Source organism: Rhodococcus sp. IEGM 1341 (assembly GCF_030056895.1).
Lineage (GTDB): Bacteria > Actinomycetota > Actinomycetes > Mycobacteriales > Mycobacteriaceae > Rhodococcoides.
Window position 1 is genome coordinate 1 of record NZ_JASHKV010000009.1, and the last position, 57671, is coordinate 57671.

Below are 57671 nucleotides of genomic sequence, written 5' to 3' on the forward strand. Positions count from 1 at the left end.
CGCAAACATCCCTAATGATCAGGCCCGTTGCGACCACCGCTCGAATCCGCCCGTAGCAGGCTACGAGGTTCTATGCACGTGGGGTGCCGGTGCTGGATCGGATCACCAGGGTCGGTTCGATGCTCGAACGCCTGGTGCTTCGGTTTCCGGTGTCGATCTGGTCCAGCAGAATTTCGACGCTTCGTACGCCGACGTCGGTGAATTCCTGGCGAATGGTGGTCAGGGGCGGTGAGAAGAATTCCGCGTCGGGAACATCGTCGAAGCCGACCACGCTGACGTCCTGCGGTACTCGCTTTCCGTGGACGTTCAGCGCGCGGAGCACCCCGAGCGCCATGGAGTCGTTGCCTGCGAACACTGCGGTGACGTCGGCGTCGACGGCCAGTTCGCTGCCGGCCCGGAACCCTGATTTCGCGGTCCAGTCGCCGCCGAGGGTGGGCGGCGGTTCGATGCCTGCTTCCTCGTGGGCCATCCGCCATCCGGTGACGCGGTCGCCGGCCTCGTACCACCCCAGCGGTCCGGCAACGTGCCACACGGCGCTGTGTCCGAGCGAGAGCAGGTGACTGGTTGCTGCCTTCGCTCCGGCGATCTGGTCCACCGAGACGACGGCCAGATCACCGGCAGGCGAACCCTCCACGGCGACGAGTGGGAGTTCCCCGGCCAGATCGGCGATGTCGCCGCCGTCGGTTCGTAGAGGCGCGATGACGACGACGCCGTCGACACCCTGCTTCTGCAACCGGCGCACACAGGTGATGATGGCTGCCTCGTCGAACGAGGTGGGGACGCCGACCACCACGGAGTAGCCGGCGTGACGGGCTGCGTACTCGACGCTGTACAGCGTCGACACCGGACCGTAGAGAGCGTTTCCGGTCCCGACGATTCCGATGGTCTTGCTGCGGCCGGTGACCAGAGCGCGGGCAGCAGTGTTCGGTCGATAGCCGAGTTCCGAGATCGCCTGATGCACTTTGGTTCTCGTCGCTTCGGTCACGTTGGGATGACCGTTGATGACGCGGGAGACGGTCTGATGGGACACGCCGGCGAGACGGGCGACATCGGTCATGGCGGGTCCGCGAGTGGGTGTCATCTTCCGAGCCTCCCTTCGTGATCGAAGACAATCACAGCATGCCCGGGCCGGTGGTGCCCGCGACTGTGTGGATTACGTGGGTGTTGTCACCGCGGAACCGGTCGTGGTGGGCGCAGGCTTGCCTGGCTCGGCACCGGAGAACATCTCGGCCGGCACAGGCACTCCCAGATAGCTGCTCGGAGGCGCAGCTTTGTCGCCCTTGTTGCCCTTGCCGCTCGCTGCTCGGCGCTTGGTCCAGATGTCGAATGCCACTGCGGCGAGGAGTACCAGGCCCTTGACCAGCTGAACGCGTTCGCTGGGCGAACCGATGAGCGACATTCCGCTGTTGATCACGGCGATGATGAGTCCGCCGGTGAGCGCACCGACGATGCGGCCGACACCGCCCTGCACCGCTGCGCCACCGATGAAGGCCGCGGCGATAGCGTCGAGCTCGAAGCCGTTGCCTGCAGTGGGACCGGCCTGGTTGAGGCGGCCGGCGAAGATGATTCCGGCGAGGGCGGACAGGACTCCCATGTTGACGAAGATCCAGAAGGTCACCGGCTTGACCTTGATACCGGACAGCGATGCAGCGTGGATGTTTCCGCCGATGGCGTACACGTGCCGACCGAACACCGTCCTGCCTGCCAGCGTGGAATAACCCATCACCAGTACGGCGAGAAGGATCAGCACGTACGGCAGGTTCTTGAAGCGCGCCAGCTGGACGGCGACGGCGAGAACCAGACCGCCGGCCAGAACCATCTTGAGCAGGAACAGGGGCATCGCGTCGACGGCCTGCCCGCACTTCTGCCGACCAGTCCGAGAACGCCACTGCGTGAACACGATTCCGGCAACGGCGAGGATCGCGACGAGCAGGGTGAAGATGTCCGCACCCCCGAGCGGCCCGAGTCCCACGTTGCCCAGGAAGCCGGGGAGGAAGCCGTTGGAGAGAGTGCGCACGGGCCCGGGGAACGGTCCGATGCCCTGGTTCCCGAGCACGATGAGGGTGACCGCGCGGAAGATGAGCATGCCGGCCAGGGTCACGATGAATGCCGGAATGCCGAAGTACGCAACCCAATAGCCCTGCCAGGCTCCGATCAGACCGCCGATGATCAGCGTGATGAGCACCGCAAGAGGCCACGGCACGTTCTGCTGAACCATCAGCACACCCGAGATCGCTCCGGTCGCCGCGACAACCGATCCGACGGACAGGTCGATGTGGCCCGCGATGATGATCACGACCATGCCGATGGCCAGGATGAGGATGTACGAGTTCTGGACCACCATGTTGCTGATGTTCTGCGGGACCAGCAGTTGGCCGCCGGTGAGAACGGTGAACAGCAGGATGATCAACGCGAACGCGATGAAGATCCCGCTCTGGCGGAGGTTTCGCGTGAGCAGCCCCCGTACGGTCGACAGCTGGTTCATCGAAGTACTCCTGTTCCACGGGTCATGAGGTGCATGAGGGATTCCTGTGTCGCGTCCTCGCGAGTCACCTCACCGGTGATCCGGCCTGCGGACAGCGCGTAGATCCGGTCGCACAGTCCGAGCAGTTCCGGTAGCTCGGAGGAGATCACCAGAATTGCCTTGCCTGCGTCGGCGAGATCGTTGATGATCGAATAGATTTCGAACTTCGCGCCGACGTCGATTCCTCGCGTCGGTTCGTCGAGGATGAGCACGTCGGGATCGCTGAAGATCCACTTGCTCAGCACGACTTTCTGCTGATTGCCGCCGGAGAGCTTGCCGACGACGGCAGAGACGTTCGGTGCCTTGATGTTCATGCTCTTCCGGAAGCCTTCGGCCACCTTGTATTCCTGGTTGTCGTCGACGAAGCCACCGGTCACCAGTTTGTCGAGTGCCGCAGTGGAGATGTTGCGTTTGATGTCGTCGATCAGGTTGAGGCCGTAGCGCTTTCGGTCCTCGGTGGCGTACGCGATTCCGTGATGGATGGCGTCGCTTACGGATTTGACGTGTATTTCCTTGCCGTACTTGTACAGTCGCCCCGAGATGTCGATGCCGTAACTGCGTCCGAAGACACTCATGGCCAATTCGGTGCGTCCGGCACCCATCAGCCCGGCCAGGCCGACGATCTCACCACGGCGCAGCGTCAGATTCGCTCCGTCGACGACGGTTCGGCCGTGCTGGGTCGGGCTGTGCACGGTCCAGTCCTCGATACGCAGAACTTCCTCTCCCACAGTGGATTCGTGCGGTGGGAAACGGTGCTCGAGATCGCGGCCGACCATCAGCGAGATGATGCGATCCTCGGTGACCTCGGGGCTGCGCATGTCCAACGTCTCGATGGTGCGGCCGTCGCGAATGATCGTGGTGCGGTCGGCGACGGCCGCGATCTCGTTGAGCTTGTGCGAGATGATCACGCACGTGATTCCCTCGTCTCGCAGACCCCGCAGCAGGTCCAGCAGGTGAGCCGAGTCCGAATCGTTCAGTGCTGCAGTCGGTTCGTCGAGAATCAGCAGCGTGACGTCCTTGGACAACGCCTTGGCGATCTCGACGAGTTGCTGTTTGCCGACCCCGAGATCGTTGACCACGGTGACCGGGTTCTCCCGCAGCCCCACTCGATTCAGTAGGGCTGCGGCCTCGGAATTGGTTCGGTTCCAGTCGATGAACCCGCGCCTGGACCGCTCGTTGCCGAGAAAGATGTTCTCGGCGATGGACAGGTACGGACTCAACGCGAGTTCCTGATGGATGATGACGATGCCCTCGGCCTCGCTGCTCCGGATGTCGGAGAACTCGCAGGCGCGACCGTCGAACACGATCTCGCCGTCGAATGTGTCGTGTGGATACACACCCGACAGCACCTTCATGAGTGTCGACTTTCCGGCGCCGTTCTCACCGCAGATCGCGTGGATTTCGCCGCGATCGACCGAGAGAGTGACATCCTGCAGCGCCTTCACGCCGGGAAACGTCTTGGTGATGCCGCGCATCTCCAAGATCGGGCTCGTCATCTCCGAACTCACTTCAACTGATCCTCGGTGTAGTAGCCGCCTTCGACCAGCAGCTGCTCGTAGTTGCCCTTGTTGACGATCTCGGGCTGCAGCAGGTACGCGGGGACGACCTTCTCGCCGTTGTCGTAGTCCGTCGTGTTGTTCGTCTCCGGCGTCTGACCGTCGAGCATGGACTGAGCCATCGCGATCGTGACCTCGGCCAGTTGCCGGGTGTCCTTGTAGATCGTGGAGTACTGCTCGTCGGCGATGATCGACTTCACCGACGGCACCTCGGCGTCCTGACCGGTGACGATGGGGTAGGGCTGCCCTGCTGTGCCGTAGCCGTTGCTCTTGAGCGCGGAGAGGATTCCGATCGACAGGCCGTCGTACGGCGAGAGCACGCCCTGAACCTGCTGGCCCGAGGAGTACGTCTTGGTGAGCAGGTCCTCCATGCGCTTCTGCGCGGTCGCCGGATCCCAGCGCAGTGTTGCGGCCGTCTCGAAGTCGGATTCGCCGCTGCCGATCTTCAGGGTTCCGTCGTCCAGGTACGGCTGCAGAGTCTCCATCGCGCCGTCGAAGAAGAACGTGGCGTTGTTGTCGTCGGGAGAACCGGCGAAGACCTCGATGTTCAACGGACCGGCTGGGGCGTCGGCCTTGTCGGTGCCGTCCTCGTTCTTCAATCCGAGGCCGACGAGCAGAGACGTGGCCTGGTCGACGCCGACCTTGTAGTTGTCGAACGTCGCGTAGTAGTCGACGTTGGGGGAGTTGCGGATGAGGCGGTCGTACGCGATGACGCCGATGCCGTTGTCCTTGGCTTCCTGCAACTGGGTGGTGATCGCGGTGCCGTCCACCGAGGCCACGATGAGAAGCTTTGCGCCCTGGGTGATCTGGTTCTCGATCTGATTCACCTGGGTGGGAATGTCGTTCTCCGCGTACTGCAGATCGACCTTGTAGCCCTGTCCTTCGAGTGCGCTCTTGAGATTGTCGCCGTCGGCGATCCATCGAGCCGAGGACTTGGTCGGCATCGTCACGCCGATCAGCGCGCCCGCCGTGCTTCCGCCGTCGGCCGGCTGGACGTCCGCCGTCTTGGTGCTCGATCCGCATGCGGTGACCGTGATGGCCAGTGCCACCGCAGCCGCGGCCATGGGTAGATGTCGAAACTTCATCGTTTCTCCCTGCTCGGTGAAATCAGATCTCGAAGTTGGTGGAGAGTGGCATCGTCTGTGCCGCACATCACATCAAGACGAAAGTGTGAGCGATAACATCGGCATTGTCAAAGTTTATTTTCCGCACCCCCGCTCACCAGTGTGAGCGCTAACAACGGGTCACCGCCGCAGCCCCGAGAGTCGAGAATTTCGCCGCAGGGGCCGGGGCGTCAGTGCAACTCGTGAACCGACTGTTTCCCGCTCTTGAGCCAGCGACTCGGGAGTCGGCCGACCAGCTCGCCCAGTGGGTGGACCGCAGCCGAGAGGATCTCCACGGAATCCTGCAGGATGTCGATCGAGATGCTCATCCGCTCGATGTTCGGGGCCACCGACGTCAGTGTCTCCGACAGCTTGACCAGCTGATCGAGCGGTCCGCCCTTGGCTGTCAGTCGCTCGATGGCACCGTCCTCGGCGAGCAGCGTTTCGAGGATGCCCTCATCGGCGATGGCACGCTCGATCAGGCCGTCCTGACGCGTGAGCACCTCGAGCGGGCCGTCCTTGGCCGTCAGTCGTTCGAGCGGTCCGTTGGTGGCGGTGATGCGGTCGAGCAGACCGCCTTCGGCGAGCAGTCGTTCGAGCGGTCCGTCCTCGGCGAGCAGCCGGTCCAAGGGTCCGCCCGGAGCCAGAATTCGCTCGACCGGGCCGCCCGGGGAGAGCAACCGCTCGAGGGTGCCGTCCTCGGAAGTGAGGCGGTCGACGACGCCGCCCTGGGCGAGAAGGCGGTCCAAGGGTCCGCCTTCCTTGAGTGCGTTGCCCAGGGCGCGGTCGTCGGAGGTGAGTTGGCCGAGCTGGGCGAGCAGTTGCATGGTGCCGCCGCGTGGATTGGCGAGCGAGGCGACACCTGCGGTGCCGGATGCACCGGTGGCCAAGGCCATCCTGGTGGTGGCCAACGCGACCTCCGCGACGCCGATCGCCTGCTCGGCGATGGCAATTCCGGCGCGCGCGGGCAGTGTGATCGCTGACACCCAGTTCATCGTTTTACTGTAACTGCTCGTAGCTCGGAAAATCAGTGAAGAACCTTCAGTCCCACGACGCATCCGACGATGCCGACCAGAAGCGCCACCTTGAGCAGTGACGCAGCTTCTTCGCCGGTGATCATGGCGTACGCGACGGTGAGGGTGGCACCGATTCCCACCCAGACGGCGTAGGCGGTACCGGTGGGCAACGACCGCATCGCGACCGCGAGACCGATCATGCTGAGCACCACTGCGACCCCGAAGACGACGGACGGTCCGAGTTTGGTGAAGCCCTCGGACTTACCGAGCGCGGTCGCCCAGATCGCTTCGAGAACGCCGGAGACGACGAGAATGAGCCAAGCCACGAAAATCACTCCTTGCACCGTCTTGTCGCTGTTCGGGTACGGTGCGCTCGTCCGATTGTCGGAAGTGACTTGTACGATCGTACCAATTCGGGTCGGTAGTGGCCATGTGTTTCGGGTTGTCAGTACGCGTACGTGTTCGCGGGCGCGTCGATTCGCTCGACCGTGGAGACGGTCATCGTGGGTGTGAACGCGGTGTCCTCCGTCGCTGTGGCCGCGTCGACGGTCCCCGATATCTGCAGCCAGGTGCCGTCCGAAATGTCGTCGAGAGACGCGCTACCTGCGTCGAGGTGGATGCGAACGGACCTGGCGTCGGCCGCGCAGCAAATGATGAGAATGCGAGCGAGATCGATGCCGTCAGTCGTGCCGTCGGCGCGCGGTGAGCCTCCGTTCGCGGTGGCGACGGCGAATCCGGTGACGCGAATCTCCCGTCCGTCGAGGCTGCCTTCGGTGTCTCTGACCGCGCGTTGTACGACATCGAGCAACGGAACCTCGGGCGCCCGCTCGTCCGGGAGAGGTGGAAACGCTGTCCGCTGACGATCGGCCGCCGAGGTGACGGATCGATCGCCGACCGCGGAGACACCCAGCGCGGGCGGTGCGACGAACAGGATGACCGCGAGCGGGACCAACAGCAGCCAGTACGGACGCGAATCGTGACCGTGCCCGTCGTCGGCCGGCCCCCCGCGGCGGATGTCGGCCACGATCGACGCGGCCGCCAGGAGCACGATCAACACGCCGGCAGTCAGCAGATACGGATGCAGCGACGGTTTGACGTATCGCACAAAGCTGCCGTCCAACGAAATCTTGACCATGGCTCCGCCGAGGAGAAACAGCAGAAGGTTCTGCACCTCGCGCTTCATCGCGCTCCCAGAACGAGGTAGCCGCACACCGAGGCGCACACGACCGCGACGACGAACGTCAGCGGGGCGAAACGTGCGACGAACCCGCGTCCGAAACTGCCCGCCTGCATCGCCATCAGCTTCACGTCGACGGCAGGTCCGACCACCAGGAAGACCAACCGCGGCAGCAGCGGCAGCATCGACATGCTGGCGGCGACGAACGCATCGGCCTCCGAACACAGAGCCAGAATCACCGCAAGTACGGCCATCACCAGGATCGACAGCAGCAACTGCCCGGCGAGATGGGCGAACACCCAGTCCGGAATCACCAGATGCAGCAGCGCGGCGGCCGCAGCACCGAACACGAGAAATGCCCCGGCCTGAAGCAGGTCAGCACGCGCCGACTCGCGGAACGTCTCCCACTTCGAGCGGTCGTGATCGTGTCCGCGAGCGGCCAGCCGCGCGGTGATCCACTCCGCCTTACCGAACCGGGTCCACAGCCAACCCATCACCAGTGCAGTGGCGAGCGAGCCGAGGAACCGCGCGAGAACCATGCCGGGTTCGCCGGGAAAAGCCACCGCGGTCGAGACCAGGACGACCGGGTTGATCGCCGGTGCCGACAGCAGGAATGCGAGGGCGGCCGATGCCGGAACACCCTGATCCATGAGCCGACGGGAGACGGGGACGGCGCCGCACTCACAACCGGGCAGCGCCATTCCGGCCAGTCCCGTCACTCCGACGGCAGCCGTTTCGTTCTTCGGGACCACTCGTCGAAGCACCGTCGGCGAGACGAACGCGGCGATACTTCCGCTGACGAGTACTCCGAGCACCAGGAACGGCGTCGCCTGCACGAAGATCCCGGTGAACACCGTCGCGCCGGTCTTCAGCGCGGGGGACGAGTCGACCCATCGCGCGATATCGGCACCGAAGACGATGCCCAATACGAGCAGAGTTGCGAATACGTGCATGGATGACACGGGAGGCCGAGTCCTGATTCGGCCGTCGGTCTTCGCGTCGAGCATCGCTGCCATCATGCCCCCTGTGGCCGGGCTGTGTTGTCGGTGGCTCGCGGCAACCTCGTTGTCGGTGGCTCACAGTGCACTCGTTGTCGGTGGCTCACAGCAACCTCACAGGGAGAGTCCAGCGAACGAGCAGCATCTCGCGCGAAGATGGACACCGTGAGCGAGACACCCGAGGCCAGAGTCCTGATCGTCGACGACGAACCGACCATCGTCGAACTGCTGTCGGTCAGCCTGAGGTATCAGGGATTCGAGGTGGCGACGGCGTCGTCCGGTCCCGAGGCTCTCGACAAGGCGCGCAACTTCAGGCCCGAGGCTCTCATTCTCGACGTGATGATGCCCGGCATGGACGGGTTCGGTCTGCTGCGTCGACTGCGGGCCGACGGAATCGATGCGCCTGCCCTGTTCCTGACCGCGCGTGACTCGGTGGAAGACAAGGTGACCGGGCTGACCCTCGGTGCGGACGACTACGTCACCAAGCCGTTCTCGCTCGAGGAAGTGGTGGCCCGACTCCGCGTGATCCTGCGCCGGTCGGGCAAGAGCGAGGACGCGCAGCCGTCGCGAGTTGCGTTCGCGGACATCGAACTCGACGACGACACCCACGAGGTGTGGAAGGCAGGCGAGCCGATCTCGCTCTCGCCCACCGAGTTCACGCTGCTGCGGTACTTCATGGTGAACGCGGGAACCGTGTTGAGCAAGCCACGAATCCTCGATCACGTGTGGCACTACGACTTCGGTGGTGAAGTGGGAGTGGTGGAGTCGTATGTGTCGTACCTACGTCGCAAGGTCGATACCGGAGACACTCGCTTGATTCACACGCTGCGAGGCGTCGGCTACGTCATGCGCCAGCCACGGTGACGGCCGTTCGAGGTCGGATTCGGAGCCTGCCGCTGCGTTTCACCTTGGTCGCGGCGTTGCTGCTCCTGGTCGGGTTGGGTCTGCTGGCGTCCGGTGTGGCGGTGACGTCGTCGCTCGAGTCCTCCCTGATGCGTCGCCTGGACAGTCAACTGGTCGAAGCGTCCCAGGGATGGGCGAAACCGGGTGGCGAACGCCCGCCCTTTCCGATCGACGAGCCCAACCCGAACCGGCCGCCGACGAACTTCTTCGTTCGGTCCGTGGCCAACGACGGTACCGTCCGGGGCCCGATCAACGACGTGGCCGAGAGTGTTCCGGACCTCTCCGGTGCGCCGTCGGCAACTCCGAAGACCGTCGGTTCCGAGGGCGACCCGTCGAAGGAGTGGCGGGTCATCACGGTGACCAACAGCGAGGGGTCCACCACCGTCGGCATGTCGCTCAGCGCCAACCAACAGACCGTCAGCCGGCTCGTGGTGCTGCAGTTCTACATCGGTGCCGCCGTGTTGCTGGCCCTGGCCGTGATCGCCTACTTCGTGGTGCGACGCAGTCTGCGACCGTTGCGTGAAGTGGAGACGACGGCCGCGGCCATCGCTGCCGGAGACCTGCATCGCCGGGTTCCCGAGTGGAGTGAGAAGACCGAGGTGGGCCGATTGTCACTAGCCCTCAACGGAATGCTCTCGCAGATTCAGCGGGCATTCGCGGCAACTGCGGCCTCGGAGGAGGCGGCTCGTGCGTCCGAGGATCGGATGCGCCGCTTCGTCGCCGACGCCAGCCACGAACTACGTACCCCGCTGACGACGATCCGCGGGTTCGCCGAGTTGTATCGGCAGGGCGCGATGAGCGACATCTCGTTGCTGATGACGCGTATCGAGGGCGAATCGGCGCGGATGGGCCTGCTCGTCGAAGACCTGCTGATGCTCGCGCGACTCGACGCGCAACGCCCGCTCGACATGCGTCGCGTCGACCTACTGACCATCGCCGCCGATGCCGTGCACGACGCCAAGGCGGTCTCACCCGCGCGGGACATCTCGCTGAAAGTGTTGGCCGGGCCGGGAATACCCGAGGTCAGCGGCGACGACGCTCGCCTGCGGCAGGTACTGGCGAACCTCGTCGGAAACGCGGTGCGGCACACACCCGAATCGGCGTCGATCACCGTCTGCGTCGGGACCTCCCAGTCCTCGGTGCTGCTCGAAGTCCAGGACACCGGCCCCGGTCTGGGCGAGGAAGAGGCGGCGCACGTGTTCGAGCGCTTCTATCGAGCCGACTCCTCCCGGACGCGCGAGAGCGGCGGCAGCGGGCTCGGGCTCTCGATCGTCGCGGCCTTGGTGGCGGCGCACAACGGCACCGTTCGGGTGCAGAGTACCCCCGGTCAGGGTGCGACCTTCCGGGTCGAATTACCCCGCGCCGACGGTTGATTCGCTTGCCGTCCTGGCTTTCTTGCGCTCGGCCAGTTTCGTGTACGCGGCTGCGGCGAGTGGCGCGGCCACGAGCATCGACACCAGTCGGATCACCTGCACACATGCGACGAAGGTGACATCCGACCCCGTGGTCGCCGACACGGCGAGCACAGCCGCCAGGCCGCCGGGTGTGGTCGCGAGGTACCCGGTGAGCATGCTGACCCCGGTGATCGCAGACAGCGCCCAGCCGAACAGCGCGCACACCAACCCGATCGAGAGCACCAGCAGTGCGGCCCACGGGAAGATGCGACCGATGGCCCGCAGGCTCGACACGGTGAAGGCGAGCCCCGCTTGCCATCCGATGACGATGAACGCCACCGGCAGCAGCACCGTGGGTACCGAGATGTCCACGGGCCATCCGAGCAGTTCGCAGGCGCCGGCGACGATCAGCGGTCCGAGCGTCGCCGGCGCGGGCAGTCGGATGAGCCGCGCCAGAACGATTCCGGCGATGACGGCGGCGATCAGAAAGGCCGTGCCGATGTACCAGGGCGTCGTCGCCGTATAGTCCGCGCCTGCTCCGCCGCCGGTGTCGGTGTGGAACGCGAACGTGACGATCAGCGGCATCGTGACCACCACGAGCGCGACGCGCAGGTATTGCACCACGGCCACGATCCGCTCGTCCCCGCCGAGTTCTCGGGCGATGGACACCAGACCCGTTGCGCCACCGGCGATCAGGGACAGTGCTCCGGTGACGGGGTCGACATCGCGATGCAGGGCGAGCAGTGCGCCGCAACCGGCGCTGACGATCAGCGTGCCCGCACCCACGAGAACGGCGGGAATCCAGTTCTCGCCCAACGCGCCGAGAGTGTCGGTGTCGAGCATCAGACCGATGGTGACGGCCAGCGTGCCCTGCGCTGCCATCGACGCCGGGCGCGGTACCGCACCCGGGCCGAGGCCGGTCAGAGCGAACACCACAGCGACGACGAGGGCCGCGAACAACGACGGTGCCGTCAGGCCCAGGGCCGCGAAAAGGGCCCAGCCCCCGACGGATACGGCCGCGAGGCCGATCCATCGGAGGCTGTTCCCCAGTACTCGTCTCATCCGTTTCGGAGCACTCACGCTCCGGACTTGACCAGAAGAACCGGGACCGGAATCTCGAGGAGCAGGCGCTGAATGGTCTGTCCCATCAGGAACTTTCCGACCGCCGAGCGGTGTCGGGAGCCGACCACCAGGATCTCGGACTTCTGCTCTTCGACCAAGGTCAGCAGGGTGTTGACGGCATCGGGATCGGGCCGGCCCACCGCCACGGTCCAGGAGACGGCGTCGGCGTGATCGATATCGGCCAGAGCGGTCTCCACCGACGTGGATACCGCCTGCGTCTCGGCCGCCTCGGCGGAGGGCTCGGCCGATCCGGAGAGTGCGTGCAGGACGACGAGGTCCGTCTCTCGAATGCGGGCTTCTCGCACTGCGGCCGCCAACGCTGCGCGGCCCTCGGGTGAATTGTTGTGCAGTACGCCAACGGTCATGACAGTTTCTCCTACGACGAGTGGGGTGGGGGATCAGCCGAACGGGATCTGGCCGAGGAGGATGCCGACGGCCAGCATCGCGAGGGAGACGACCACAGCTCGCCACAGCACCTTCTTGTGGTGATCGGCCAGCGACACTCCGGCGAGGGTGACCAGCAGCAGGATGGCCGGAACCAGCGGACTCTGCAGGTGGACGGGCTGACCGGTGATCGACGCACGGGCCATCTCGACGGGGTCGATGCCGTACTTGCTCGCGGTCTCGGTCAACACCGGGAGGATGCCGAAGTAGAAGGCGTCGTTGGTCATGAAGAACGTCAGCGGGATGCTCAGGATGCCGGTGATGACGGCCAGGTACGGGCCCATGCCCGCCGGGATGACGTTGAGCAGCCACTCGGCCATGGCCTCGACCATGCCGGTGCCCTGGAAGACGCCGGTGAGAATTGCTGCGGCGAGCACCATGGCGACCACGGAGACGATGGAGGACGAGTGCCGTGCGATCGCGTCGCCCTGTTCCTTGACCTTGGGGAAGTTGACGGTCAGAGCGATCGAGGCAGCGATCATGAACAGCACAGGGATGGGCAGGATGTCCATGACGAGGATGACGAGCAGGATGACCGTCAGAGCAGCGTTGAACCACAGCAACTTCGGGCGCAGCGTGTCGCGATTGGGGTCCAGGCCGTCGAAGAACTGACCCGATTCGCCGGAGTCGTCCGATCCGCCGGTGCCTGATCCGCCGGTTCCCTTGCCGCCCTTGCGGATACTGCCGCCGCCACCGGAGGCCACCAGTTCGGGTTCGTAGATCAACTTGCCGATGCGACGACGCTCCATGATGCCCAGGTGCACGGCGAACAGCAGCACGATGATCAGGCCGACGATCATCGAGGGAACCATCGGAACGAAGACATCGGACGGGGAGATGCCGAGAGCGGATGCGGCGCGCACCGTCGGGCCGCCCCACGGGATGATGTTCATCGTGCCGTTGGCGAGACCGGCGACGACGGTCAGAATGACCGGGCTGACACCGAGTTTGAGGTACAGCGGCAGCAGCGCGGACGTGACGATGATGAACGTGGTGGAGCCGTCACCGTCGAGCGAGACGACCATGGCCAGAATGGCTGTTCCGACAACGAGTTTCATCGGGTCGTTTCGCACGAGGCGCAGGATGCCGCGCACCAGCGGGTCGAACAGTCCGACGTCGATCATGATTCCGAAGAAGATGATCGCGAAGAACAGCAGGGCTGCAGTGGGGGCCAGGGACTTGATGCCGTCGGTGATCATGTCACCGATGCCGAGTCCGGCGCCGGCCAGCAGACCGAAGATGACGGGTACGAGGGTGAGTGCGACGACGGGCGTGGCTCTCTTGGTCAGGATCAAGAACATGAAGGCGGCTACCATGAGGAAGCCGAGTATCACCAACATCGTGCACTCCTTCTCGAAATGTGTGAGGTGGGTCCGGTTGGACTACGTGTTGTGACTGAAGTTACGTAACCGGCATCACATGTTCGCTGTTGTGCGCACTACCCGCGCAAGCAACGAAAAGAGCCTTTTGCGCATTGTGCTCGAGCCCGCTCGGCGCATAGCCTGGTTGGGTGCGATTGAGGACTCAGGTGCTGTTGTTGCAGGCAGCGCTGGTGGCGGTGGCTCTGGCGGTGGCGTTCGGGGTCTTCGCCATCAGCAGTGGCAGCCAGGCGAGCGAGGAATACGGCGAACGTGCACTGGCCGTTGCGCGGACGGTGGCGTCGGACCCGGAGGTGCGTTCGCTCGTCGAGCAGTTCTCTGCCGTGGACACCGCAGGCACCGACGCCGCGCCTGCGGGAGTGTTGGCAGGCGGAGCACTGCAGCGTGCAGCCGAGGGTGCCCGAATGCGCACCGACGCACTGTTCGTCGTCATCACCGACGATCGGGGTCTGCGGTTGGCGCATCCCGATCCGACAGTTCTGGGTCAGCGGGTGAGTACGGATCCGTCGGGGGCGCTGGCGGGCAACGAGGTGGTCGAGCAGGAGCGCGGCACCCTCGGCGACTCCGTGCGCGCGAAAGTGCCTGTGCTGGCTCTCGGTTCGACCGACGTGGTGATCGGTGAAGTGAGCGTGGGAATCTCCACGACGGCCGTGCGCACCGAGTTGGTGAAAGATCTGATCAACGGCGCGTTGGTGACCGGTGCCGTACTGCTGCTCGGGCTGATCGGCTCGACTCTGTTGGCGCGCAGATGGAAACGGCTGACTCTGGGGCTCGAGCCGGAGGAGCTCGCCGAACTGGTCCGGGAACAAGAGGCGGTGTTGCACGGAATCGGTGAGGGTGTCGTCGCCATCGACCCCGATGGAGTCGTCACGGTCGTCAACGACGAGGCGCGCACCCTGCTCTCGATCGACGGTAAGCCGGGGATGCGCATCGAGGACATCGGTCTGACCCCGAGGCTGCTCGAGGTCATCGAATCGCCGACGTCCGAGCCGGTTCTCGCGGCCGTGAACGAGGTCGTGGTCATTGCGGCCGCCCGAAAAGTACTGCGAGACAATCGTGATCTGGGTACGGTGCTGACCGTGCGCGACCGAACCGACGTGGAGACGCTGACGCGTCAGCTCGACGCGGTGCAGTCGATGTCCGCTGTGCTGCGCGCGCAGCGTCACGAGTTCGCGAATCGGATGCATCTGGTCAGTGGACTGCTGCACGAGGGTCACCCGGATCGGGCGTCGCAGTACATCGACGAGATCCTCGGTGTCGGACCGAGATCGGAATCCATCGAGGGCATCGACGCCGTGTCCGACGCCTATCTGCGGTCGTTTCTGACGGCGAAGGCCGCGCATGCGAGGGAGAGCGGAGTGCGGTTGGTGTTGGGCGAGAACACCTGGGTCGGCGGCGAAGTGGCCGTCCCCGTCGACGTGACCACGGTGCTGGGCAATCTCGTCGACAATGCGATCGATGCTGCCAGGCTGGGAGTCAGGCGGCCGGCCGAGGTGGAAGTGGAACTGGTGCAGGATGGTTCGACGTTGCACATCGTGGTTCTCGATTCCGGAGACGGGGTGGACCTGGCACCCGAGCAGGTGTTCGTCGAGGGAGTCTCGACCAAGTCGACCGAAGAATCGCCGGGCGGTCGGGGAGTGGGCCTGGCGCTGAGTCGGCAGATCGCGCGCACCCGCGGTGGCGACGTGACGCTGGCCGATGCCGGTGGGCAGATCACCGAGGAGAACGAACGAGGAGGCGCGGTGTTCATCGCGTCGATACCGGACGCGCTACAGGCAGATGAGGTCTCGCAATGAGAGTGCTGGTCGTGGACGACGATTTCCGGGTTGCGGATCTGCATGCGGCACTGGTGAATTCACTCGACAACTACGAGGTCGCCGCAGTCGCGACGAGTGTCGCTCAGGCTCGGGAGTTGGCGTCGTCGCAGTCGTTCGATCTGGCGCTGGTGGACGTCTATCTGCCCGACGGATCGGGAATCGACCTGGTGCGCGAACTCGCCTGCGACGCAGTGGTGCTCTCGGCAGCAGCCGATCAACAGACGGTGCGCGCGGCCATGACCGCGGGTGCCTGGACGTATCTGATCAAGCCGTTTCCGCGATCGGCGTTGATCGACCGCCTCACCGGGTATCTGACGTACCGGACTGCACTGGACCGTTCGGAGGAGCTGACCCAGGCCGACATCGACGGCGGACTCGACGCGCTGCGCCCGCGCGCGGCCGCGCCGCTGCCGTCCTCGCAGTCCGTGACCCGTGACCTGGTGCTCGACGCGGTGCGCACGACGGCCGACCCGATGTCCGCGGGCGAAGTTGCTGCAGCCATCGGCATTTCACGCGCGACAGCGCAACGCTATCTGGCGACCCTGGTGTCCAAGGGCCGGTTGCGCATGCAGCTGCGGTACGGATCGACAGGGAGGCCGGAGCAGGAATACTCGCTAGCGCCCGGCGCGTGAGAACGACACCACCACGGCCCCGAGAACCGAGATCGCAGCGGTGACCAAAGCTGCGGTGTTCCAGCCCTGCACCAGTCCGCCGGCTCCACTCCCGGCCGGAACGGCAACCACCGCAACGACGGTGACCCCGATAGCGGACCCGACGTAGCGCGCAGTGTTGTTGGCACCACTGCCCATGCCGCCGCGTCCGGCGGGAACGCTGGCCACCGCCTCGCGGCCGAGCGCAGCGTTGAGTACGCCGCTGGCGACGCCGGCCACGAGCAGGCCGGGAAGCAACCGCGGCCAGGAGGCGTTCTCGGACAACCCCGTCAGCATCAGCATGCCGATCGCGACGCCCACCAGCCCGACGGCGAGTTGCGTTCGACCGCTCAGCGACGCGGGCAGCCTGCGGGCCAGCAAGGCGGTGACCACGGACGTGGCCGACCAACCGAACAGCAGCAGGGCGGCACCGAGCGCATCGATTCCCAGTACGGTTCCGAGGAATCCGGGCATGTACGACATCAGGGCGATGATGCCGCCGCCGGTGGCCAGCGCGGCGACGGTGGCGGCCAGAAACGGCGGGTGTCGGAAGAGGGTGAGATCGAGCATCGCAGCGGCACTGCGCAATTCGAGGACCACGAACGCACACAGCAACAGGGCCGCCAGTACGAACAAGATGATCGGGGCCATGGCTGTCCAGCCCTGCCTGCCCTCGACCAAGGCGGCCAACAACGCGGCGATGCCCGTCGCCAACAGCAACGCGCCGACCGGATCGAGGCCGCGGGGGGCGTCGGACCTGGATTCTTCGACGAGCACATGCGCGGCGACGGCCAGTGCGAGCGTGGCGATCGCCAGCACCACGTAGGCCGTACGCCAACTCGCCGAGCGATCCAGTATGGCGGCGAGCAGAGGGCCGAGAGCGATGCCTGCACCCACGCTCGCACCCCAGACCCCGCTGGCCTTCGCGCGCACCGGACCGGCCGGGTGGGTGTGGGCGATGATGCCCAGGCTCGAGGCGACGACGGCCGCGCCGCCGAGGCCCTGCAGGATGCGGGCGAGAACGAAGATCAGCGTGTTGGGGGCGAGCGCGCAGACGATTGCGCCGACGGCCAGGACCACCGCGCCGAGAGCGAACGTGCGGCGACGTCCGAAGTCGTCGGCGACCGTACCGGTGGTGAGCAACGCCGCGGCGAGGCCGATGCTCATGGAGCTGAGAATCCAGGTGCGTCCTGCGGCGTCGGACATCAGATCGGCTGCGGTGCTGTTGATGGTCGCGAGCGGTGCGGTGAACGCCATCAGGGTCAGCAGGGTGCCGAGCGCTGCGATGGCGAGCGCGCGGGCGCTGTTCGCGGTGCCGGTGGGCGAGGGTGCAGTATCGGTCATCGTCGTCCTTGTGGTCTGGTGATCGAACTGTAAACGCCCGACTTGGTTCGGTCAACAGACTGTACTATCGCCCCATGGCACTCGGAATCGACTACGCCCGCCAGGACTGCTCCCTGGCCCGTGCCCTCGAACTCGTCGGTGAGCGATGGACCTTGCTCATCGTGCGCGACTGCTTCTTCGGCGTCCGACGCTTCGGTGATTTCCAGGTCCACCTCGACATCTCCAAAGCAGTCCTCGCACAACGACTCGGCGCGCTGGTCGACGCCGGGCTGCTCGAACGACACGCTCGCTCATCGGCGGGTGGACGCGAGCACTACGTTCCGACCGCCGCCCTCGAAGGGCTGTGGCCTGCGGTGTTCGCCCTGAGCTACTGGGGTGAGGAACAGACCGCGAAACCCGCAGGGAAGCGTCGACGATTCATCCACGCGGACTGCGGAACCGACCTCGGGCCACTGGGGTTGTGCCCCGAATGCGGCGTTGCGCCGGGGCCGCACGACATCGACACCGACATCGGCCCCGGCTACGACCCCGACACCCGATCGGACGAGGTCTCGATGCAGCTTCGGACGCGTCGTCGGCTGTTGACGCCGCTGCGTTGAGCGAGATGCGTCAGTTCGGGACGTGAGCCTCGTGGCCGAGCCGGCGTAGCGCTGCTCGGAGCTTGGCTGCGGCCTCGTCCTGCGACTCCGCCGACGGATTCGGATCGGCACCGGAGATGTCGAAGTTGCCCATGTCGTACGCCGGAAACACGTGCAGGTGCAGGTGCGGGACCTCGAGTCCGGCGATCAGCAGACCGGCGCGGGGAGCATCGAACGCGGTCTTGACGGCCTGACCGATGATCTGCGCGACGGCAGTGATCTTTGCGAACGCGGCACCGTCGACGTCCTGCCACTGGTCGATCTCCTCACGCGGAACCACCAACGTGTGGCCCGGGGTGAGCGGCGCGATCGTCAGAAACGCAACCACGTCGTCGTCCTGCCACACGAAACGCCCCGGAATCTCACCGGCGATGATCTTGCTGAAAATGGAAGCCATGGGAACAGGATGCCCTACCCGACTCGACCGGGGCCGTACCAGTGGTCGTGGCTCCCAGGTAATTGCCAGGTCGGTCGCAGGGCGATTCAAGGTCCGGGCCCGATCGTTGTCGTCATGACAACGAATTCCCTCGCACGAGCAGCAGGCCAGCGGCCCGGCTCGAACGCCACGGCCACTCTCGAGGTGGTCATTCCGGTATACAACGAAGAGGCCGATCTCGAACAGTGCATTCGTCGTCTCCACGAGCATCTGGAGGACCGAATCCCGTTCCGGTCCTCGATCACGATCGCCGACAATGCCAGTACCGACGGAACACTCGCTGTCGCACGTCGACTCGCCGACGAGATCGACGGAGTCCAGGTTCATCATCTGGACGAGAAAGGGCGGGGCCGGGCACTCAAAGCAGTGTGGCTGGCGTCGGACGCCGATGTGGTGGCCTACATGGACGTCGATCTGTCCACCGATCTCAATGCGCTGATGCCGCTGATCGCACCGTTGATGTCCGGTCATTCGGACCTCGCCATCGGCTCGCGGCTCAACCGATCGTCCCGAGTGGTTCGCGGTGCAAAACGTGAATTCATTTCGCGCAGTTACAATCTCATTCTGCGTACTTCGCTGCGCGCCCGCTTCTCCGATGCGCAGTGCGGTTTCAAGGCCATGCGTACCGACGTCGCCCGACAGCTGTTGCCGCTCGTCGAAGACACCGGGTGGTTCTTCGACACCGAATTGCTCGTCATCGCAGAGAAAGTCGGCCTGCGCATCCACGAGGTGCCCGTGGACTGGGTCGACGACCCGAACAGCAGCGTCAACATCGTCGACACCGCCGTCAAGGACCTGCAGGGCTGCTGGCGCGTCGGGCGTGCCCTCGCCACCGGTGTACTGCCGGTCGCCGAACTTCGCCGAAGCCTGGGACGGGAGCCGCTCGTGCCCGGAGTACCGCACGGAATGATCAGCCAGATGGTGCGATTCGGCATCATCGGCATCGCCAGCACCATCGCCTACGCACTGCTGTACCTGATGCTCCATTCCCTGATCGGCGCGCAGGCCGCGAACTTCTTCGGGCTGCTGATCACCGCTGTGCTCAACACCGCGGCGAACCGTGCCTTCACCTTCGGCGTCCGGGGGCCCGACGGTGCGGGCAAACACCAACTGCAGGGGCTGGCGATCTTCGGCTTCGCTCTTCTCGTCACCAGTGGATCGCTCGCCGTGCTGCACGCCTGGGTTCCCGATGTGTCCCGGCACGTCGAACTCGCCGTCCTCATCGTCGCCAATCTCGTTGCCACCGTGTGTCGATTCGTCGCCCTGCGGTGGGTCTTCCGTAGCACACTGGACGCAGGCTCGGAGTCCGCGAGTTCGGAGAAGAGCCTGTGACGACGACCATGGAGCGGCCCTCTGCGGCTGCCGATTCTGCACCGGTGACCTCCCCGCGCTGGGAATTGATCGGGCTGGTGGCTCTGCTCTTCGGAACCGGCATTGCCTACATCTGGGGACTCGGCGCGTCGGGCTGGGCCAACTCCTTCTATTCCGCTGCGATACAGGCAGGTTCGGTGTCGTGGAAGGCCTTCTTCTTCGGATCCTCCGACGCCGCCAACTCGATCACCGTCGACAAGCCCCCGATGTCGCTGTGGCTGATGTCGTTGTCGGTACGCATCTTCGGACTCAACACCTGGGCGATGCTCGTACCCCAGGCTCTTCTCGGCGTCGCCTCCGTGGCACTGCTGCGCGCCACCGTCAAGCGCCGATTCGGTGGCGCGGCCGGTCTGCTCGCCGGCCTGGTACTTGCCGTGACTCCGGTTGCCGCACTGATGTTCCGATTCAACAATCCCGACGCGTTGCTGGTGCTGCTGATGATCGCCTCGGTGTGGGCGTTGCTGCGAGGCGTCGAGACCGGAAAGACCAAGTGGCTGTTGATCACCGGAATGTTCGTCGGATTCGGCTTCCTCACCAAGCAACTCCAGGTCATGCTCGTCGTACCGCCGCTGGCTCTGACCTATCTGATCGCCGGGCCGCCTAGGTTCCTCACCCGGCTGTGGCAGCTGTTCGGCGCGCTGGGCGCGATGATCGTCTCGGCCGGATGGTGGATTCTGATCGTGGAATTCTGGCCGGCGTCGTCACGACCGTGGGTCGGTGGCTCGCAGAACAACTCGATTCTCGAACTCACGCTCGGGTACAACGGATTCGGTCGCCTCAGTGGCGACGAGACCGGAAGTGTAACCCCCGGCCGCGGCGGTATGGGCGGCGACGCGGCCGGGGGCATGGCGGGTGGGATGCCCGGTGGGATGCCCGGTGGTATCTGGGGCGAGACAGGCATCCTTCGCATGTTCGACTCCTCCCAGGGTGGCCAGATCGCCTGGCTGATCCCGGCTGCGTTGATCCTGTTCGTCGTCGGACTCGTGTTGCGCGGCAAAGCCTCTCGGACAGACGTGCAACGAGCCTCGCTCATCGTCTGGGGATCATGGTTGCTGGTCACCGGTCTGACCTTCAGCTTCATGGCCGGAATCTTCCACTCGTACTACACCGTTGCGCTCTCGCCCGCCGTCGCCGCTCTCGTCGGCATCGGCAGTGTGGTGCTGTGGCGTCGACGTGACACCTACTGGGTACGGATCGCGATGGGCGTCGCGGTGGCGTCGACCGTCGTGATGGCGTGGGTGTTGCTCGGTCGCAGTGAGAGTTTCGTGCCGTGGCTGAAGTGGGCGATTCTCGTCGTCGGAATCGTGGCGGTCGTCGCGCTGCTGATCCCGGCACTGACTCGCGGCAGGCTGGCTGCGGCATCGATCCTGGCGGTGATGTTCGCCGGACTCGCCGGACCGACCGCCTATGCGGTCGACACCATCGGCACCCCGCATACCGGAGCCATCGTCTCGGCCGGTCCCAGCACCGGCATGCGCGGATTCGGCGGTATGGGCGAAGGCCGAGGCGGCCCGGGCGGGATGCAGTTGCCGGCCGGGGTTCAGATACCTGCCGGAATGCAACCGCCTGCGGGTTTCCCGGGTCAGGCCGGGGCTGCCGGCGGGGCCGAGATGGGCGGGACGGGTCGGGGTATGGGCGGCGGTATGGGTGGTCTGCTCGAAGGCAGTGCACCGACTGCGGCCATCACCGAGATGCTCGAGCAGGACGCCGACTCGTACACCTGGGTGGCAGCGGCCATCGGAGCCAACACCGCTGCGGGTTACCAACTGGCCACCGAGGATCCCGTCATGCCGGTCGGCGGTTTCAACGGCACCGACCCCTCGCCGACCCTCGCCCAATTCCAGCAGTACGTCGCCGACGGAGAGATCCACTACTTCATCGGAGGCGGCGGCATGCCGGGCATGGAGTCGGGGACCTCGGCAGAAATCTCCGCCTGGGTCACCGAGAACTTCACCGCGACCACGGTCGACAACGTGACGTTCTACGACCTCACGCAGTAACACCGAACCACCACGAAAGAGCCCCGCGCCGTGACAGGTGCGGGGCGCTTTCGCGTCGAGCAGATAGTCTGATGCACTGTGCGCGTACTAGTCATAGGTTCCGGTGCTCGTGAGCACGCCCTCCTCCTTGCGTTGAAGGCCGATCCGTCGGTCGAGCAGCTCTTCGTGGCTCCCGGCAACGCAGGCACCGCGAAGCTTGCCGAGCAACACGCGGTCGACGTTGCCTCCGGTGAGGCGGTGACCGCGCTGGCGAAGAAGGTCGAGGCCGATCTCGTCGTCATCGGACCGGAGGTTCCACTGGTCCTCGGCGTGGCCGACGCCCTCCGTCAGGCCGGCATCGCTGCGTTCGGCCCCTCCGCGGAGGCTGCGCGCATCGAAGGGTCCAAGGCGTTCGCCAAGGACGTGATGGCAGCGGCCGGTGTGCGGACCGCGCACAGCGAAATCGTCGACTCGCCCGCCCTGCTCGACGCAGCCCTCGACCGTTTCGGCCCCCACTGGGTGGTCAAGGACGACGGCTTGGCCGCAGGCAAGGGTGTCGTCGTCACCACCGATCGCCTCATCGCTCGCGATCACGCAGCGGAGCTCCTCGAGAACGGTCACCCGGTACTGCTCGAATCGTTCCTCGACGGACCCGAGGTCTCCCTCTTCTGCCTCGTCGACGGCGAGACCGTGGTGCCACTGCTGCCCGCGCAGGACCACAAACGCGTCGGCGACGGAGACACCGGACCCAACACCGGCGGCATGGGTGCGTACACCCCGCTGCCGTGGCTGCCCGAGGGTGCCGTCGAGGAGATCGTCCGTGATGTGGTGAAACCCGTTGCCGCCGAGATGGTCGAGCGCGGTGTGCCATTCTCCGGTCTGCTGTACGCGGGTCTTGCCATGGGTGCCGACGGCCCGGCGGTCGTCGAATTCAACTGCCGCTTCGGCGATCCCGAGACCCAGGCGGTGCTGGCGCTGCTCGACTCACCTCTCTGCGAGGTGTTGAACGCGACGGCAACCGGCACACTTGCGTCACTTCCTCCGCTGCGCTGGAAGGACGGCGCGGCCGTCACCGTCGTCATCGCCGCCGAGAACTACCCCGGTCGACCACGCACCGGTGACGAAATCCTCGGCTCCGAGGGCGAAGGCGTGCTGCATGCCGGCACCGCGGTGAAGGACGGCGCAGTCGTCTCCGCGGGTGGACGCGTGCTCAGTGTGGTCGGCACCGGATTCGACCTCACCGCCGCCCGAGACGACGCCTACTCACGCATTGCGGGAATCCGATTGCCGGGCAGCCACTTCCGTACGGACATCGGCCTGGCTGCCGTGGAGGGTCGCATCTCGCTGTAGGTGCGGTGAGTGGGCGGGCGTCGGCCGGCGTGTTCCAGCAAACGCGCGCGCGTTCGTGAGACGCGCGCGGAATTGCCGGACGTTGCCAGTCGATCTTGCGCGCACTTGGCGAACGCGCGCGCGTTTGCAAAGGTCAGAGGTACCGAGCGAACCGGGATCAGTAGTGTCGATCGAATGCACAGTGAATCGCAGCGATCGAAGGTCGAGCCGTTCCATGTGATGGATGTGTTCGCCGCCGCGGCCGAGCGGGCCCGTACTCATGGCGACGTGCTCTCTCTTGCTGCAGGTCAACCCTCCACCCGAGCGCCCGAGCCGGTGTTGCGCGCTACCCGCGAGGCTCTGGACTCGCATCTGCTGGGGTACACCGAGACGCTGGGGATTCTGCCGCTGCGTCGCGCTATCGCCGAGCACCACAGCGCGCGGTACGGCATCACCGTCGACGCCGCGGACGTGGTGATCACCACCGGCTCGTCGGGCGCGTTCACGTTGCTGTTCCTCGCAGCGTTCGACGCGGGAGATACCGTCGTGATGGCGAGGCCAGGCTATCCGGCGTATCGAAACACGTTGGCGGCGTTGGGCTGCCGCGTCGTCGAGCTCGACTGTGTGGAAGAGACACGGTTTCAACCGACCGTCGCGATGCTCGAGGAACTGCCCGAGCCGCCCGCGGGTCTGATCATCGCGAGCCCCGCCAACCCCACCGGCACGATCATCGACGCCGACGAGCTCGCGGCAATCGCGCGCTGGTGCGACGAGCACGGAACTCTGCTGATCTCGGACGAGATCTACCACGGCATCGCCTACGGGGACGCGCGCACGTCGAGCGCATGGGAGACATCGAAAGAATCCGTCGCGATCGGATCGGTGTCGAAGTACTTCTCGATGACCGGGTGGCGACTCGGTTGGATGCTGCTGCCGACCCGATTACGCAGGGCCGTCGAACGATTGGCGTCGAACATGACGGTGTGCCCACCCGCGATCTCTCAGGTTGCCGCGATCGCGGCGTTCACCGAGGAGTCCCGCATCGAGTTGGATTCACACGTCGAGCGCTACGCCGTCAACCGCCGAATTCTGCTCGACGGTCTGCCGGCCATGGGCATCACCGATCTCGCACCGGCCGACGGTGCCTTCTACGTGTACGCCGACATCGCGCATCTGACCGAGAATTCGCGGAGTTGGTGCGCGCGAGTGCTGTCCGAGACCGGCGTCGCACTGGCACCGGGTGTCGACTTCGACACCGTGCGCGGCAATCACACGGTGCGATTCTCGTTCGCAGGCACCACGTCCGACGTCGCCGAGGCGTTGGAGCGACTTCGTCGCATGTGAGCGTTTCCTCGTAGCAGGCTACGAAGTTTCGTTCACGTGCGGCGCAGCCGCTCCAGTACCTCGGCGATATCGGCGGCGTCGACGTCGCGGTGGGTCACGAAGCGCACCTTGCCCGCGACGGTCACCGCGGCGATCCCCAACTCGGCCAGCTCGAGGACCGTCGTCGCCGGGTCGGGAACAGTGGCGAGGACGATGTTCGTCTCCGGCTCCGCCACCTCCCAGCCTCGCTCGCGCAGCCCGGAAGCGAGGGTGGACGCGTTGGCGTGGTCCTCGGCGAGATCACCGATGCGGCCCAATGCGACGAGACCGGCAGCGGCCAGCACGCCACCCTGACGGACGCCGCCGCCCAACATCTTTCGGACGCGTCGTGCCTCGTGGATACGTGCGGAATCCGAGACGAGCATCGAGCCGACGGGTGCGCCGAGGCCCTTGCTCAGGCACACCTGCACCGTGTCGGCACCGGCAGCGAGCGACGCGATCGGAACATCGAGGGCGACAGCGGCATTCCACAGGCGCGCGCCGTCCAGATGGACCTTCAGTCCGCAATCACGGCCGGTGGCAACGAGTTCCGCCCATTCGTCCGGACCGAACACAGTACCGCCGGCGAAATTGTGGGTGTTCTCGAGCGACAGCAGCGTCGTCCGTAGCGAGAAGTACGGTCCTGCACCGCCCGCTTTCGCACGCACCGTCGACGCCAGAGGGCGGCCGGGACCGCCGTCGTGGGGGAGGGCGTCGGGCATCCCGCCTGCCAGCCATGCGGCGGTACCGAGCTCGGACCCCAGGACGTGCGCATGTTCGGGGGCCAGGAAGCGATCGCCGCGCTGCAGATGCAGCATCAGCGCGATGATGTTCCCCATCGACCCCGACGGAACCCACAGCGCCGACTCGAACCCGAGCAGACCTGCCACCGCTTCTTCCAGCTCTGCCATCGTCGGATCGTGATCGAGGACGTCGTCGCCCACTTCGGCGTCGGCCATGGCTTTTCGCATGACCGAATCGGGTCGGGTGATGGTGTCGGAGCGAAGGTCGATCGTTCGATGTGCCACGAGCAACGACAATTCCATAGCGCGAAAGCAGTCCGACGAACGGCCTCGAGCTGGCACGATGACTTGAATGTCCGCAGGTCCGACCGAGTCGCAGCACAAGGTGTCGGGTGCGACTCCGAAGGGAGTGCGCCGCCGGCAGGCACTGGCGTCTGCGGCCGCGGACCTTCTCGTCGAGGGCGGCTTCGACGCGGTGCGGCACCGATCGGTGGCCGCGCGAGCCGGGCTTCCTCTTGCGTCGACCACCTACTATTTCGAGTCTCTCGGAGACCTGGTGGCCGCGGCGGTCGACGTCGTCGGGACGCGCGAGATCGACGTCATGCGCGGTCGCATCGAGGACGAGGGCAAGTGCTCGAACGAGATGGAATCGACGGTCGACCTCATCGTCGACCTGCTCATCGGGCCACAGGACGGCCACGAGCAGCTGATCGCGCGATACGAGCGCTTCATCGCCTCGGCCCGGCATCCCGAACTACGGCAAGTGCAGCTGCGGCTGCGCGCCCAGATCGACGACCTGCTCACCGACGTACTGCGCAGATCGGGCCGAACCGTGCAGGAAGAGCAGCTACGACGACTCGTGGCAGTGGTGGACGGAGCCGTCGTCGGAGCGCTCAGCGAAGTGGACCCCGACCCCCGTCACATGGCCCGGAGCATGCTGCTGGCCGTCATCGACATCGTGGCACCGGCGGAACCGGTGTCGGCCGATTGACTACTGGTCGGTCTCGCCGGAGTCTGTGTCGTGGATCGGCGGCACCTCGCACACGCCGTCCTCGCAGATGGGGCCGTCGTCGCCGACCATCTCCAATGGACCCCTCATGAGCCGGCAGCGGCCTTCTGCAGAACGTCGGCGAACACCGACGACTCCTGCGCGCCGGACACACCGAGCCGTCCGTCGATCACGAAGAACGGCACACCGCTGATCCCGTAGGCGATGGCCTGCTCCTTGTCCGCGTGCACTGCCGGCAGGAACTCCTCGGACTCGAGCGCCCGGGCCGCCTCGTCACGGTCGAGGCCGATCTCCGCGGCCAGGTCGGCGAGGTCATCGGTGCGGCCGACGTGGCGGCCCTCCTCGAAGTAGGCCGCCAGGAGCCGTTCCTTCATCTCGACCTGCTTGCCCTTCGACTTGGCGAAGTGCAGGAGCTCGTGCGCCTTGACGGTGTTGGTGTGCTGCAAGGCATCGAAGTCGTACGCGAGCCCCTCGCCTGCGGCCAGCTCGGTCATCTGCGCCAACATCTGCGTGACCTGGGCGGCCGGCATACCTTTGTGCGAGACGAGAAAGTCGACCTCGCTGCCATCGAAGTCGATCGGTGTGTCGGGTGCCAGCTCGAACGAGTGGAACTCCACCTCTAGCGTTCCGCCCCCGGCGGTGAACTCCGCAGCGCCTGCCTCGAAACGGCGCTTGCCAACGAAGCACCAGGGGCATGCGATGTCGGACCAGATGTCGACCTTCACTGTTCGGCTCACGACGGCTCCAACATCGGAGCGCGCGTCGGTTATTCCACGCGGCGCGCAGCCGCCGGCACCAGGAAAAGGGCGGCGTACGCGATCCCGGGATGCCGGTACTGCAGTCCTTTTCCGAAACAGTGCAGTCGTCTTCCGAGACCGACAACTGCGCCACGTAAGCTGGACGCTCGTGAGCATCCCGAATGTCCTGGCCACCCGTTACGCGAGTCCCGAACTGGTGGAGCTGTGGTCGCCGGAGCACAAGATCGCCCTCGAACGCCAACTGTGGATCGCTGTGTTGCGCGCGCAGTCCTCCCTCGGAGTCGACGTCCCCAACGCGGCCATCGCGGACTACGAAGCCGTCGTCGACCAGGTGGATCTCGCGTCGATCGCCGAGCGTGAGCGCGTCACCCGGCACGACGTCAAGGCCCGCATCGAAGAGTTCAACGCCCTCGCCGGCCACGAGCACATTCACAAGGGACTCACCAGCCGCGACCTCACCGAGAACGTCGAGCAGCTGCAGATTCTGCGCTCGCTCGAGCACGTCCACGCGCACGGCGTCGCCGTAGCGAAGAGGCTGGCCGAGCGTGCTGCCGAGTACTCCTCGCTGGTGATGGCCGGTCGCAGTCACAATGTCGCAGCTCAGGCGACCACTCTGGGCAAGCGTTTCGCGTCGGCCGCCGACGAGCTGCTGTTGGCCCTGTCCCGGGTGCAGGAGCTGATCGCGCGCTACCCGCTGCGCGGCATCAAGGGCCCGATGGGTACCTCGCAGGACATGCTCGACCTGTTCGGCGGCGACTCCGCCAAGCTCGTCGCGCTCGAGCGCATCGTCGCCGATCACCTCGGTTTCCGGCACACGATGACGAGCGTCGGCCAGGTCTATCCCCGTTCGCTCGACCACGAGGTCGTCTCCGCGCTGGTCCAGATCGGTGCCGGACCGTCCTCGTTCGCCCACACCGTTCGCCTGATGGCAGGCCACGAACTCGTCACCGAAGGCTTCCAGGCGGGCCAGGTGGGCTCGTCGGCAATGCCGCACAAGATGAACACCCGCTCGTGCGAGCGGGTCAACGGACTGCAGGTGGTGCTGCGCGGCTACGGCTCGATGGCCGCCGAGCTCGCCGGAGCTCAGTGGAACGAGGGCGACGTCTTCTGTTCCGTGGTGCGCCGCGTCGCGCTGCCCGACGCCTTCTTCGCCATCGACGGTCTCATCGAGACCTTCCTGACGGTGCTCGACGAGTTCGGTGCGTACCCGGCCGTCATCGCCAAGGAACTCGACCGCTACCTGCCGTTCCTCGCGACGACCAAGGTGCTCATGGCCGCCGTGCGCGCAGGCGTCGGACGCGAGACGGCGCACGAGGCGATCAAGGAGCACGCCGTCGCGGTTGCGCTGGCGATGCGTGAGCAGGGACTGGAACCGGACCTGCTCGACCGTCTGGCCGCCGACGATCGGCTGCCACTCGACCGCGCTGCCCTCGACGCTGCACTGGCCGACAAGACGGCATTCGTCGGTGCCGCCGACGCTCAGGTCAGTGCGGTCGTCTCGGCAGTGGAGCGTCTGATCGCGAAGTTCCCCGCCGGGGCGTCGTACACCCCGTCGCCGATTCTGTAGTCAGGAGAGGACACCGGGGAGGTCGGCCACGGAGTCGATCACGTGGTCGGGTTCCATCGCGAATTCGTCGGTGATGCGTCGGTCGAGCACGTCCTGACGGAACTTCCCGGTGCGAACGAGCACGCCGGTCATCCCGACGACCTGGGCGGCGAGGACGTCGTTGTCGAGGTCGTCGCCGACCATGACGACGTCGTCCGGGTCCACGCCCATCCGCTCGGACGCCGTGCGGAATCCCAGCGGAGCGGGCTTACCGATGGCCTTCGCGGTATGTCCTGACGCCTGTTCCATACCGCCGAGGTACATGCCGGTGTCGATGCGCAGTCCGGCTCCGGTGCTCCACATCAACGAACGGTGCATCGCGACGACGGGAATGCCCCGGCACAGCCAGTCGTAGACGCGGCTGAGCCGCTCGTGGGTGAACTCCGGGCCTGCCCCGCCGACGACGACGACATCGGGATCCTCGGACGTCTCGTCGACGAATTCGATTCCCGGCATGTCGCCTGCGATCTCACCGTTGTTGATCAGGACCACCCGCGCGTCCGGATAGTTCTCACGCAGATGATCCGCGGTGAGCGACGCGGCCGTGACGATCTCGTCCGAATGCACGTCGAGTCCCACGTCGCGCAGCGCCGTAGCGATCTGTCCACGGGTTTTGGACGTCGTATTCGTCAGGAAGGCGCGAGCAATGTCCTTGCTGTCCAGGTACTTCAGAGTCTCTGCTGCCCCTGGCACCGCCTGCCACGACGTGACGAGAACGCCGTCGATGTCGAAGAGAACCCCGCCGATGCTCATCGGCAAACAGTAGTCGCGTTACCGAACGCCTGCAGCCTCAGCCATGTTGCCCACGTAGCGTCGGCAGCGCCCGGTACAGGTAGGGCTCGTTCGGTGATGTCGGAACATCGACGGACCGCACCTATTGCGATGACGTGAGGGACCTTCTGCCCTGTTTCTTCGACCGTGTAGTCACGACAATTGGATTGTGACCTACTGCGACGCTGAGAGCTGACGTCGTGACGGAGACGTCGGACCGCAGCAGAGACGGATGGGGCTCGGCTATGTTCGCCGCTCGAGGCGAACTGGTCCGAAACTGGACCGGCCGTGGATTCGAATCCGATCCGACTTCGGGATCCGTCGTCGACTCGACCGGTAGTAGTCGCTCGTTGCGGCAAATGCGTTCCAGTAGTGCGCGATCGGAGAAACAGTCGTGAGCTGGACGGACGTCGAGCCCTTCCTGGTGGCGCTCGCCATCGGGCTGCTGCTCGGGTTCGAGCGTGAACGTAGCCAAATCCGCACGCTCCCGGCCGGGTCGCGTTCATTCGCACTGCTGTCTCTTGCCGGAGCCGTCGCCGCCAGCTTCGACAACTGGGCAGTCTCGGCCGGCATCGTCGTCGTCGGGCTGCTCATGACGCTTGCCTATCTCCGCACCAGCGAGCAGGACCCGGGGACCACTACCGAGATTGCCGCGCTGGTGGCCTATCTGCTCGGCGCGCTCGCCTATACCGACCCGTCGGTGGCCGTAGCCCTTTCCGTGATCGTGGCCGGACTGCTGGCGTCGAAGTCTCGCATTCACCGCTTCGCCCGTCAGATGGTCAGCGAGATCGAACTCGAAGACGCCATCAAGTTCCTCGTGGCGGCGTTTGTCATCCTGCCGTTGTTACCCGATCGCGGAATCGGACCCTACGGCGTGCTCAACCCGGCCAAGGTGTGGCTCCTCGTCGTTCTGCTCACCGGTATCGGATGGATCGGATACATCGGCGTCCGTACGCTTGGGCCCCAGCGTGGTCTGCTCGTCACGGGTCTGGCCGGCGGATTCGTATCCGCAAGTGCGACAACTGCGTCGATGGGCCGGCTGAGCCGGACAGCCGATGAGATACGGGCACCGCTCGCCGGGGCGCTCGTTGCCAGCCTTGCCACTTTCATACAGTTGCTCGTCGTCATCGGGTTCGTCGAGCCGGAGGTGCTTCGACGACTGTGGCCCCCGGTGGTGGTGGGAGCTATGGTGCTCGTTGTAGTCGCTGCCGTCGTCTACCGCGGTGCCGCAGTGGCTCCACGAGACGCCGAGGTGACGAGCGCAGGCGTCGAGCCGCACACCTCGGCGCGGCCGTTTTCGTTGCGGCCGGCACTCGTCTTGGCCGCTGTTCTCGTCTTCGCCCTGTTTGTCGGCCGATGGGGTGCTGACGTTCTCGGTTCGCGAGGAGCGGTGCTCGCCGCAGCTGCGGCGGGTCTCGCCGATGCTCACGCCGGTGCTCTCGGTGCTGCGAGCCTTGCTGCGAAAGGCACGATCACGGTCGACAGCGCGCTGCAGGCAATCGCCGCTGCGCTCGGAACGAACCTATTGGTCAAGAGTGTGCTGGCCTTCACTTCAGGTGGGCGTCGCTTCGGTCTTGGGTTTCTTGCGGGCATGGCTGTGCCGACGGTCGTCTTCGCCGTCGCGATGACCATCGTGGTGACGGTGGGGTGAACTGCGGCGGACCTTAGAGTTCGTGACTGTGAACCCTTATACGATTTTCGCCGAGATCATTGCCGGGACGGCCGAGGCTTCTCGCGTCCACGAGGACGAGACTGCGGTTGCGTTCATGGATATCAGGCCGCTCACCAGCGGACATGTGTTGGTGGTGCCCAAGGAGCAGTATCGGACGCTGGCGGAGTTGCCGCCGGAGATCGGCGCGCATCTGTTCGTGGTGGGGCAGAAGGTGGCTGCCGCTCTGCGTGCGGGCAACCCGCGTGTCGCGGGCGTCAACCTGTTCCTCGCCGACGGCACGGTGGCCGGCCAGGAGATCTTCCACGTGCATCTCCACGTCATCCCACGCATGATCGGGGACGGATTCGGTTTGCGGGCTCGGCCGTCGTCGCCGCCGCGGTCCGAACTCGACCGACAGGCCGCGGAGATCGCGGCGTTGCTGAACTGAGCTCTCGCCCTGCTCGAATTGCTGCCCGTGTGTGGTGTTTTCGGAGCCGTTGTGTACCCAGCCTAGTTAGGTTAGCGTTGCCTTCCGCAAGGCGCGAGTCGATGCCTGTGGCACGACATTGCGCGCGATACCCGGTCACGGACCGAATCACCCTCAGGAGCGCACACGATGAACCTTGTCGAAGACACGGAGGCGGTCGAGCCGGTTCGGGGAACACTGGATCGGATGTCGGGGGCGGGCCGTCGATGACCTCGCACAACGATCTTTCCGACGGCACCTACGACATCGTCGGGGTCGGCTTCGGGCCCTCGAATCTGGGCCTGGCCATCGCGATCGAGGAGCACAATCGAATGTGCTCGCCGGCAGAGCGATTGACGGCCTGCTTCGTCGAATCCAAGGACGAGTTCGCCTGGCACCCCGGCATGCTGTTGCCGGGGACGTCCATGCAGATCTCGTTCCTCAAAGACCTGGCGACCCAACGCAATGCCAGCAGTGAGTACAGCTTCGTGGCGTATCTGTCGGAACAGGGTCGGCTCAATCACTTCATCAATCTGCAGACGTTCTTCCCGAGCCGGCTCGAGTTCCACGACTACCTGGCTTGGGCCGCAGGCAAAGTCGACGCGACCGTGCACTACGGCACCCGGGCGCTGGACGTCGTCGACACCGGCGACGGCTACGGCGTCCGCACCGAGGGGCGGCGCACCGGGACCGTGCGAGGACGCAACATCGTGCTCGCCGGAGGGCTGACCGCCACCCTGCCCGACGGGGTCACGGCGTCGGCGCGACAGTTCCACAACCACGATCTTCTCGGCGAGCTCGATCGGTTGCCGTCGCGGACGCAGCGCACCTTCGTCGTGGTCGGTGCCGGGCAGAGTGCCGCCGAGGTGGTGGACTACCTGCACTCGACGTACAGCGACGCGTCGGTGCACGCAGTGTTGCGCAAGTACGGATACAGCCCGGCCGACGACAGCCCCTACGCCAATCGCATCTTCGATCCGACGGCCGTCGACGACTTCTATTCGTCGTCGCACACACTGCGCGAGCAACTGCTGCACTATCACCGCGGCACCAACTACTCCGCTGTCGACCTGCCGTTGATCGAGGAGTTGTACGCACGCGAGTACTCCGAGCGAGTCAGCGGGAAGCGCCGGTTGTTCGTGCACGGAGCGTCCCGGTTGATCGGAGCCACCGAGGAGCCGTCGGGCGTTCGTGTCTCGGTCGAGCACGGCCCGACGGGGCTGGCCGAGGACATACTGTGCGACGCTGTCGTCTATGCCACCGGCTTCACGTCCCTCGATCTACCCGAGATCCTCGGTCCGCTGTTCGACGACGTCGAATACGACTCCCGCGGGCCTCGCGTGACGCGTGACTACCGACTCGTGACGCGTGAACCGAGTGCGGGTTCGATCTACCTGCAGGGCGGCACCGAGCACACGCATGGCCTGACCTCGTCGTTGCTGTCCAACATCGCTGTCCGCAGCGGTGAGATCGTGAAGTCCGCTGTGGGCGCGAGGGTGCGATCGGTGGTGTGAATCGGGTGAGGACGAGCGTGGGCGACGAGCCGGAACAGCGAAGCGTTCCGGCCGAAGTCGGTGGTCTCGCTCGCACCGATGCCCGTCGGGCCGCGGGGTTGTTCTTCGTCACCGGTGTGCTGGCGGCGCTGTGCCTGATGAGCATCTCGGTGGGAACCGAGTACATCCCGATCGGCGAGGTGTGGCACGGTCTGTTCTTCGGCGACGGATCCACCGAATCGGTGATCGTTCGTGAACTGCGGCTTCCGCGTACCGTTCTGGGGTTGCTCGTGGGAATCGCTCTCGGGGTGGCCGGTGCGCTGATTCAGGCGATGACGCGAAATCCGCTGGCCGACCCGGGAATCCTCGGCGTCAACGCCGGGGCGGCGTTCTTCGTTGCGATCGCCGTCGGCGTGCTCGGTGTCACCGGCATCGGGTCCTACATCTGGTTCGCGTTCGCCGGCGCGGTGGTCGCCACGATTGCGGTGTACGCGCTGGGGGCGATGGGGCGAGCGGGAGCCACTCCGATTCGGTTGACGCTGTCCGGAATTGCGCTCGGAGCTGTACTGGGCGGCATCACCTCGGGCATGCTGCTGCTCGATCCGGATGCGTTCGACAGGATGAGGTTCTGGGGAGCCGGGTCGTTGGCCGGTCGAGGTATGGACATCGCGTCCGAAATCGCCCCGTTCATCGCGCTCGGAGTTTTCCTGTCCGCCCTGATCGCTCGTCCTCTCAATGCGATCGCGCTCGGCGACGATCTGGCCCAGTCGTTGGGGGCGAACGTGATTCGTACGCGAATCATCGGCGTCGTCGCAGTCACCCTGCTCGCCGGCGCCGCGACGGCCGCGGCCGGGCCCATCGGATTCGTCGGACTGATGATTCCGCACATGGTGCGGTGGTTCGTCGGACCGGACCAACGATGGATTCTGGTCTACACGGTGGTCGCGGCACCGGGTTTGCTGTTGCTCTCGGATGTGGTCGGACGCGTCGTGCTCAGGCCGGGGGAACTGCAGGTCGGCATCGTGACCGCGTTCGTCGGCGCACCGGTGCTGATCCTGCTGGTTCGCCGGAAGAAGGCGAGCGGACTGTGACCCGTGAACAACGCGGCGGAGACATCGATTTCGGCCGAACGCTGTGGGTCGTGCGAGTGCGGGATCGAGTGGACGGCCGCATCGACATTCGAACGGTCGGCGTCTGCGCGGCCTTGCTGCTCGTGACGGTGGTGGTCTCCGTCGTCGCGGTCGGTACCGGCGACTTCTACATTCCGCCGAACGAGGTGCTCGCCGCGGTGTTCGGCGACGCGCCACGCCTCACCGAGATCGTGGTGATGGAGTGGCGGTTTCCCCGAGTGGCGCTGGCTTTCCTGTTCGGAGCCGCCCTCGGCGTATCGGGCGCGGTCTTTCAATCCTTGACGCGAAATCCGTTGGGCAGCCCGGACATCATCGGATTCGCCACCGGTTCCTACACCGGCGCGCTCGTCGTCATCCTCGCTCTCGGTGGTGGCTACTACCGGACCGGAGCGGGCGCGCTCGTCGGCGGACTCGCGACGGCGGCGGTGGTCTACCTGCTCGCGTACCGGCGCGGGGTGCAGGGCTTTCGGCTGATCATCGTCGGGATCGCCGTCAGTGCCGTCCTGGCCTCGGTCAACACCTGGCTCGTGATCAGGGCCGACCTCGACGACGCGATCGCGGCCGCAGTCTGGGGTGCGGGCACCCTCAACGGGCTGGGGTGGTCTCAGGTGGGACCCGTACTGGCAGTGTCGATCGTCATCGCGTCGTGCCTGGCGGTGCTCTCGCGTCGGCTGCCGATGTTGGAGATGGGGGACGATGCGGCGAGGGCGCTCGGTGTGCGCGCCGAGCCGACCCGTCTGATGCTGGTGTTCCTCGGAGTTGCGCTGATCGCGATGGTCACCGCGGCCGCGGGGCCCATCTCGTTCATCGCGCTCGCCGCTCCGCAGTTGGCGCGCCGCCTCACCGGCACCTCGTCAGTGGCGATGGTGCCTGCCGCGTGCATGGGAGCGCTGCTGCTGGTCGTCAGCGACGTTGTTGCACAGCGCGTCTTCGCTCCCACGCAGCTCCCGGTGGGTGTGGTGACCGTATCGGTCGGCGGCGCATACTTCGTGTGGTTGCTGGCGCGGGAAGGCAGGAAGCAGTGACGAAGCCTCGGTTGCACACCGACGACATCACGGTCGGATACGACAAGAGCGTGGTCAGCGAGAACCTGACCGTCGAGATTCCCGACGGCAAGTTCACCGTCATCGTCGGACCGAACGCCTGCGGCAAATCGACTCTGCTGCGGGCACTCTCGCGGCTGCTGAAGCCCTCTCGTGGAACCGTTCTGCTGGACGGGAAGGCGATTTCGACGTATCCGGCGAAAGAAGTTGCCCGACGCCTCGGCCTGCTGCCGCAGACCTCCGTCGCACCCGACGGTATTTCGGTGGCCGATCTGGTTGCGCGGGGTCGCTATCCGCATCAGAAGCTGATCCGGCAGTGGTCGACCGCAGACGAGGCCGCGGTGATCGAGGCCATGAACTCGACCGGAGTGACGTCACTGTCCGCTCGTCCGGTGGACGAACTTTCCGGCGGTCAGCAGCAACGCGTCTGGGTGGCAATGGTTCTCGCGCAGCAGACGCCGCTGCTGTTGTTGGACGAGCCGACGACCTTCCTCGACATCGCCCACCAGATCGAGCTTCTCGACTTGTTGGCCACTTTGAACCGCGAGAACGGTCGCACTCTGGTCGCAGTGCTGCACGACCTCAATCACGCCTGCCGGTACGCCGACCACATCATCGCGATGAAGGACGGCGCAGTGGTCACCGAGGGTGCGCCCGCCGACGTCGTCACCGCCGAGCTGGTGGAGGCGGTCTTCGGGCTGCCGTGCCGCATCATCGACGATCCGGAATCGCACACACCGTTGGTGATTCCCAAGGCGGGTGGTCGCAGGCTAGGCAAGGCTTAGTTTAGAATCGAGGAGGAATGGCTGCCGAGTCGGCCTGCGGGTTCTCTCGAGAGCCACGTCGAGATATGTATCGAGGGCGAAGATGAACGAACAACCGCGTGGTTACTACTACGCCGACGTCGTTGCAGTGGAACGTCTCACGGTGCACATGGTGCGCGTGACGTTCGGCGGCGAGCACGTCGCCGGCTACCGCACGCTCGGTGTGCCCGACGAATGCGTCGGAGTCTATTTCCCCAGGGCAGGCGAGGCGATCCCGCCGCCGATGACCGAGGTCGACGGGTTCTGGTGGTTCCACGGTCTCGACGACGCTCCCGAAGGGCGCAACTACACCATCCGCCGTCTCGATCCGGAGCGCGGTGAGCTGACCATCGACTTCTTCGCCCACGAGGGTGGTGTCGCATCCACCTGGGCGCAGCAGGCCGTCCCGGGGCAGACGGTGCTGTTCACCCGGCCGCGATCCTGGTATTCACCGCCTGCCGACGTCGAATGGCTGCTGCTGGTCGCGGACATGACCGGGCTGCCCGCACTCGGCCGACTCGTCGAGCAGTTGCCCGCCGGAATGCGGGCGCATGCGATCGTCGAGGTTCTCGAACGCGGCGACATCCAATCCTTCGAAACCCAGGCCGATGTCACGTTCGACTGGCGCATCGGATCCGGAAACGGCGACAGCGCAAGCGTTCTCGACGACGCGGCGTTGGCGTACCCGCTGCCCGAGGGACGCGGCTACGTGTGGTTCGCCGGCGAGGCGTCGTCCTCGCGTCGGGTGCGCAAGTACTTCCGCAAGGAATTGGGCTACGACATCGCGTACTTCGACATCATCGGGTACTGGCGAGCCGACTCCGAGAAGTGGCTCGAGAAATACAAGCAATACCAGGAGGAGGCGCTCGCGGTGTACAACGGCGTCATCGAGTCCGGCCGCTCCGAGCAGGAAGCCAGCGAGGCATTCGATGCGCTGCTCGAGCGGGTGGGGCTCTAACCTGCGTTGTCGAACTCGTAGTCCGGCAGCTCGAGTGTCGCCGCGTCGGGGCCGAGGAACTTGCTGCTCACGGCCTGTACCGGCTTCGATCCGGCCAGCCGCAGTGCGGTGCGGAATGCGGCGACCCCCACCGACGTCTTCGGATGAGCGACGCGAGGCACGCCGGGCGGTAGCTTCTGCGCCTGATCGACGAACGGACGCATACGCGTCTCGAAGGCCTCGAACCCGGCGCGATGATCACTCGCCCGCGCGAGCTCGCCGGCGAGAACGTACGCGCCGGTGACCGACAACGTGGTGCCCATGCCGCTCAACGGCGTTGCGCACCAAGCGGCATCGCCGAGCATGCCGATTCTGCCTTCGGACCAGCGCGGGGCCTTCACCTGCGCCAGATAGTCGACGTACAGCTCCGAGTCCGGTCCCAGCGAGTCCAGGATTCGGGGCACTTCCCAACCGGCGTCGGCGAACGTCGAACGCAGAGCGGTGATCACGCGTTCGGTGGACGCGCCCTCGTAGCCGCTGTCTTCGGACACCCAGGACAGGCTGATCGTGTCGTGCCGAGGTTGTCCGGTCGTAGATTGACCACTCGGGATCCGGGAGCGTTGTACCAGCGCCACCAGCCGTCGTCGCTCGGTCCCTTCGGCAGTACGCCGTAGGCGGTGTACAGGCCGACCGGGGTGGTCTCGGCCTCGCCGGCGAACACCAGTTCTCTGCTGCTGGAACGTATTCCATCGGCGAAGAGAACGAGGTCGAACCTCTCCGCTGTGCCCGTCGCGAAGGTGACATCGACGCCGGCGGCATCCTGAGTCACCCCGACGACGCGATCGCCGTAGCGATACTCGGTCCGTGGGCCGGCGGATTCGACCAGAATCCGCGCGAACTCGCCGCGCAGAATTTCCAACTCCGCCGTCGGGCCGTCGTGGGATCCGTCGCCGGCCGGGAATGCCGCGATGGTGGCGTCGGCGTCGTCGACGAATCGGGTGCCCTTCTCGGTGGTGCCGTTCGCGAGGAGGGTCGCGTCCAGACCCATGCGCCGCAGCACCTCGCGGCCGGAGCCGCGGACGTCGATGTTCTGGCCACCCAGTCGCAGGTGCGGTGAGCGTTCGAGGACGGTGACCTCGAAGCCGGCTCGGTCCAGCCAGAACGCCACGGTGGGGCCGGCGATGCTGGCACCGGTGACGAGTACGCGAGAGGTCATGGAGTGGGAGTGCCCGGGCTTGTGACCGTTCAATCCCGGAGGGAAAGTAGCTGAGCCTCACCTTTGTGGTGTACTTTCATCGAATTGTCCGAATGACCCGTTTTCGTCAGGAGAACCGTGTTCACCGTTCGCCGTCTGGCGCTGCTCTCGTTCAGCGCAACCCTCGCCCTCGGTCTCGTCGCATGCAGCTCGGAAGGCTCCTCCGACGAAGGCACGTCCACCTCCGAGTCCGCCACCGCAGAGTCCTCACTCGTGGTGTACTCCGGCCGCGGCGAAGAGCTCGTCGACCCACTGATCGAGCGCATCGGTGGCGGTATCGAGGTCGACTACTCGGGCAACACCAACGCCCAGGCCGCCAAGATCCTCGAGGAAGGCGACGCCACCCCGGCCGACGTCTTCTACGGTCAGGACGCAGGCGCACTCGGTGCCCTCGACGAGGCCGGTGCTCTCGCGCCGCTGCCCGAGGACATCCTCTCCCTCGTTCCCGAGCAGTACCGCGGTGCCGACGGCACCTGGGTCGCCACCTCGGCGCGAGCCCGCGTGCTGGCCTACAACTCCGATTCGGTGCAGGCCGCAGACCTGCCCACCGGTATCGACGGACTGCTCGACCCGCGCTGGCGCGGACAGATCGGCTACGCACCGACCAACGCGTCGTTCCAGGCCTTCGTCACCGCCCTGCGCGTGCAGCGCGGCGAGGACGGTGCTCGCACCTGGCTCGAAGGCTTCGTCGCCAACGAGCCCGTCGCCTTCGAGGGCAACGGCCCGCTGCTGACCGCCGTCAACGACGGACAGGTGGCCACCGGCCTGCTCAACCACTACTACTGGTACCCCTTCAAGGAAGAGAACGGCGACGACGCCCCGGTCGAGCTGCACTACTTCGAGCCCGGTGACCCCGGTGCGCTGATCAACGTCGCCGGTGCCGGTGTGCTGGCTGCCTCGGACAACCAGGAAGCGGCATTCGATTTCGTGCGCGAGTTGCTCTCGGCCGAATCGCAGACGTACTTCGCGAACGAGACCGCCGAATACCCCGTCATCGACGGAGTCACCTCCGACTACGACCTGCCGCCGCTGTCCGAGCTGGGCTCGACCGATCTCGACCTCGGTCAGCTCTCGTCGCTCGAGGCCACGCAGACCCTCCTCACCGACGTCGGAATCATCTAGTCGGGTGCTCGCGTCTGCACTTCAGCCGCTTCGGCGGCGCCACTTCGGCGGTCGTCCCGTTCTCGGGACGACCGCGTTGTGCGTGGGAGCGCTGACGCTGACACCCCTGGTGTACCTGTTCGTTCGAGCGTTCGACGGCGGAACCGAGAAGGTGCTGCGACTGCTCCTGCGGCAGCGCACACTCGACCTCGCCATCCGTACGGCAACACTGACGATCACCGTGCTCCTCGCGTCGGTCGTGGTCGGGACGCTGCTGGCGTGGCTGACCGTCCGTACCGATCTACCGGGGCGACGCTTCTTCGCCATGGTCCTCGCAGCTCCACTCGCCATCCCGTCCTACGTCTCGGGGTACCTGTGGATCGCCGAATTCCCCTCGTTGGCAGGCTTTTCCGGTGCAGCTCTCGTGCTCACGTTGTCCTGCTTCCCGCTGGTGATGCTGCCGGTGTCCGCGGCGTTCGCCACCGCGGACCCCTCGTTGGCCGAGGTCTCGCGAACCCTCGGTCGAGGCGCAGTGCGCACGGCGCTGACCGTCGAGTGCCGTCGCGTCGTTCCGGCCGCGGCAGCGGGCGCACTGCTGGTTGCGCTGTACACCATCAGTGACTTCGGGGCGGTGGCTCTGATGCGATACGACGCCTTCACGCTCGGCATCTACAGTGCCTACCGCGGGGGACTCGATCGCACCGCGGCCGCTGTTCTCGGGCTGGTGCTCGTGGTGGGCGCGTTGGTGCTCACCCTCCTCGAACGGCGTGCCCGACGCGGTGCCACGGCGAGGGTGGGATCGGGAACCGACCGGATGGCCGAGCCTGTCGTCCTGGGCCGGTGGCGCGTGCCCGCTCTGGCCGTTGTCGTTGCTGCCCTCGGTGTTTCGGTGCTGGTACCGATTCTGGCCCTGGCGCGGTGGCTGAGTCGATCGCTGCGCTTCACCGTCGACTGGGTGGACGTGCTGGCCGTGACGGCCAAGACCGTTCAGTACTCCGCGACCGCCGCGGTGGTGGTGGCCGTGCTCGCGTTGCCGGTCGCGCTGTTCGCGGCCCGATCCACCTCGAGGGCCGCTCGCGGTGCCGAGTTGTCCACCTACATCGCGCACGGACTACCGGGAATCACCGTCGGACTCGCCACGGTCTTTCTCGGAATCCGGTTCCTGCCGTCGTTCTACCAGACGGCGGTTCTGCTGGTACTGGCGTACGTGGTGCTGTTCCTGCCGTTGGCCGTCGGCAGCACAAGAGCAGTCGTCGACGCCACTCCCGTTGTCCTCGAAGATGTTTCACGAACCCTCGGCGCGGGCCGACTGCGTACCGATCTTCGCGTGACGATTCCGATCGCCTTGCCCGGCATCGCCGCCGGGGCCGCTCTGGTCTTTCTGACCGTCGCCAAGGAACTGCCTGCGACGTTGATGCTGCGCCCTCGGGGAGTCGACACGCTCGCGACCACGCTGTGGTCCACCACCGAGGCGTTCCGATACGGCGAAGCGGCTCCCTACGCCCTTGCCCTGATCCTGATCTCGGTGGTCCCGACGATCGTTCTGACACGAGCGTTGGGACGCACGACGCGGAAGCGAGTAGCACTGCCATGAGCATGGTGATTTCCGGTCTCGTCGCCTCGTACGGCAGTACGGAGGTGCTGCACGGTATCGATCTCGACCTCGGCGACGGCGAAATGCTTGCCGTCCTCGGCCCTTCCGGCTGCGGCAAGACGACCCTGTTGCGATCGATCGCGGGACTGCACCCCATCGACGCGGGCCGGATCACCTCCGACGGACGGGACATCTCGGTGGCGGGGCAGATTCAGGTGCCACCGGAGAAGCGGGGCATAGGCCTGATGCCACAGGAAGGTGGACTGTTTCCACACCTGACGGTACGAAGGAACATCGAATTCGGTTTGCGTGCAGGCTTTCTGCGACCCTACCTGTCCGGTCGCGACGAGCGCGCACGACGCGTCGACGAGATGCTCGAGCTCGTCGGACTACCCGATTCCGGTGGGGTGAAGCCCAGCGAACTCTCGGGCGGTCAGCAGCAGCGCATCGCATTGGCGCGTGCGCTGGCACCGGCTCCGTCGGTGGTGTTGATGGACGAGCCGTTCGCCGCGCTCGACGCTGGGCTGCGTACCTCCATTCGACAGGACGTACGAGAGTTGTTGCAGTCCAGCAAGACCGCGTCGATCCTCGTCACCCACGACCGGGCCGAGGCACTCGGAACAGCCGATCGGGTGGCCGTGCTGCTGGGTGGTCGCTGCGCCCAGATCGACACACCGCGGGAGGTGTACGAGCGGCCCGCTACACCCGCCGTCGCGCGGTTCGTGGGCGACGCCTACTTCGTCGACGCCGTAGCAAGGGGTGGCCACGTCGACACCGTCCTCGGCCGTCTCGAGTCCACCACCCGAGGAACGGGAAACGGGCAGGCGTTGCTCAGGCCCGAGCAATTGGTGGTCTCGGAACGCAAGGACGGCGCATTCGTCGTCGAACACGAGTTCTTCACCGGCCCCGAATCCTCGGTCACTCTGCGGCACTACGACACCGGGCTGCGGCTTCGGGCCATCGCCCGAACCGCCGACCGATTCGCTCCCGGTACCGCCGTCGAGGTTTCCGTGACGTCTCCGGTGCACTGGTTTCCGCGTCAGGTGAGTTGAGGGTTATCGCGTCGGTTCCTTCGCACGTTTGGGCATGAACAGTGCCGCGACGGCCATCACCGCTGCCGCCGCCAGGACGCCCAGAAAGACCGGATGGATGGCGTCGGACAGTTGTTCGGGGCTCGGGTCGTCGGAGATGCGTGAGTTGACGATGGCACCGAAGATTGCGACCCCGACTGCACTGCCGATGGAGCGGGCGAACATGTTGGTCGAGGTGGCGACGCCGCGCTCGGACCATTCGACGCTCGACTGGGCGGCGATGAGGGTGGGGCTGGCGATCAGGCCCATACCGAGGCCGATCACGAAGCACACCGCACCCACCTGCCACACCTGGGAACCGGCACCGAGGCCGGTGGCGAATGCCGCTCCGACGACCGCGATGGAGGCACCGATCAGTGCCGTGGTGCGGAAACCGAACCGGAGGTACACCCGCCCGGAGAGTGATGCCGCGATGGGCCAGCCGAGTGTGAGGGTCGACAGCGCGAAGCCGGCGACGATCGCGCCGGTGCCGAGCACGCCCTGCACGAACGTCGGAACGTAGGACGTCAGGCCGAGGATCAACGCACCGACGAGCAGCGAGATGAAACTGCTGACCACCAGGACTCGACGGGTGAACACCCACAGCGGCAGGATCGGCTCCTCGACTCTGGTCTGAACCACTGCGAAAGCGGCGAGCAAGGAGACTCCGGCGGCGAAGATGGCGATGCTGACGGGGGAGTTCCATGCCCAGGACTGGCCGCCCTCGAGCAGTCCCAGTAGCACCAGGGCTGCGCCCACCGTCAGCAGCACGGCACCGAGGTAGTCGATCTTGGGCTTGGTGCGTTCCACGGCTCCCTCGTCGAACTTGCGCCACAGCATTCCCGCGGCCAGCGCGCACAACGGAATGTTGACGAAGAAGATCCAGCGCCACGACAGATATTCGGAGAAAATTCCGCCGAGCGCGGGCCCGAGCACCGAGGACATGGCCCATACGCTGGCCAGGTAGCCCTGCACCTTGGCGCGCTCGGCCAGCGTGTAGATATCGCCGGCGATGGTGATGCCCATGGGCTGCACGGCGCCCGCGCCGAGACCCTGAACTGCTCGGAAGGCGATCAGGGCGGGCATGCTCCAGGCCAGGCCGCAGAGTATCGAGCCGAGCAGAAACACCGCGATGCCGAACAGCATGATCTTCTTGCGGCCGAACAGGTCGGCCAGTTTTCCGTACAGCGGCACCGATACTGCCTGTGCCAGAAGATAGATGGAGAACAGCCACGGAAACTGCGTGAAGCCGCCCAGGTCGTCGACGATGGACAGCACCGCCGTGGCGATGATGGTCGCGTCCAGGGCTACCAGCGACGTGCTGAGCATCAACGCAATCAGTATCGGCCCGCGTTCGGAGCGGAATCCGACTTCCGATGTCGTGTTGTTCGTTGCCACGGCTACCAGTCTGATGCCTGCCGACACCCCCGCCGCCACCGGCCCAGATAGTGTTGAACACCGTGCGACCATCACTGAGTAGCTACGAGCATCTGGCCGGCGGCAAGGTCCGCGATCTGTACACGATCGACGACGCGCATCTGTTGCTCGTCGCGAGCGACCGAATCTCGGCCTACGACCACATCCTCGACACCCCGATCCCGGACAAGGGACGCGTGTTGACGGCGATGAGCGTGTTCTTCTTCGAGGAGCTCGGCGGCGTCAATCATCTGGCGGGCGATCCGCTCGACGAACGCATCCCCGCCGAATTGGTCGGCCGCGCCCTGGTGGTGAAGAAGCTGAACATGGTTCCGATCGAATGCGTCGCGCGCGGGTACCTCACCGGTTCCGGGCTGGCGGATTACAACGCGACGGGAAAGGTGTGCGGCGTCGAACTTCCGCCGGGGCTCCTGGAATCCAGCAAGCTCAGCGAGGCGATCTTCACCCCCGCGTCCAAAGCGGAACTGGGCGACCACGACGAGAACATCACCTTCGACCAGGCCGTCGAGCAGGTCGGTGCCGAACTTGCGTTCAAGTTGCGTGAAGACACCATCGAGATCTACACGCGGGCAGCCAACTTCGCTCTGGAACGCGGAATCATCCTTGCGGACACGAAGTTCGAGTTCGGTACCGACGCCGACGGCAACCTCGTCCTCGCCGACGAGGTACTCACGCCCGATTCCTCGCGCTACTGGCCGGCCGATTCGTACGAGGAAGGTCGCGTTCAGCCCAGTTTCGACAAGCAGTTCGTTCGAGACTGGTTGACCGGCGAGTCCGGTTGGGATCGCAACTCCGACACTCCACCGCCACCGTTGCCGGACGACATCGTCGCCGCAACCCGCAGCCGCTACATCGAGGCCTACGAGCGCATCTCGGGCCTGAACTTCGACGATTGGGTCACGCCATGACGATCACCCCACCCATTGCCAAGAAGGTGCCACTCGAGCGCACCCATCACGGCGACACCTTCATCGACAACTACGAATGGTTGCGCGCCAAGGAAGATCCCGAGGTGATCGCCTACCTCGAAGCCGAGAACGCCTACACCGAGCAGCAGACCGCCGGCCTGGAATCGTTGCGGGGCAAGATCTTCGACGAGATCAAGTCGCGGACCCAGGAAACCGACCTGTCCGTGCCGACGCGTATGGGGCAGTGGTGGTACTACTCACGCACTGTCGAGGGGAAGTCGTACGGTCTCCAATGCCGTTGCCCCGTCGACTCTCCCGACGACTGGACACCGCCCACGCTGTCGTCCGACGTGGACGTTCCCGGTGAGCAGGTCCTGCTCGACGCGAATGTCGAAGCGGAGGGTCACGACTTCTTCTCCCTCGGCGCGTTCTCGATCAGCCTCGACGGCACGCTGCTGGCGTACTCGACCGATACCGAGGGCGACGAGCGCTACACGCTGCGCTTCAAGAACCTGGAGACCGGCGAGCTGCTCGCCGACACCATCGAGAACGTCGCGCCCGGGGCCACCTGGACTGCCGACGCCACGCACGTGTTCTACCTGACGGTCGACGAATCCTGGCGTCCCGACACCGTCTGGCGACACACCCTCGGCAAGTCCGGGGACGTCAAGGTCTTCCACGAACCCGACGAAAGCTACTGGGTGGGCTTCGGTTCCACCCGCAGCGAGAAGTACCTGATGATCTGGGTCGGCTCGAAGATCACCTCCGAATGCCTCGTGCTGGAGTCCGCCGATCCCGAGGGCGAGTTCCGCGTCGTACTGCCCCGCACGGACGGCGTCGAATACAGCATCGAACATGCCGTCGTGGCCGGTGAGGATCGATTCCTCATCACCCACAACGGCTCGGTCAACGGTTGGGGCACCGAGGGGGAGAAGGCCGAGAACTTCCTGCTCGCCGAAGCTCCGGTCTCGGACCCACTCGATCAGCGCATTCTGGTTCCGCATCGAGACGACGTCCGCGTCGAGGACATCGACGCCTTCGCCGGCCACCTGATCTTCACGTACCGTCGAGAAGCCCTGACCCGCATGGCGATCTGGCCGCTGACCGATCAGGGATACGGCGAGTACCGCGAGCTCGAATTCGACGAGGAGCTCTACTCCGTCGGAGCCGGCTCCAACCCGGAATGGGATCAGCCGCTGCTGCGGATGGTCTACACCTCGTTCATCACCCCCGGCCAGGTCTACGACCTCGACATCGCCAGTGGTGAACTGCTGCTCCGCAAATCGCAGCCGGTTCTGGGCAAGTTCGACGCCGGTGACTACGTTCAGCACCGCGAGTGGGCCACCGCGCCGGACGGCACGCAGATTCCGCTGTCGGTCATCGCACGCAAGGACGTGCCCGAAGGCCCCGCACCGACGCTGCTCTACGGCTACGGATCGTACGAGGCCTCGATGGACCCGTCGTTCTCGGTGGCGCGGCTCTCGCTGCTCGACCGCGGCATCGTCTTCGTCGTCGCCCACGTACGCGGCGGCGGCGAGATGGGCAGGCACTGGTACGACAACGGCAAGACGCTGAAGAAGAAGAACACCTTCACCGACTTCATCGCTGCCGCAGAGCATCTCATCGACACCGGCCGCACCTCGCCGAAGCATCTCGTCGCCGACGGCGGCAGCGCGGGCGGATTGCTGATGGGTGCGGTGGCCAACCTCGCGCCGGAGCTGTTCAACGGCATTCTCGCCAACGTTCCGTTCGTCGATCCGCTCACCTCCATCCTGGATCCGTCGTTGCCGCTGACGGTCATCGAATGGGACGAATGGGGAAACCCGTTGGCCAGCAAGGAGGTGTACGACTACATGAAGTCGTACAGCCCCTACGAGAACGTCGAGGCCAAGGACTACCCGTCGATCCTGGCGATCACGTCCATCAACGACACCCGCGTTCTGTACGTCGAGCCCGCGAAATGGGTTGCTGCACTGCGAGCAACGAAGACGGGTGACTCGGACCTGCTGCTCAAGACGGAAATGAGCGCCGGCCACGGCGGAGTCAGCGGACGCTACGAGAAGTGGAAAGAAGCGGCCTTCGAGTACGCGTGGATCGTGAGCACCTCCGGCGCACGTGCATAGAAACTCGTAGATTGAGGAACTGAGGCTTTGAATTGGTGAATTTGCACGCGAACTGCCTGTTTCAAGTTAAACTCTGGAAGTAGAATGTTGCGTTTGCAAGGGGGCATGCGGAAATCGGGGAGCGTTCTTGGCGGGCACGAGAGCCCCTGCGTTGTTTGATTAGTCTGCGCGTACAGCGATTCGTGCTAACGCCGAAAGATCAGGGAGATCTTGAGTATGGGGACGATTATTTCTAGTATTTACATCGAGAATTTTCGATCCTTTCGCAAGTCATGGTTCGAGACAAGCGGCGACACTGTACCAATAATTGGTTTGAACTCGGCAGGAAAGTCTAACGTCTTACGTGCGCTGGACCTATTCTTCAATGATTCGATCGATGGACAATCTTTGGATTTCACGAAAGACCTAAGTGCTCATCTCCCAAGCAAGACCAAGAAAAAGATCGGCGTGGGCGTTCAGCTCGAGTATCCTTCGAGCTTCGGTCTTAAGGGAAACCAGGCATTTTTCAGGGCCAATGACTTGAATGAATCCATTTCGATCTACAAGGAATGGTCGGTTGCGCCAAGTGGGTCTCTGCAGTGCAATACCACATTCGGTCCAGATATCGACAATCAGAAGCCAGCATTTTCGGACGGTGATGTGGCGGCGGTGACGGCAATCGTCCGTTCGGTAAAGTACCACTATGTGTCGAATCATATTCGCCCAGCCGATAAAGTCGCCGAAATTCTGGAAATCATGCGACCGGAGATAATGAAGAGTTGGAAAAATAATTACAAACAATCGGGAGACTTTCTCGGCCATCTCACAGCTGCAGCTAACCAAATGTTCGGTCCAGTTTCGCGGTCTGTGTCAAAGGGCATCGATGGTTTAACGATTAGCGCGGCTGTGCCTAAAGACCTTGGCGATCTTGCGTTCGATTTGGGTATGAACGCGATCGCGGGCGCAGACATAATTCACGACCTCACGCAGGAGGGTTCGGGAGCCCAAGCCTTTACCTTGCTGCACTTTCTCCAGCTGCAGGACAAGATCGCCCGCCAGAGGAGGTTTGGATGGGTGCAGGCAAGTATTTGGGGGCTTGAGGAGCCGGAGTCCTTTTTGCATGCAGGCTTGCGCACGCGATTTGCCGACGATTTGAGGATTTACACTGAATCGGACCGGCGGCAGGCGCTGATCACAACTCACGACGACGACTTTATTAGATCTGCCTCGGAGACTTTGATTGTGTCGGGATCGCCCACGGGATCGAAGGCTGATCGGACCACTAGCCGTGACGCGATCGCGCACTCGGCAAAAGCACGAATTACGTCGTATCGACATCCTCTGGTGACTTACACGGACGACCCCTTGGTGGTGGTAGAGGGTAAGTCTGACAAAATTTACCTATCCGCAGCAATTCGGAAGGCAAATTTGCGTCCAAGGTGGCGTCTAATTTCGCCTGATGAGGACTTTGAAATTGGATCATCGGGTGATGCGTTGCAGAAATATTTCCAGATGAACCAGAAGGCGCTGAGTGCGCGGCCTGATTCTGCATTCATTTTGGCTCTAAAAGACTGGGAAGACGGCGGGAAAGTAGCCAGACTCGACTCGACGTTGCAGACGCATCCGTACTCCAGGGCAATTGTCTGCCCGAGTTCATTATGTAACCCTGAGCTGGGCAAGAAGTTCGTTGGAATAGAACGGTACTTGCCGACAGTGCTGATTACCGAAACAGCGGATCCGGCGCAGCTAGAGTCGAATGTCCAAACGGGAGTGCTAGGAATCGACAGGCAGCATCTCGAATCGATCAAGGGCTCACTTGCCTCGGCGGTAAATTTAGGTGCAGACGTCGGCGACCACCTTGTCGAATTGGTCAAATGGATTGACTCGGAGGTGGAACAGACGTTAAAAAATGTTCCTGTTGAGAGCTTCTTGTGACCATGACGCGCGACACTCGCTCTAACACCGCGCGATGACGATGCCGAGCCCTGCTCGTCTTGAGGCTGAGGTCGGCAATCGGTTCTAAGCATCTTTGCTTATCAGTGGTTCATGCATTCTAGTCGAGATTGCTCGGTGAAGAGCTAAGTATCTACGCAGCGGTACTGATTTGTCTATTCGACCTGCTACCTAGTGTGATAATTCCAGGTTACAATTCGAGCCTTCTTGATCTTGAAAACGTAGATCCACGCGATGGTTATTGTCAACATGCACACTAGGTTGATGGAAGTTGACAGCACTGCGTATGGCCATGCGCCGTTGAGCCAGGCTTGTGAAATGCTAATTACCGCAAAAGAGATTGCAATTACCGCTCCACCCCCATAGGAGAGTAAAGTTGCTGCGGCGAATGGCCAGCGTTCACGGTTCCAAAGGTCCGGCAGATCGACGACTGTTCGACTGGCGTTGCGTCCGACCGCTTTTCTGTTTCCTCCGGGCAGATCAGCCTCTTCGATTAGCTCTATTTCGAGTGCTTCAATGGAGATGTTGTGCACCCAAACTTTTGCAATTATCAAAACATGAAATCCTAGGAATGCCCAAACGGGAATTGGTAGCCACGGTGCGATCTCCCACGGGATATCATCACCGCGGGTAGCCCAGACGGCGGCCGCTCCGGCCATGTAAGCGAGCGATAGGTTGGACAAGTGAAGCGCGTTACCTGAAATTGTTGCCAGGTCGGATCGCTCCGCCTCATATAGTGCACTCAATGCGGCCACTTTATCGTTGCTGGTCATCTCACACCTTCGCTTGCATGGATGCACTGTATGCCTGTGATCTAGGCTAGTTGGGCTTAAGCTACCGCATAAATGGCTTTCCTGTCCACCGTCCGAGCGAACTTGATCCTAATGCTGAAGGGGCGACGGTGGGTAGTTAGTTGATGTGGCAGTGGGCTAAGCAATAGTTTCTTTACGGAACGCTTACTCGAAGGTTATGCGGTCTCTTAGTTTAAGCAAATGGTTGGGCTCGGGGTTTTCAAGCGTCAGCAACTTTCTGCTCCTGGAGCGGAGGTCGGTCACGGAAGGGGAAATAACTTGGGCCCGGTTGCCTGACGTTGAATAACGTCAAAAGATACGGCGAAAAGATTTTGCCATGGAGAGGTGGTTGGAGTGAAATTTCCTGCGTTCAAGGGTCTGTGGCGAGTCGGGCGCTGAGTTAGCGCGCCTCGCGGATAGGACGTCGCAGTAGGGCGGTGGCCGGGCTATCGACCATTCAAGCCTAATCGATCAACGCGCTGTCGTTCGTTCTCCATCGGAAGCTGCACGAAGTTGAATCGGTGCACCTTAAAATATGAATATCAGCGCCACACGTAGCGGACCTGCGGTCGCCCGGCTCTGCCGTATTCGGTGTGCCGGGTGACCAGGCCGTCGTCGGCGAGGCGCTCGAGGTACCGCCACGCGGTCACGCGGGAGACTCCGACGACCTTGGCGGCCTCGGATGCGTTGAGTCCGTCAGCGGCTTCTCTGACGCTGGCGGTGATGCCGTCCATGGTCTGTGGGGCAATGCCTTTGGGTGTCGAGACGCGTTCGTCGGCTGTTCGTAGATGTGCCATGGCGCGGTCGATGTCGCGTTGGCTCGACGCATTCTCTCCGGCCGGCAGCGCAGCATGGAATTCGCGGTAGCGCTCGAGCTTGTCGCGGAACGCGGCGAACGTGAACGGTTTGAGCAGATACAGCACGATGCCGTGTGCCACCGCCGAACGCACCACCGACAGATCCCGCTCGGAGGTGATGGCGATGACGTCGGGACTCGGCCGCAGACCACCGAGTGCGGCCGCTACGTCGATGCCGCTCGCATCGGGCAGGCCGATGTCGAGCAACACCAGATCGACGGCCTCGGTACTGGCGAAGCGCATGGCCGAAGCGCCGGTGTGCACCACCCCGGCCACCTCGAAGCCTGGGGTGCGCTCGACGTACGTCTTGTGGGCCTCGGCGATCAAGGGTTCGTCGTCGACGATCAGTACCCGGATCACGACGTCGAGCCCGGGATGGTGGCAACCATGACAGATCCGTACGTCACTTCCGACGTCAGAGTGCCCCGATGGCGGTTGATCACCTGGGCCACCAGCGCCAGCCCCAGACCGCGTGAACCGGACTTGGTCGAGTAGCCGCGCCGCAGAGCAGCTTTCAGCGTCTCGGGCGGCATTCCGGGACCACTGTCGGCAACGCGTACGACGAGTTCGGCGTCGGCGTCACGGACGGTCACTTCGACCCACGGCTGATCGGATTCTTTCGAGGCATCGATGGCATTGTCTATCAGATTGCCTACCAGCGTGACCAATTCGCGGGCCGTCAGCACCCCCTCGTCCTCCATCGCCGTGTCGTCGGTGATGGTGAGCTCCACACCCTGCTCGGCAGCTTGACTGACCTTGCCCAGCAGCAGCGCCGCGAGTGCAGGCTCGCCGACGGAGTTCATCAGGCGGTCGATCAGCGTCTGCGAGAGTTCGAGATCGGCGGTGGCGAACTCGACGGCCTCCTGCGGCCGGCCGAGCTCGACCATGGTGATGACGGTGTGCAGCCTGTTCGCCGACTCGTGCGCCTGCGAACGCAGCGACTCCGCAAAACTGCGCACCGAGTCCAATTCACCCATCAACGAACGCAATTCGGTCTGATCGCGGATGGTCAGCACATTGCCCAGGCGTCGGCCCTCCCACATCACCGGATCCTGATTGACGACGAGCACCCGATCCTTCGTCAGATGCAACTCACCGCGCACGATGCCGGTGTCCATCTGCTGCATGGACTCCGGCAACGACGCGAGCGAGACCGGGCCCTCCGGCAGATCGAGCAGGCGTCGGGCCTCGTCGTTGACCAACTCCGCCTCGTCGCTGCGGCCGAACACCAACAAGCCTTCACCGATCGAGTGCAGGACGGCATCGTGATGCTCGTACATCGTGCGCAGTTCCGCCGGTGCCATTCCCAGTGTCTGACGCCGGAGCCGGCGGCTGAGCAGCGTCGATCCCGCTGCGGCGACGACGAACGCAGCGAGCACGACCCCGATGATCAGCGGGAGGCCCTGGAAGAACTGATCACTGATCTTCTGGCGAGTGACGCCGGCGGAAACGAGGCCGACGATGTCGCCTTCTGTATCTGTGACCGGGGTGACCGAACGGATCGACGGCCCGAGAGAACCGACGTAGGTCTCGGTGAACGTCTCACCTTGTAGCGCGCGATCGATGTTGCCGCTGAAAGGTTTACCGATCAGGTCGACGGTGGTGTGCGTGAACCGCGTGCGATCCGGGGCCATCACGACGATGAAGTCGACCCCGGTGACCTGACGGATCTTCTCCGTTTCCGGCTGCAGACGTGACGTCGGGTCGTCGGATTCGATCGCAATGGGCGTCGACGGTTCGTTGGCGATGCTGACCGCGATCGCCGTGACTTCGCGTCGGGTCGCGTCGTCGCTGTTGGACCGTTCGTTGAGCACCGTCAGGATGCCGCCGGCGAAGACGACGACCCCGATGACGACGAGCTGCAACACCAACACCTGGCCGGCGACGCTCAGCGGACGTTTGGAGGACAACGGATTCCTTTCGCGCAAGAACAGTCGGTGTGAACGAAATGAACGTATAGGTGACTCCTGTCACCTCGTGCAGCAACATCATCTCTCAGCAGGGGTGATGCACCTCACTCCACTCCCCGTAGTCACGAAGTCCGCAGTTCGACTCGCGCTTCATTTGAACCAGAAGGAAAACTCATGACAACCATCGATGCCGAGCGGTTCGACAATCCGCCAGCCGAGCCCAAGAAGAAGCGCGACAAGACTCACTGGCTCTACATTGCCGTGATCATTGCCGTGATCGCAGGTGTGATCGTCGGATTGACCGCTCCGGGTGTCGGCACGGAACTCGCGGTGCTCGGCACGCTGTTCATCAGTCTGATCAAGATGATGATCAGCCCGGTCATCTTCTGCACCATCGTCCTCGGTATCGGTGCCGTGCGCGCCGCAGCCAGTGTCGGTCGGGTCGGCGGCATGGCCCTCGGCTACTTCATCGCCATGTCGACGATCGCGCTCGGCATCGGCATGGTCGTCGGCAACCTCATCCAGCCGGGAACGGGCCTGAACATCCCCAGCTCCGGCGCGGTCGACAAGTACGTCGATCAAGCTGAGGGTGCCGGCGGCACCATGGACTTCATCGCCGGCATCATCCCGGAGACGCTGGTTTCCGCGCTGACTGCTGGAAGTGTGTTGCAGACGCTGTTCGTCGCTGTTCTCGTAGGCTTCGCACTTCAGGCCATGGGCAAGAGCGGCGAAGGCATCCTCAAGGGCATCGGCGCGGTACAGAAGCTTGTCTTCCGCGTCCTGACCATGATTTTGTGGGTCGCCCCGATCGGTGCGTTCGGTGCCATCGCCGGTGTCGTCGGAGCGACGGGATGGAACGCAGTGGTCCAACTCGGCACTCTGATGCTCGCGTTCTACATCACCTGCTTCATCTTCGTCTTCTTCTTCCTCGGCCTGATTCTCAAGTTCGTCACCGGCTTCTCGATCTTCAAGCTGGTCAAGTACCTGGCCCGTGAGTACCTGCTCATCGTCGCCACCAGCTCGTCCGAGTCGGCCCTGCCGCGTCTGATCGCCAAGATGGAGCACGTCGGAGTGCAGCGCACCACCGTCGGAATCGTCGTCCCCACCGGCTACTCGTTCAACCTCGACGGCACCGCGATCTACCTGACGATGGCCTCGATCTTCATCGCCGACGCCATGAACATGCCGCTCTCCCTCGGAGAGCAGTTCTCGCTGCTGCTGTTCATGATCATCGCCTCCAAGGGTGCGGCCGGAGTCTCCGGAGCCGGCCTGGCAACCCTCGCCGGTGGCCTGCAGAGCCACCGCCCCGAACTACTCGACGGAGTCGGCCTCATCATCGGCATCGACCGGTTCATGTCCGAGGCCCGCGCGGTGACGAACTTCTCGGGTAACGCCGTCGCCACCCTGCTGGTCGGCACCTGGACCAAGACGATCGACAAGGATCGGGTCAACACCGTTCTCGACGGCGGCCTGCCGTTCGACGAGGAAACCATGGTCGACGACCACCTCCCCGAGGACGAGCGACCTGCCGACAAGCAGGTCATCATCGAAAAGCACGCCGCCAAGGCGTGATACCTGCCGGGCGCCGCGCATCCCCCCGTCGCCCGGTTCGGAAGAACCAAGAACGACCCCGCCACCAGCGGGGTCGTTCTTGTTTTTCGTACGTCGGTTCCATTCTGTCGGTACTCACAGGTAAGTTCGGATGATGACTGAAGTTCAGAACATCGGCATCAACACGCTGGGTGGTGCGCCCACCTCGCTCGACGAGTACGCCGGAAGAGCCGTCCTCGTGGTCAATGTCGCCTCCAAGTGCGGACTGACCCCGCAGTACGAAAAGCTCGAGAAGCTCGCCAACGAATACTCGGCGCGAGGCCTGTCTGTCGTCGGAGTGCCCTGCAATCAGTTCGGTGGCCAGGAACCCGGCACCGCAGAAGAGATCGAGACCTTTTGCTCCACCACGTACGGCATCACGTTCGCGATGACCGAGAAGGTCGACGTCAACGGTGACAACCAGCACCCGTTGTACGCCGAACTGACCAAGACCGAAGACGCCGACGGCAAGGCCGGAGACGTCCAGTGGAATTTCGAGAAGTTCCTGATCTCGCCCGACGGCGTCGTGACCGATCGTTTCCGTCCGCGCACCGAGCCGGACGCACCCGAGGTGCTCGCAGCGATCGACAAGATCCTGCCGAAGGACACGATGGCCGTTTAGCTTCTGTCTTTTTCGACGTCGAGCCTCGTTCACGCTGGTGTGCGAGGCTCGAGTCATGTCTGGACGCCTGATCGTGTCGGTGAGCGGAATCAAGAACGACACCTACGAGCACGCCGCCGAGTTCGCGCGGATTCTCGACGGTCGCGGCGTTCCGCTGTCGCTGTTCGTCGCACCTCGGTTGAAGGACAAGTACCGACTCGCAGCCGACGTGCCCACCCAGGACTGGCTGCGGGCGCGACGCGACGGCGGCGACGCGATCGTTCTGCACGGCTACGACCAGGCCGCGACGAAGCGTCGACGCTCCGAGTTCTCCGCACTGCCGCGTCACGAAGCCCGACTGCGACTGATGGCCGCCGACCGCGTGATGGAACAAACCGGCCTGCGCACCCGAGTGTTCGCCGCTCCGCGCTGGATCGCCTCACCCGGAGCCGTCGAGGCCCTGCCCGACGCCGGGTTCCGAATGTTGGCTTCTTTGAACGGTATTCACGACCTCGATCGGGACGGTGTTGTCCGCGCCCGAGTATGGGGAATCGGCGAAGGATTCAAAGCCGAACCCTGGTGGTTCAAGGCCCTGGTACTCGGGGCGGGCCGCACCGCCCGACGCGACGGAGTGGTACGCCTGGCCATCAGTGCCAAGCAACTCGGACGCTCCGGACCGCGACAGGCCATCCTCGACGCCATCGACCTCTCCCTGCACCACGGAGCCGACGCCGGCGTGTACGAATGGATCCCGCGCACCAACTCTCGCGTGGCGTAGCTCCTCGCTGACTGACTACCACCCCGCCTTGCTCTGTACCTCCAATTGGGATCAATGTGGATTTCAGTCACTCAGATTGCAAGAAAGGCGCATTGATCCGAAGGGGGGGTGGGGTGGTCCATTGACGCGAACGGGGTGGGGTGGGGTGGGAGCGGTCGTAGACTCGTCCGCGATGAGTAATTCGACTGTGACCCTGGACGACATCGTTGCCGCACATCGACACCTGCGCGAGCGCAATCCGCTGGTGCAGTGCCTGACCAACACCGTGTCGGTGCAATTCGTCGCGAACGCGCTGTTGGCCGCGGGGGCCGCTCCGGCGATGGTGGACAACCCCGAGGAAGCGGCCGGCTTCGCCGAGATCGCCGACGCGGTCCTGGTCAATCTCGGGACTCCGACAGCCGCGCAGGTCGAAAGCGCTCACCTGGCGTCGGCCGCAGCGAGGGCAGCGGGGAAGCCGTGGGTTCTCGATCCGGTGGGAGCAGGTGGTCTGCCGTGGCGCACCCAGGTGGCCGTCGAGCTACTTGTCAACCGGCCCAGCGTCATTCGCGCCAATGCGTCGGAGATCATGGGGCTGGCAGGTGCGGACGGCGGATCGCGCGGAGTGGATTCGTCTGCGCAGGTGGCGGATTCGGTCGATGCGGCGAGTTCTTTGCTGGACCGAGCCGAGGTGGTGGCTGCATCGGGGGAGACCGATCACATTCTCGGCCCCGACGGCATGGTGAAGGTCGGCGGCGGAAGCGCTCTGCTGCAACGGGTTACGGCTACCGGGTGTGCGCTCGGTGCGCTGACGGCGGCGTACTGCTCGCTTGCTCCGACTGCGCTGATCGGTGCCGTCGCCGCGCATGCGCATGTTGCGGTGGCGTCGGAGATCGCGGCCCGGTCGACTTCGCGGCCGGGATCCTTCGCCGTCGCATTCCTCGACGGGCTCGACACGGTCGACGAGTCGGCAATTCGTGAATTGGTTCGGCTCGACATCGGCTGGCCTGAATGACACGCGATCCAGTGTGCAACTGGTGCTCCACTGTGCAGCAATATCCGTGGGAATGTCGCGAAACGTGCGCGTAGTGGTGCGAAAAAGGCAGATCGCTGCGAAGGTAACGCCCTCTTGACCGAAACGTGATGTAACGGAACATGTTTGCGAGTGGACATACCTGGCGTCGGGCAAATCGAACCAGGTGGTCTTCATGAAACGACTTCTACTCCTCGTAGTCAGTGCAACAGCCCTCGTCGCCTGCGGCGGAGCGGAGCAAGGAACCCCCGCGGCAGCACCGTCCCCGGCCGTTCCGGCAACCACTCAGGCAAGCCCGGCACCGGTGACACCCGACCCGGCCACCGTGACCGAGGGAGCGCAGCCGCAGCGGACGCCACCCGAGGAGGCCAGCGACCTGGTTCCGATGGGCACACCGGTGACCGAGTCGCAGTGCCTGGATCTGACGTGGGGGCAGGTACCGCAGGCCGTGGACTCGCTGCCGCTCGTGTTCGCAGATTCACCGTGGGTCGCTACCGACATGGGCGATCCCTGTGCGTCGTTCACCTGGGTCGAAGCTCTGCCGTACGGCGCGACGGTCAGCTCACCGACACATCTGCTGTTCTTCCACGACGCTGAGTACCTCGGCACTGCGACGTCGGAGCCGTACGGGTTCACGTCGGTGGCGGCCCAGTCCGCCGACACGATCACAGTGAACTACCGCTGGCCGCTCGCGAACGATGCCAATGCCAATCCCACCGGCGGCCCGGTGACGATCGACTACCGCTGGGACGGGACACAGGTCACCATGATCGGCACCCTCCCGCCCGAGGTCACCGGCTAGATCGAGACGGACGATTCCTCGGGAAGCTCGCGGATTTCGGCGTCGGACATCTCCTTGAAGCGGCCGTAGTAGACGCCCCTGGCCTGCTCCGCGACGATGGCCTGGTGGATGGGGAATGCCATCCTGGGGTTCACTGCTCGCAGGAATTCGACGGTCTCGGAGAGCTTCGACCACGGTGCGGCAGCGGGGAGCGCGAGAATCTCGACCTGTTGCTCGGGGACGAACAGCGAGTCACCCGGGTGGAACAGCTGGCCCGGATTCTCCGGAGTGCCGAGCAGGTAACCGGTGTTGTCGATCTCGGGCAGTTCGGGATGGATGACGGCATGGGTGCCGCCGACGCCGGTGACCGTGATCCCGCCGACCGTGAAGGCCTGACCCGCGGGAGCCGGAGTCCACTGGCCGCCGAGTTGGCCCGCGGTCATCGGATCGGCGTGCAGTGCCGCACGCGGATTCGCCTCCACCAGAGCGGGAAGTCGCTGCAGATCGACGTGATCCGGGTGCTGATGGGTGACGAGGATCGCGTCGAGTCCGGTGATGCCCTCGAAACCGTGAGAGAACGTGCCGGGATCGAACAGCACGGTGGTGCCGTTGAGTTCGACGAGAACGCAGGAATGTCCGAAGTGTGTCAGCCGCATGGTCCCCACAGTAAGCGCGGTTTCGCGCCTCCCGCCAGGGCTGCGTAGACTCCCACCTGCCGGTAACCAGCCGTACGTATTTCAAGGAGCGCTTTCGTGGCCCGAGTCGTTGTCGATGTCATGCCCAAGGCCGAGATTCTCGATCCGCAGGGTCAGGCGATCGCCGGTGCACTGGGCCGTCTTGGCATCTCCGGTGTGTCCGACGTCCGCCAGGGCAAGCGTTTCGAACTCGAGGTCGACGACACGGTCGACGACGCCGAGCTCGAGAAGATCGCGGAATCGCTGCTGGCCAACACCGTCATCGAGGACTGGACGGTCACCCGCGT

The 57671-nt window shown here is 64.7% G+C and carries 53 protein-coding genes and 1 riboswitch (1 of these 54 running past the window's edge); of the genes, 30 read left to right on the top strand and 23 right to left on the bottom strand.

What is annotated here, in order from left to right; all coding sequences use genetic code 11:
* Nucleotides 1–70 precede the first annotated feature (70 nt).
* The 8 genes from QM615_RS17975 to QM615_RS18010 all read right to left on the bottom strand — a co-directional run bounded on the left by QM615_RS17975 (nt 71) and on the right by QM615_RS18010 (nt 8329).
* A complete protein-coding gene (locus QM615_RS17975; RefSeq protein WP_149404960.1) occupies nt 71–1081 on the bottom strand; it encodes a LacI family DNA-binding transcriptional regulator in 1011 nt (336 codons plus the stop codon).
* A gap of 72 nt (nt 1082–1153) precedes the next feature.
* Nucleotides 1154–2485, bottom strand: a complete 1332-nt coding sequence (mmsB, locus tag QM615_RS17980) for a multiple monosaccharide ABC transporter permease (RefSeq protein ID WP_283347701.1) — start codon at nt 2483–2485, stop codon at nt 1154–1156.
* Nucleotides 2482–4020, bottom strand: a complete 1539-nt coding sequence (mmsA, locus tag QM615_RS17985; protein WP_149404961.1) for a multiple monosaccharide ABC transporter ATP-binding protein — start codon at nt 4018–4020, stop codon at nt 2482–2484. Before mmsA ends, mmsB begins: the two co-directional genes overlap by 4 nt.
* Nucleotides 4021–4028: 8 nt before the next feature.
* The gene (chvE, locus tag QM615_RS17990) at nt 4029–5165 is read right to left on the bottom strand and encodes a multiple monosaccharide ABC transporter substrate-binding protein (protein WP_149404962.1); all 1137 of its coding nucleotides are present in this window, start codon (nt 5163–5165) and stop codon (nt 4029–4031) included.
* Between the two features lie 209 nt (nt 5166–5374).
* Nucleotides 5375–6178, bottom strand: a complete 804-nt coding sequence (locus tag QM615_RS17995) for an ABC transporter (protein ID WP_283347702.1) — start codon at nt 6176–6178, stop codon at nt 5375–5377.
* A gap of 32 nt (nt 6179–6210) precedes the next feature.
* Nucleotides 6211–6525 carry a DMT family transporter gene (locus QM615_RS18000; protein ID WP_068055819.1) on the bottom strand — a complete coding sequence of 105 codons (315 nt, stop codon included), beginning with the start codon at nt 6523–6525 and terminating at the stop codon, nt 6211–6213.
* An 11-nt stretch (nt 6526–6536) separates the two neighbouring features.
* A riboswitch (guanidine-III (ykkC-III) riboswitch) is annotated at nt 6537–6599 on the bottom strand.
* A gap of 45 nt (nt 6600–6644) precedes the next feature.
* Nucleotides 6645–7382: a TIGR03943 family putative permease subunit gene (locus QM615_RS18005; protein WP_149404963.1), complete on the bottom strand. Its 738-nt coding sequence runs from the start codon at nt 7380–7382 to the stop codon at nt 6645–6647.
* Nucleotides 7379–8329, bottom strand: a complete 951-nt coding sequence (locus tag QM615_RS18010; RefSeq protein WP_262498236.1) for a permease — start codon at nt 8327–8329, stop codon at nt 7379–7381. Before QM615_RS18010 ends, QM615_RS18005 begins: the two co-directional genes overlap by 4 nt.
* Before the next feature lie 201 nt (nt 8330–8530).
* Here QM615_RS18010 and QM615_RS18015 point away from each other — a divergent pair, with 201 nt between their 5' ends.
* Together QM615_RS18015 and QM615_RS18020 are read left to right on the top strand one after the other, a co-directional pair.
* Nucleotides 8531–9238: a response regulator transcription factor gene (locus QM615_RS18015; RefSeq protein ID WP_068055814.1), complete on the top strand. Its 708-nt coding sequence runs from the start codon at nt 8531–8533 to the stop codon at nt 9236–9238.
* On the top strand, nt 9235–10650 hold the full coding sequence (locus QM615_RS18020) for a sensor histidine kinase (protein ID WP_262498237.1): 1416 nt from the start codon (nt 9235–9237) through the stop codon (nt 10648–10650). Before QM615_RS18015 ends, QM615_RS18020 begins: the two co-directional genes overlap by 4 nt.
* Here QM615_RS18020 and QM615_RS18025 read toward each other — a convergent pair.
* From QM615_RS18025 to QM615_RS18035, 3 genes are read right to left on the bottom strand one after another with little or no spacing between them, the layout of a single operon-like run.
* Nucleotides 10630–11733 carry an AbrB family transcriptional regulator gene (locus QM615_RS18025; RefSeq protein ID WP_188078587.1) on the bottom strand — a complete coding sequence of 368 codons (1104 nt, stop codon included), beginning with the start codon at nt 11731–11733 and terminating at the stop codon, nt 10630–10632. The two genes, QM615_RS18020 and QM615_RS18025, sit on opposite strands and share 21 nt — an antisense overlap.
* 14 nt (nt 11734–11747) lie before the next feature.
* Nucleotides 11748–12158: a universal stress protein gene (locus QM615_RS18030; protein WP_068055827.1), complete on the bottom strand. Its 411-nt coding sequence runs from the start codon at nt 12156–12158 to the stop codon at nt 11748–11750.
* 33 nt (nt 12159–12191) lie between these two features.
* Nucleotides 12192–13577, bottom strand: coding sequence for a CitMHS family transporter (locus QM615_RS18035; RefSeq protein ID WP_068055829.1), 1386 nt, complete (start codon nt 13575–13577; stop codon nt 12192–12194).
* A gap of 170 nt (nt 13578–13747) precedes the next feature.
* Between QM615_RS18035 and QM615_RS18040 the strand changes: the two genes are divergently transcribed.
* Together QM615_RS18040 and QM615_RS18045 are read left to right on the top strand one after the other, a co-directional pair.
* Nucleotides 13748–15412 (top strand): sensor histidine kinase, encoded by a 1665-nt coding sequence (locus tag QM615_RS18040; protein WP_149404966.1) that lies wholly within the window; start codon nt 13748–13750, stop codon nt 15410–15412.
* Nucleotides 15409–16065, top strand: a complete 657-nt coding sequence (locus tag QM615_RS18045; RefSeq protein ID WP_149404967.1) for a response regulator — start codon at nt 15409–15411, stop codon at nt 16063–16065. The genes QM615_RS18040 and QM615_RS18045 overlap by 4 nt, the downstream gene beginning before the upstream one ends.
* On the opposite strand, the gene QM615_RS18050 is transcribed toward QM615_RS18045, so the two are convergent.
* Nucleotides 16048–17427 (bottom strand): MFS transporter, encoded by a 1380-nt coding sequence (locus QM615_RS18050; RefSeq protein WP_149404968.1) that lies wholly within the window; start codon nt 17425–17427, stop codon nt 16048–16050. The two genes, QM615_RS18045 and QM615_RS18050, sit on opposite strands and share 18 nt — an antisense overlap.
* 74 nt (nt 17428–17501) lie before the next feature.
* Between QM615_RS18050 and QM615_RS18055 the strand changes: the two genes are divergently transcribed.
* A complete protein-coding gene (locus QM615_RS18055) occupies nt 17502–18026 on the top strand; it encodes a winged helix-turn-helix transcriptional regulator (protein WP_149404969.1) in 525 nt (174 codons plus the stop codon).
* Between the two features lie 10 nt (nt 18027–18036).
* Here the strand turns inward: QM615_RS18055 and QM615_RS18060 are convergent, their stop codons facing one another.
* Nucleotides 18037–18462: an HIT family protein gene (locus QM615_RS18060; protein ID WP_149404970.1), complete on the bottom strand. Its 426-nt coding sequence runs from the start codon at nt 18460–18462 to the stop codon at nt 18037–18039.
* 114 nt (nt 18463–18576) lie between these two features.
* On the opposite strand from QM615_RS18060, the gene QM615_RS18065 reads away from it, so the two are divergent.
* The 4 genes from QM615_RS18065 (at nt 18577) to QM615_RS18080 (ending at nt 24524) form a co-directional block, all read left to right on the top strand.
* Complete coding sequence (locus QM615_RS18065) at nt 18577–19833, top strand: bifunctional glycosyltransferase family 2/GtrA family protein (protein ID WP_149404971.1); 1257 nt, start codon at nt 18577–18579, stop codon at nt 19831–19833.
* A complete protein-coding gene (locus tag QM615_RS18070; RefSeq protein ID WP_262498238.1) occupies nt 19830–21872 on the top strand; it encodes a glycosyltransferase family 39 protein in 2043 nt (680 codons plus the stop codon). The genes QM615_RS18065 and QM615_RS18070 overlap by 4 nt, the downstream gene beginning before the upstream one ends.
* A gap of 78 nt (nt 21873–21950) precedes the next feature.
* A complete protein-coding gene (gene purD, locus QM615_RS18075; protein ID WP_149404972.1) occupies nt 21951–23201 on the top strand; it encodes a phosphoribosylamine--glycine ligase in 1251 nt (416 codons plus the stop codon).
* 174 nt (nt 23202–23375) lie between these two features.
* A complete protein-coding gene (locus QM615_RS18080; RefSeq protein WP_149404973.1) occupies nt 23376–24524 on the top strand; it encodes a pyridoxal phosphate-dependent aminotransferase in 1149 nt (382 codons plus the stop codon).
* Nucleotides 24525–24556: 32 nt separating this feature from the next.
* On the opposite strand, the gene QM615_RS18085 is transcribed toward QM615_RS18080, so the two are convergent.
* Entirely contained in the window at nt 24557–25570 is a 1014-nt protein-coding gene (locus QM615_RS18085) for a threonine aldolase family protein (protein WP_283347703.1), read from the bottom strand.
* A gap of 67 nt (nt 25571–25637) precedes the next feature.
* Between QM615_RS18085 and QM615_RS18090 the strand changes: the two genes are divergently transcribed.
* Nucleotides 25638–26276 (top strand): TetR/AcrR family transcriptional regulator, encoded by a 639-nt coding sequence (locus QM615_RS18090; protein WP_283347704.1) that lies wholly within the window; start codon nt 25638–25640, stop codon nt 26274–26276.
* A gap of 104 nt (nt 26277–26380) precedes the next feature.
* Here QM615_RS18090 and QM615_RS18095 read toward each other — a convergent pair whose 3' ends face one another.
* The gene (locus QM615_RS18095; protein ID WP_283347705.1) at nt 26381–27031 is read right to left on the bottom strand and encodes a DsbA family oxidoreductase; all 651 of its coding nucleotides are present in this window, start codon (nt 27029–27031) and stop codon (nt 26381–26383) included.
* 169 nt (nt 27032–27200) lie between these two features.
* Between QM615_RS18095 and purB the strand changes: the two genes are divergently transcribed.
* Nucleotides 27201–28619, top strand: a complete 1419-nt coding sequence (gene purB, locus QM615_RS18100) for an adenylosuccinate lyase (RefSeq protein ID WP_283347706.1) — start codon at nt 27201–27203, stop codon at nt 28617–28619.
* On the opposite strand, the gene QM615_RS18105 is transcribed toward purB, so the two are convergent.
* Nucleotides 28620–29411: an HAD-IIA family hydrolase gene (locus tag QM615_RS18105; RefSeq protein WP_283347707.1), complete on the bottom strand. Its 792-nt coding sequence runs from the start codon at nt 29409–29411 to the stop codon at nt 28620–28622.
* A gap of 412 nt (nt 29412–29823) precedes the next feature.
* Here QM615_RS18105 and QM615_RS18110 point away from each other — a divergent pair, with 412 nt between their 5' ends.
* The 7 genes from QM615_RS18110 (at nt 29824) to QM615_RS18140 (ending at nt 36973) form a co-directional block, all read left to right on the top strand.
* Nucleotides 29824–31080: an MgtC/SapB family protein gene (locus QM615_RS18110; RefSeq protein WP_283347708.1), complete on the top strand. Its 1257-nt coding sequence runs from the start codon at nt 29824–29826 to the stop codon at nt 31078–31080.
* A 28-nt stretch (nt 31081–31108) separates the two neighbouring features.
* A complete protein-coding gene (locus QM615_RS18115) occupies nt 31109–31528 on the top strand; it encodes an HIT family protein (protein WP_283347709.1) in 420 nt (139 codons plus the stop codon).
* A 245-nt stretch (nt 31529–31773) separates the two neighbouring features.
* Nucleotides 31774–33060 carry a lysine N(6)-hydroxylase/L-ornithine N(5)-oxygenase family protein gene (locus QM615_RS18120; protein ID WP_269596592.1) on the top strand — a complete coding sequence of 429 codons (1287 nt, stop codon included), beginning with the start codon at nt 31774–31776 and terminating at the stop codon, nt 33058–33060.
* 17 nt (nt 33061–33077) lie between these two features.
* A complete protein-coding gene (locus QM615_RS18125; protein WP_269596593.1) occupies nt 33078–34130 on the top strand; it encodes a FecCD family ABC transporter permease in 1053 nt (350 codons plus the stop codon).
* Nucleotides 34127–35194 (top strand): FecCD family ABC transporter permease, encoded by a 1068-nt coding sequence (locus QM615_RS18130; protein WP_269596594.1) that lies wholly within the window; start codon nt 34127–34129, stop codon nt 35192–35194. The genes QM615_RS18125 and QM615_RS18130 overlap by 4 nt, the downstream gene beginning before the upstream one ends.
* Nucleotides 35191–35997 (top strand): ABC transporter ATP-binding protein, encoded by an 807-nt coding sequence (locus QM615_RS18135; RefSeq protein ID WP_269596595.1) that lies wholly within the window; start codon nt 35191–35193, stop codon nt 35995–35997. The genes QM615_RS18130 and QM615_RS18135 overlap by 4 nt, the downstream gene beginning before the upstream one ends.
* Nucleotides 35998–36079: 82 nt before the next feature.
* Entirely contained in the window at nt 36080–36973 is an 894-nt protein-coding gene (locus tag QM615_RS18140; protein WP_269596596.1) for a siderophore-interacting protein, read from the top strand.
* On the opposite strand, the gene QM615_RS18145 is transcribed toward QM615_RS18140, so the two are convergent.
* Nucleotides 36970–37503 carry an FAD-dependent monooxygenase gene (locus QM615_RS18145; protein WP_283347710.1) on the bottom strand — a complete coding sequence of 178 codons (534 nt, stop codon included), beginning with the start codon at nt 37501–37503 and terminating at the stop codon, nt 36970–36972. The genes QM615_RS18140 and QM615_RS18145 overlap by 4 nt on opposite strands.
* Nucleotides 37458–38168: an FAD-dependent monooxygenase gene (locus QM615_RS18150; RefSeq protein ID WP_283347711.1), complete on the bottom strand. Its 711-nt coding sequence runs from the start codon at nt 38166–38168 to the stop codon at nt 37458–37460. Before QM615_RS18150 ends, QM615_RS18145 begins: the two co-directional genes overlap by 46 nt.
* Nucleotides 38169–38285: 117 nt before the next feature.
* Here QM615_RS18150 and QM615_RS18155 point away from each other — a divergent pair, with 117 nt between their 5' ends.
* Genes QM615_RS18155 through QM615_RS18165 form a run of 3 tightly spaced genes read left to right on the top strand, consistent with a single transcriptional unit; the run spans nt 38286 to nt 41954 of the window.
* Complete coding sequence (locus tag QM615_RS18155; RefSeq protein ID WP_269596598.1) at nt 38286–39329, top strand: iron ABC transporter substrate-binding protein; 1044 nt, start codon at nt 38286–38288, stop codon at nt 39327–39329.
* A gap of 4 nt (nt 39330–39333) precedes the next feature.
* On the top strand, nt 39334–40902 hold the full coding sequence (locus QM615_RS18160) for an ABC transporter permease (RefSeq protein WP_269596599.1): 1569 nt from the start codon (nt 39334–39336) through the stop codon (nt 40900–40902).
* Nucleotides 40899–41954 carry an ABC transporter ATP-binding protein gene (locus QM615_RS18165; protein WP_269596600.1) on the top strand — a complete coding sequence of 352 codons (1056 nt, stop codon included), beginning with the start codon at nt 40899–40901 and terminating at the stop codon, nt 41952–41954. Before QM615_RS18160 ends, QM615_RS18165 begins: the two co-directional genes overlap by 4 nt.
* A gap of 3 nt (nt 41955–41957) precedes the next feature.
* Here QM615_RS18165 and QM615_RS18170 read toward each other — a convergent pair whose 3' ends face one another.
* Complete coding sequence (locus QM615_RS18170; RefSeq protein ID WP_149404986.1) at nt 41958–43370, bottom strand: MDR family MFS transporter; 1413 nt, start codon at nt 43368–43370, stop codon at nt 41958–41960.
* 62 nt (nt 43371–43432) lie between these two features.
* Here QM615_RS18170 and QM615_RS18175 point away from each other — a divergent pair, with 62 nt between their 5' ends.
* The 3 genes from QM615_RS18175 (at nt 43433) to QM615_RS18185 (ending at nt 48354) form a co-directional block, all read left to right on the top strand.
* Entirely contained in the window at nt 43433–44317 is an 885-nt protein-coding gene (locus QM615_RS18175) for a phosphoribosylaminoimidazolesuccinocarboxamide synthase (protein ID WP_149404987.1), read from the top strand.
* Nucleotides 44314–46440, top strand: a complete 2127-nt coding sequence (locus tag QM615_RS18180; RefSeq protein ID WP_283347712.1) for a S9 family peptidase — start codon at nt 44314–44316, stop codon at nt 46438–46440. The genes QM615_RS18175 and QM615_RS18180 overlap by 4 nt, the downstream gene beginning before the upstream one ends.
* 216 nt (nt 46441–46656) lie before the next feature.
* A complete protein-coding gene (locus QM615_RS18185; RefSeq protein ID WP_149404989.1) occupies nt 46657–48354 on the top strand; it encodes an ATP-dependent nuclease in 1698 nt (565 codons plus the stop codon).
* Nucleotides 48355–48539: 185 nt separating this feature from the next.
* Here the strand turns inward: QM615_RS18185 and QM615_RS18190 are convergent, their stop codons facing one another.
* From QM615_RS18190 to QM615_RS18200, 3 genes are all read right to left on the bottom strand, one after another.
* Nucleotides 48540–49145, bottom strand: coding sequence for a hypothetical protein (locus QM615_RS18190; protein ID WP_149404990.1), 606 nt, complete (start codon nt 49143–49145; stop codon nt 48540–48542).
* 560 nt (nt 49146–49705) lie between these two features.
* Entirely contained in the window at nt 49706–50380 is a 675-nt protein-coding gene (locus QM615_RS18195) for a response regulator (RefSeq protein WP_068049855.1), read from the bottom strand.
* Nucleotides 50377–51930 (bottom strand): sensor histidine kinase, encoded by a 1554-nt coding sequence (locus tag QM615_RS18200; RefSeq protein WP_262498242.1) that lies wholly within the window; start codon nt 51928–51930, stop codon nt 50377–50379. The genes QM615_RS18195 and QM615_RS18200 overlap by 4 nt, the downstream gene beginning before the upstream one ends.
* A gap of 174 nt (nt 51931–52104) precedes the next feature.
* Here QM615_RS18200 and QM615_RS18205 point away from each other — a divergent pair, with 174 nt between their 5' ends.
* From QM615_RS18205 to QM615_RS18225, 5 genes are all read left to right on the top strand, one after another.
* Entirely contained in the window at nt 52105–53502 is a 1398-nt protein-coding gene (locus tag QM615_RS18205) for a cation:dicarboxylate symporter family transporter (RefSeq protein ID WP_094639284.1), read from the top strand.
* Nucleotides 53503–53632: 130 nt separating this feature from the next.
* On the top strand, nt 53633–54142 hold the full coding sequence (locus QM615_RS18210) for a glutathione peroxidase (protein WP_068283301.1): 510 nt from the start codon (nt 53633–53635) through the stop codon (nt 54140–54142).
* Nucleotides 54143–54197: 55 nt separating this feature from the next.
* Nucleotides 54198–54899: a DUF2334 domain-containing protein gene (locus QM615_RS18215; protein ID WP_149404991.1), complete on the top strand. Its 702-nt coding sequence runs from the start codon at nt 54198–54200 to the stop codon at nt 54897–54899.
* 172 nt (nt 54900–55071) lie between these two features.
* Nucleotides 55072–55890, top strand: a complete 819-nt coding sequence (gene thiM / locus QM615_RS18220) for a hydroxyethylthiazole kinase (protein ID WP_188078530.1) — start codon at nt 55072–55074, stop codon at nt 55888–55890.
* Nucleotides 55891–56083: 193 nt separating this feature from the next.
* Nucleotides 56084–56710 carry an LppP/LprE family lipoprotein gene (locus QM615_RS18225; RefSeq protein ID WP_149404992.1) on the top strand — a complete coding sequence of 209 codons (627 nt, stop codon included), beginning with the start codon at nt 56084–56086 and terminating at the stop codon, nt 56708–56710.
* Here QM615_RS18225 and QM615_RS18230 read toward each other — a convergent pair.
* Nucleotides 56707–57345 (bottom strand): MBL fold metallo-hydrolase, encoded by a 639-nt coding sequence (locus QM615_RS18230; RefSeq protein WP_149404993.1) that lies wholly within the window; start codon nt 57343–57345, stop codon nt 56707–56709. The two genes, QM615_RS18225 and QM615_RS18230, sit on opposite strands and share 4 nt — an antisense overlap.
* Before the next feature lie 96 nt (nt 57346–57441).
* Between QM615_RS18230 and purS the strand changes: the two genes are divergently transcribed.
* Nucleotides 57442–57671: the 5' portion of a phosphoribosylformylglycinamidine synthase subunit PurS gene (gene purS / locus QM615_RS18235; RefSeq protein WP_032395924.1), read on the top strand. 22 nt of this gene lie beyond the right edge of the window; 230 of the gene's 252 nt are visible here — the first part of the coding sequence; its start codon is at nt 57442–57444; its stop codon lies beyond the right edge, outside the window.

Bases quoted from the DNA above. Each gene is read 5' to 3' on its own strand.
- QM615_RS18120 (WP_269596592.1), top strand. From the start codon at position 31,774: ATGACCTCGCACAACGATCTTTCCGACGGCACCTACGACATCGTCGGG.
- QM615_RS18230 (WP_149404993.1), bottom strand. From the start codon at position 57,345: ATGCGGCTGACACACTTCGGACATTCCTGCGTTCTCGTCGAACTCAAC.
- QM615_RS17995 (WP_283347702.1), bottom strand. From the start codon at position 6,178: ATGAACTGGGTGTCAGCGATCACACTGCCCGCGCGCGCCGGAATTGCC.
- chvE (WP_149404962.1), bottom strand. From the start codon at position 5,165: ATGAAGTTTCGACATCTACCCATGGCCGCGGCTGCGGTGGCACTGGCC.
- mmsA (WP_149404961.1), bottom strand. From the start codon at position 4,020: ATGACGAGCCCGATCTTGGAGATGCGCGGCATCACCAAGACGTTTCCC.
- QM615_RS18165 (WP_269596600.1), top strand. From the start codon at position 40,899: ATGAGCATGGTGATTTCCGGTCTCGTCGCCTCGTACGGCAGTACGGAG.
- QM615_RS18065 (WP_149404971.1), top strand. From the start codon at position 18,577: ATGACAACGAATTCCCTCGCACGAGCAGCAGGCCAGCGGCCCGGCTCG.
- QM615_RS18055 (WP_149404969.1), top strand. From the start codon at position 17,502: ATGGCACTCGGAATCGACTACGCCCGCCAGGACTGCTCCCTGGCCCGT.
- QM615_RS18060 (WP_149404970.1), bottom strand. From the start codon at position 18,462: ATGGCTTCCATTTTCAGCAAGATCATCGCCGGTGAGATTCCGGGGCGT.
- QM615_RS18210 (WP_068283301.1), top strand. From the start codon at position 53,633: ATGATGACTGAAGTTCAGAACATCGGCATCAACACGCTGGGTGGTGCG.
- QM615_RS18080 (WP_149404973.1), top strand. From the start codon at position 23,376: ATGCACAGTGAATCGCAGCGATCGAAGGTCGAGCCGTTCCATGTGATG.
- QM615_RS18035 (WP_068055829.1), bottom strand. From the start codon at position 13,577: ATGTTGGTGATACTCGGCTTCCTCATGGTAGCCGCCTTCATGTTCTTG.
- QM615_RS18215 (WP_149404991.1), top strand. From the start codon at position 54,198: ATGTCTGGACGCCTGATCGTGTCGGTGAGCGGAATCAAGAACGACACC.
- QM615_RS18225 (WP_149404992.1), top strand. From the start codon at position 56,084: ATGAAACGACTTCTACTCCTCGTAGTCAGTGCAACAGCCCTCGTCGCC.
- QM615_RS17975 (WP_149404960.1), bottom strand. From the start codon at position 1,081: ATGACACCCACTCGCGGACCCGCCATGACCGATGTCGCCCGTCTCGCC.
- QM615_RS18045 (WP_149404967.1), top strand. From the start codon at position 15,409: ATGAGAGTGCTGGTCGTGGACGACGATTTCCGGGTTGCGGATCTGCAT.
- mmsB (WP_283347701.1), bottom strand. From the start codon at position 2,485: ATGAACCAGCTGTCGACCGTACGGGGGCTGCTCACGCGAAACCTCCGC.
- QM615_RS18190 (WP_149404990.1), bottom strand. From the start codon at position 49,145: ATGACCAGCAACGATAAAGTGGCCGCATTGAGTGCACTATATGAGGCG.
- QM615_RS18015 (WP_068055814.1), top strand. From the start codon at position 8,531: ATGGACACCGTGAGCGAGACACCCGAGGCCAGAGTCCTGATCGTCGAC.
- QM615_RS18105 (WP_283347707.1), bottom strand. From the start codon at position 29,411: ATGAGCATCGGCGGGGTTCTCTTCGACATCGACGGCGTTCTCGTCACG.
- QM615_RS18050 (WP_149404968.1), bottom strand. From the start codon at position 17,427: ATGACCGATACTGCACCCTCGCCCACCGGCACCGCGAACAGCGCCCGC.
- QM615_RS18005 (WP_149404963.1), bottom strand. From the start codon at position 7,382: ATGAAGCGCGAGGTGCAGAACCTTCTGCTGTTTCTCCTCGGCGGAGCC.
- QM615_RS18150 (WP_283347711.1), bottom strand. From the start codon at position 38,168: ATGACCTCTCGCGTACTCGTCACCGGTGCCAGCATCGCCGGCCCCACC.
- QM615_RS18010 (WP_262498236.1), bottom strand. From the start codon at position 8,329: ATGCACGTATTCGCAACTCTGCTCGTATTGGGCATCGTCTTCGGTGCC.
- QM615_RS18090 (WP_283347704.1), top strand. From the start codon at position 25,638: ATGTCCGCAGGTCCGACCGAGTCGCAGCACAAGGTGTCGGGTGCGACT.
- QM615_RS18180 (WP_283347712.1), top strand. From the start codon at position 44,314: ATGACGATCACCCCACCCATTGCCAAGAAGGTGCCACTCGAGCGCACC.
- QM615_RS18030 (WP_068055827.1), bottom strand. From the start codon at position 12,158: ATGACCGTTGGCGTACTGCACAACAATTCACCCGAGGGCCGCGCAGCG.
- QM615_RS18205 (WP_094639284.1), top strand. From the start codon at position 52,105: ATGACAACCATCGATGCCGAGCGGTTCGACAATCCGCCAGCCGAGCCC.
- thiM (WP_188078530.1), top strand. From the start codon at position 55,072: ATGAGTAATTCGACTGTGACCCTGGACGACATCGTTGCCGCACATCGA.
- QM615_RS18185 (WP_149404989.1), top strand. From the start codon at position 46,657: ATGGGGACGATTATTTCTAGTATTTACATCGAGAATTTTCGATCCTTT.
- QM615_RS18140 (WP_269596596.1), top strand. From the start codon at position 36,080: ATGAACGAACAACCGCGTGGTTACTACTACGCCGACGTCGTTGCAGTG.
- QM615_RS18025 (WP_188078587.1), bottom strand. From the start codon at position 11,733: ATGAGACGAGTACTGGGGAACAGCCTCCGATGGATCGGCCTCGCGGCC.